The organism is Vibrio sp. 10N.286.48.C11, assembly GCF_041469805.1.
Lineage (GTDB): Bacteria > Pseudomonadota > Gammaproteobacteria > Enterobacterales > Vibrionaceae > Vibrio > Vibrio crassostreae_C.
In genome coordinates, this window is record NZ_JBFRLK010000083.1 from 1 (window position 1) to 57,671 (window position 57,671).

A 57,671-nucleotide genomic window follows, 5' to 3' on the forward strand; every position below is an offset into this window, starting at 1 on the left:
ACCTTTACCGTTGAATCTATCGATGGCAGTGCTAAAAAAGATATTACAGTGACCGTTCATGGCACCAATGATGCTCCCGTCGCATCGGCTGAAGTGCGTTTAGCGAATGGCTTGGAAGATACCCAAATAGTCCTCACCCCAGCACAGCTACTGGCCAATTCTAGCGATGTTGACGACAACGATATTGGCAAATTATCCATTGAAAACCTACAGGCTGACCATGGTGCTATTGCGTTAAATGCCGATGGCACATTTACCTTTACCCCAGAAAAAGACTATAACGGCGATGTACACTTCAGCTATGACGTTAAAGATGCCCACGGTGGTGTGACCCACACCGGTGCATCAACAACACTCTCAGCAGTAGGCGATGCAGCGATCTTCGCCGGAGATAAAAGCGGTCAAATAACAGAAGATCGCCATGTACAAGGTGATGCCCAACATACGATATTTGTCACTGGCGTGTTGAATGTTATCGATCCTGACGCCGGTGAAGATCATTTTTACGACACTCGTAATGCCCATGCGATCAGTGATCCCTATGGCGGTCACCTGACCATTGGAAAAGCCGGTGATTGGGCTTATTCGGTTCCCAATGCCAATATTCAACACTTAGCGGCAGGGCAAGTCGAGCAGGTTCAATATGAAGTAACGACTGCTGGCGGTGATAAGCAGGTTATTACCCTCTATGTCCATGGTACTAATGATAAACCAATAATTTCTGAAGTTATCGCAGGTGCACATAACATTGATGAAGATGCTGCAAATGCGACCTCTGGGCAAATTATTATCAGCGATGTTGATCATAGCGATCAACATTCTGTCAGTATTGATAGCCAACATCAGCCACAGTATGGTTCTGTTACCTATAATAGCAATACACAAACTTGGGTCTACACACTTAATAACAGCAATAGCCATGTTAATGCTTTAAATAATGGTGAACAATTGACCGATAAGTTTTCTCTATTAGTCGATGATGGACACGGGGGCATTACAACTCAAGAAGTTGAAATGCGCATTGATGGACACAGCGATGTTCCACCAATGCCAACCCTAGTTGCCCCTGCAAAAATTACCGGCAGTGCAGGCAATCAGGACCTGCATGCCTCAATCGGAATTCCTCCAATTATTCACCAAGGAACGCCTACGCCAATGACAGGCTGGGGAATATCAGATCACCACGGACACTCTCTCACTGCATTACACGGTCAATTTGGTACTTTGCATGTCAATCCTGCAACCGGAGAGTTGAGTTACGATTACCAACAAACTTCATCAGGCGTCGTTAAGACACATACAGGAGGCTCTTACGGTAGTGGTACAGACGAAACCGACTCGTTTGTTTTAACCCTAGGAGGCGATCAAAACTCACAAGTCGCGGTGCACCTACATTTGCACTCGCAATCCGTCCATGGAAACAGCGGACATCACATTGACCAAACCACACTAACTGGCATGGATTTATCGCCAATCGCTCCATCACCTCCTCCAGCACCCGGCATGAGCCAAGCGGATGAACCGGATGCCTCTTTCAGCACCCCTGATGAAGTTACTCTTAATTTTGATGAGGTGACGGCAAACCTAGAACATACAGCGATAGGCGAACACGAACAGCGTTCTGGTGCCCATGCTTACCTAGACGCTCTGGGTATTAATGCTGACTCGCCGTCTATAGATTCACCGTCACACAATGTACCAGTAGCGCATGATATCGATATCATTTTCAGTGATGCCGAGAGTGCTTATGGGGCTGAGCAAACTGACGATGGTATGAGTGATGGGCTGTCTCACCATACCGATAACCCATCTATTGATGATTCTTTACACCATCATAATGACGTTGACGGACTGCCTGACATAGACCCAAATAACTAGAACATCACCCCTTCGGTTAGATAAAAAAAGGAGCACGGCATGTGCTCCTTTTTTATGCAAGCCAGAGTGGAGGACTTTACCTCTCTCCAAACGCCACGCTAACATTGGTATAAATCGGTTTCCATAAATACTGGAAAACGGACTTCTCACCGGTTGTAATATCTACCTCGCCCGTCATACCTGGCAAGATAGAAAAGCTCTCCGGATTATCACGGAAATAAGGAACATCCACAGAGACGACGACTTCATAATAGATTTCACCGCGTTCACTTTGACTTGTGGTCGGTGAAATACTCTCAACCGCCCCTTTTAGCGCCCCAAAGCGGCTGTAATCAAACGCATCAATCTTGATACGAGTCGGCTGCCCTACACTCACAAAACCAATATCTCTTGGCGACAAACGCGCTTTAAAGTCTGCTTTCCCACCAACAGGAACAATTTCAACCACTGTCCCACCCGGCTGAATAACACCTCCGTTCTGTGTACTTGGCAGGCTTTGCACCAAACCTTGTAGCGGCGACACCAACATGGTGTTGGTCAGTTTCGCTTGGCTTGAACGAACTCTAGCATTCAATGCTGACAAGTCAGAGACTGCTTTAGAACGATCATCGCTCACTTTAGCTTTCGCCTCCGCCAGAAGCTGTATAATTTTTTGGTCATTACTGTCAGCTTGTCTAATCAATACCGACTTCTTACCACGAGCTTCTTCGATTTTCTGTTCGATACTGGCCAATTTTTGTCGCATTTCAAGCACACGTAAACGTGAAATGTTACCCGCTTTATAACCCTTCTCCAGTATGTTCAACTCTTGCTTAGTCGCATTTAACTCTTTCTCATAACTCGGCAAGGCCTTTTCTACGCTACGAAGCTGCTCTGCAATTTGCTCGCTCTCTTTCTCAAGCACCACACGCTTTTGGAAGTAGAGGGCTTTTTGCGCGTTCAGCTGCGCTTTTTGTTGGCTGACGATCTCTGGGTAATCGACCTCAAACTCAGCAAGGTTAGGCTCACGCTGCTCAAGCAGCGCATTCATACGTTCCACACTGGCTAGAAGCGTCACTTGTTGGGACTTTAGCTCTTCAAGGGCGGTACGCTGGAAAGTGGCATCAAACTCAACAAGCGGCTGGCCTTTCTCAACCAACTGCCCTTCTTTAACGAGAATTTGCTTTAACTTACCGCCAATCGCACTTTGTAATACTTGCTTCTCGCCTTCTGGAATCACAGCACCTTTGGCTTTGGCGATTTCATCAACTTGAGTGACTACAGACCAAGTGGCAAAAGCAATAACACATAAGGCAACCGACCATGTGGCCAGTGCCAATGTACGAGCCGTATTTTGTGATTCAACAAGTTCACCGTAGCGCTTGCCCTTCTCGATAGATTGTTTAGTCATTAGCGACTCCTTGCTTAGACTCTGATTGTTCTTGTTGGGCTGTATTTTGTTGAGCAGACGCCTCTTGAGATAACGGTTGCTCAGATAACTGCGGTTCTTGAGAAGCTTGAGGCTCTGAAGGCTGTTCCTGCTTCGAAGACTGCTCCGGCTCTAATGGACCGGCATAAACCACTGCACCTTCATTTAATACCACCACTTTATCGGCAAGCTTGATTAAACCCGGATCGTGGGACGTGTAAATCACCGTTGCTTTTCCTTTTTTCGATTGCACAAACTCACCAAATATACGTTTAGCATTTGGGTGAGCATCAGGCACAGGATTATCCATTAAGAACATTGGATAGTCATAAACCAGCGCTTTCGCGTCAATGAGGATCTGCGCGACGCTGCCAGACAACATGTCAAAAAGGCTGTCCGGCTGAATACTGCTGATGGAAGTATCGAGCCCACCTGATAATGTCTCGAACCAACGCTTTCCACCGACCATTTCAATTGCAGAGATCATTTTCTGATCTTCGACTTTGTGACCGTCGTTTAGCCACTCTCGAATACTCAGCGTAAGCAAATCAGGATATGCGGCTCGAATGAAACACCAGTGGCGATAAAGCTGCGGATCGTATTGAACGAGGTTAACGCCTTCAAGCTCGACCATGCCGTTTTGGATAGGCTGCAAGCCAGACAGCACTTCAATTAATGTTGATTTACCGCTCCCAGAAGGGCCGGTAATCGCGACAATTTCACCGGCTTCAATATCAAAGCTCACACCATTCAAAGCGGGGCGACTCTGTTTAGGATAACGCAGTGTCACTTGGTCTAATTTCAAGTTAGGCGCTACCACAGGTAACGGGTGATGCTGGTAACTGAATTCACGCTCAGACGGCTGAGACAAAATACGGTTCACTTGCAGCTTGGATTGATTAAAGCTATTAAAACGCATCGCGCTGTTTGCCAACACCTGAGCTGGGCCAGTCACCTTAGATATCAACATCATTGAAGCAATCAAACCACCGGGCGTCATCACTTGTTCAAAAATAAGTCCTATTCCTAACCCCATCACGGCGAGTGTCGACCCCACACCAATGAAATAGTAAATCGAGGTGTACCGGCTCTGGAGAACCGATTGATTAAAGGTCACTGTTGAAGCAAGAAGATTGGCCTTTTTGAAACGTTGAATCCAGTGCTCTGAGAATCCAGCACTGCGAATAAAGGCAAGCTTGGATGACAGCTCATTAGTCATGTTTTGACGATTCGTACCTGCCACTGTCGATTGCATAGAGCGCTTGCTGCTAGAGCGTATCGAGCGTTTTGCTAGCAAGTAATAAAGGATTAAAGAGACGACTGGAACCAGTACCAACCATCCGCCTAAAACACCTATCGCAAGTACAAAAATAAGAATGAATGGTAGGTCAAACAGCGCATTTCCTAATGGCCCCGATAGCACACCTGAAATACGCTCCGACAGCATCACTTGGTTTTGCTGACTAGAAGAAGCTGTTTGCTGATTTTGAGCATAGCTATTACGAAGCAGACGCTGCACGAGGGATTGAGAAATCTCACGACTTACTCGGTTGGAAACTGAAGCAAACACTCGGCTACGTAATGTTCTCAACCAACCCATCATCACAAACAACAACGCCGCGCCAATAGCGATGCCTTGCAACTCATGCCCTGCATCACCGCCAATCACATGGTCATAAATCGACATCGTGATGAAGGGAACAGCAAGCGCAAATAAGTTAGTGATAAAGCTGACCAACAACAATTTAGGAATGATGGGACGAAACGCATGTAACCTTTCGCCAACCCAATCAGGAGAGGCCTTCTCTAATGGTGGCCCTTCGATAACAATACAAAACTGAGGGACGTCGGTGATGTCGTCATTGGCATTAAAGGCAACAAATTGCTTGGATTCTAAATGACCAGAGACCAGCTCATGTTCACCAAGTACCAGTAAGACCAATTTATGTTCACCAACTTCATCTAGGTTGGCAACCAAGCGATAAGGCAGTGCAAGCCTGTCGAACAAGGCAAACATATCGTCGATTGATTCAATGCCATTTTCATCGACCCACTGATGTGCGAACAACTGGATATTAGCATTAACTTCCAATTGCTTAAGAACGGAAAGGCTCTCGGTTTCTAAATGGTTCATCACCTCTTGTCGAGCGCTGGTATCTGCACGGTTGTTCGTACCTGAAGGGTTACCAATATCTAAACGATTCATACGACGGCCTCCTGATTGCTCTCGCTGTCGACCGTAATAGCTCGACTTTCCACTGTAATGATTCGATTAGCAAATTCGCGAAGCTTCGAATGGTAGCTCACCATCAGTATCGTGCGTCCTGCCGTCACTTCTTCTTCCAACACCTTAGCTAGATTCCCAAGGGCGTCTATATCAAGTGAAGAATCCGGCCTTTCCAACATGATTATGGGTTTATCACTTGCCAATTGAGCCGCGATATTGAGCATTTTCACGTTACCCATACTCAACAAAGAAGCACTCGTATGGCCAATTTGTGTCTCTAGTCCATCGGGTAATCGAGTGATTTCCTTGGTTAAACCCAAACGCTTAGCATAGTCACTGGCACTTTGCGTTTTCTCAGGGTCAAAGCCACACAAGTTATCAAGAATGGTCCCCGACACCAACTGCCCTTTAACGCCACAGTAGGCAGCAATATTGGTTACGGATGCGATTGAAACTGCAGCTCCGTTAATGAAGCACTCACCCGCTTTCAGATCATCAATACCTGCAATCGACGACAATAAATGACTGTTGGTGTGGCGATCCTCACTCTCTAACAAAACCAACTCACCTTTATTCAGTGTGACATCTGCATGAGAGAGTTCACCATATCTTTCAACGGTCGCTTGCTTGATTTCCAACGTCTCAAAGTCAGATAAGTGGTTCTCAACTTGCTCAGAATCTGAAGATTCCGATAATGATAAGTCACTCAATTTTTCTATTGCCTGATTGGCACTGTGTATTGAATTAAGCTTGATTCTAACCCCAACCAGAGCACTCAAAGGCGCAACCGCTCTGCCCGATAAGATAGAACATGCCGCCAAGCCACCAGTAGTTAACTGACCATCCAACACCCACAAGCTCCCCGTAATTACGAGTAAAACTGACGTGGCTAATGCGGCAAGCTGAATACATTCTTGGGCAAAGGCGTTCTGTTCTTCTTCTCTCGCTTTAGACTGAGAGCGAACGTTATTGAGGGATTTAAACTGATTGAAGATTCGAGACTCAACAGCCTGACGTTTGATTCCTTGAATGGTTTGGCTCAGTAAAATCAAGAACGCTTTTCGCTCCTGCTCATCTTGGGAAGCTTCTTCACTTAAGCTTTTAACGCGAATAGAAGATAACCAAACGATTCCGAGAGTAATCAGCCAAACTGCCAAAGGTATCGCCACCAGCTCACCGCCGATGTAAGCCACCAAGCCCAAGAAGATCAAGGCAAAAGGCAAATCAATAAAGCCTGCAATCACACCACCGGAATACCAATCTTTGACTTTGGATACAGAACCAAGCCCCTCTTCCACGCCGCCAACACCAATGTGGCGGAGATGGCCTGATGAAGCCGTTGTTACTCTTTCAACCAAAGTTTGATAGGTCGCTTTCTCGGTATTGCTGGCCGCGGCTGACAAAAGCCAAGTACGCACAAACCGGATCAATGCTTCCATGGCAACAGCCAACGCTGCACCCGCCAACAACAAAGTGGCAGTACCGTAACTTTGGTTAGGTAAAATACGATCGTAAATTTGCAAAACCGTTAACGGAACGGCGAGAGAGAGAAGATTTATGAGTAAAGAAGGCAGTAAGACTTTCCCCACCACCCCTTTGTTTTTCATTGAACTTGCGGGCATACACAATCCTTATCCATGCTTATGAAATAAGATTGGTACACCATGTTGAGTATTGCAAGGTAACGGACTGATTTAACGTGTTTTTCAATATAAATATGACACAGATCTTTCTACACAAATCTGTGGCTATACCCGTACCTTAAAAACGCTCCTTACAAACGCTCGTTACAAGTGCTCGTTACAAGTGCTCCTTACAAACAATTGTCGTAATCCGTTATCGCCTGCTTTAACTTTGAAAAGTCTGAGTTACATAAATACGGTTTCAGCGCTTCAAATTTATCTGAGGGCCACTCGTATATTTTGAATGACATGAGTTCGTCAATAACGGACTCATCAAAGCGGTATTTGACGACTTTAGCTGGAGAACCACCGACAATGCTGTATGGAGCGACGTCTTTAGTCACCACACTATTCGCTGCAACCACAGCGCCTTCGCCAATCGTCACACCGGGCATCACCATCGCTCTCATGCCTAACCACACCCCATCTTCAATGTGAGTGTCACCTTTGCCAATGTAGGCATCGTCGATTACATCCATAAATGGATACAGCGAAAACCAATCAACTCTGTGGGTATGGTTGCCACCCATTAAAATCACAACCTCTGCGCCAATGCAGACATAATCGCCGATATGGAGTTCGTCGATTTCCCATCGAGGCTCCCACTGGCGGCTGACTTCGTCGCCATGTAAATAACGGACGACAGATTGCTCGAACCCATTATCCCAGCAATCGCTGTAATAACTGTGTTGACCTTTTACGTGAATATTGGGGTTGGTTACGACTTCATGCAGCAACTCGAATTTGGACCAATGCTTCTTTTGCATTTTTACCTCTGAATGATCTATTAAGTTTTATTCGTTAACTATCAAAATGTTCGACGATGCAAATCCAAGGTGCACAAACTAACGCCCTATAAACACAGGGTTCACTGGGATGAATAGTGAGTATCACGCTTAAATCATAGCAATATCGCTAAAACTAAAGAGACGTCAGTGGATTCGAGGTTGCTTAAGAAGAGGAAGTAGTTTCAAAGTTTGCTCAGTTTTTATCGATAACTTGGTTGGATAATTTACAGGCGTAGTGTAACTGTTTAGTCGCGCCAATTTGACAGGAAGATGTGATTAATAAGGTTTCAAATTTCGTTTCGTGGAATACGGAATGAACAAGAGCCTGCGCGATTACACAGGCTCAAACTTAGACTCAGCTATAAACTTCGGAGCTCGCTTGGAGCTGGGCTCAGCGACTACATGCGTGCAAGCTGTACTTTTCTGTCTTTATTCACCACGCAGAAGTTACCGCGCTTAGTACGACACTTAGAGCATCGTTCGCATTCAACAGGGCTTCTATCCCCTTCCTTCCAACGCTTCACTAAATGGGGTTCAGAAAGCAGCGGTCTTGAAAGCGCGAAGTACTCAATGCCCGTGTTGTTTGCAATCGCTTCGATAGCATCAAAATCCGTTAGACCACCAACCGTGATCACTGGGATATTAACGTCTTGGCTAATCGCGTGACCATACTCATGGAAGTAGCCTTCAGCTTGAATGGTAAAACCATCGTGCGACTCGCCAATCATAGTGTCTGCTTTGCCATGAATATTGCCTGACACGACAATGCCATCCACACCCACTTGTTCAAGCTTTTTACAGACAATACGTGTTTCCTCAAAGGTGACGCCACCTTCAAAAAACTCGGATGCCGTGAGCTTAACCAAGATAGGGAAATCATCACCCACCAGCTTACGTGTCGCGGTATAGATCTCTAACAAAAATCTCATGCGGTTTTCTAAGCTACCGCCGTATTCATCTTCACGTTGGTTGTAATAAGGGCTTAGAAATTGGTTAATCAGGTAAGTGTGAGCGGCATGAATTTCAACGCCATCAAAGCCTGACTTTTGTGCTCTCAAAGACGCTTGAGCAAACGCATCAACAATGTAGTCGATCTCGTCTGTGGTCATCGCTTTACCTAGTGTTTGAGTGCCTTTTTCTGGAACCTCACTTGGTGCGTAGATCACTCGTTCGCCAAGATCATGCGTGGTTTTGGTGCCACCATAAGCTAATTGCATCACGATTTTAGAGTCGTTGTCGTGCACCAGTTGAGTCAGCTTTTGATACTCTTCAATGAATGAGTCGTTATACATACCCATCATGCCTGCATTCGGCTTTTCTTCTTCAACAATGTTCGCGTAGCCCGTCACGATCAGGCCGACTTCACCTTGAGCCAACTCTTCATAGATAGCGTACAGTTTATCTGTCATATGCCCATCTTCGGTGGCCATATTTTCCCACGTTGCACTTCTCATGAAGCGATTCTTTAGTGTCATCTTGCCAATGTGGGTTTCTGTAAACAAAGTGCTCAAGTGTCTTCCTCTCAAAATCGTGTTACGCAAGTTACCCATTAAGCATGGGCACTGATTCAGGCGGATACTACAGAGAATAAGGCAGCGAAAACTTAATCTAGATTAAGAGAGCGGCACTCTCATGTGAGAAAGATATAGAAAGCATCAAAAAGAGATAAAAAAGATTGGAGAAATGGTAACAAAAGAAAGTCGCTAAGTTTTAATAAGCGACTTTGTTCAATTTAATCTGGACTAAGTCAATGGTTCTTACGAGAGGTGTCCACCTGCGAATTTCTGCCTGCTAACAGTTATTTGAACTCATAGGTGTAAGACGCGCCAACACTGTTATTTTCACCGAAATCGTCCTCAGCAAAAATAGTGAAGAAGTTGAATGATTGAGCGTCACTCAACTTGTAGCTAGCACCGCCGCCTGCCCAATACCCTGAATAATCATCAGACCCCATTGAACCGCCACCGAAGCCCATGATAGACCATTCATCAGTAATCGTTTTTAAACCAAACGCACCAATGTAGCCACCGTGTGTTGAGCTCGACATCAATACATAATCAGAGCCAACGTTATCATCATCGAAAACCGCCACTTCGCCATCATTATAACTGTAGCCAGCCATAGGGAAGATTTGCCAACCGAACGGCTCAATGTCGAAATAACTCAGTGGTATAAATGTGCCAATACTGTAGTTGTTCTTATAAGCATCGTTGTCATATTCAGAACGGCTAAAGTTGAAGTAAACAATACCCATAGGCAACAGCCATGAGCCGCCTATTCGCCATTCTTCGCCATCTGCGTTAACACGAGCATTGATCATTCGTGCTTCATCAAGCCCAATAGACCCAGAGAACTGCAGATCTTCGTTATAAGCAACGCCAGCTTTGGTTACGATTTTAGTCGGATCATCAGGGTGCTTCTCTTCAGCAAAAGCACCCGTTGAAAATAAAGACACTAAAGTAATGATTAGTAGATTACGTAATGTCATTAGAAGGTCGCGCTAACACCAACAAAGTGGATACGGCCATCGAACGAACCATTCAACAGATTAACTTGACCAAATCGACCATATCGATCCATCTCAACTGAACCCAAATCAGCGTATTCATAGAACACATCAATTAAGATGTCGTCCCAGTAGGTAGATGCGCCAACTGAGTAGCGGTACTGTTCACCCACAGGAAGGTCAACCCATTGCATTGACGGATCGTCTTGCGGAGAAGTTTCGTAAGAGAAGCCAGCTTTCAAACGCCAGTCTGAATTCAATTGATAATCCGCACCTACCGCAAATTTCCAAACGTCATCCAAGTCACGCTCAATCGGAACACCATTAATTGGACTTCCTGCTATTCCAAAATCAAGAACGGTTGTATCCCATTCACTCCAACGGTGGAACTGAATACTAGCAAGCAGGTCAAGTTGAGAGTTCAAAGCATAGCTCGCACTGACATCGATGATTTCAGGTAAAGCAATATCAGTTGATAATGAATTCAATACGCCTTGGTTAATAACGCCATTTACATCATTGTTAAACTCATGCTCTAGCTTAGAACGGTAACTTGCGCCCAGCTTAAGTTTATCTGTCAGTGTGTACATTACGCCAAGGTTATAGCCGTATGCCCAGTCAGTATCTTGCTTCGCAGTAAGCATTGACGTTGTTTGTTGGAATGCAGCCCAACTGAATTGCACACCCGCGCCTACTGACCATTGGTCATTCAGCTTATAACTCAGTGATGGGTTCACTTGCATTGCAGTAAGAGTGATATCTTCTAGAAGTGCAGCACCCGCCCAATCACTGCCGTAATCAAGGCTAGAGCCGCCAACAGCGCCAAGCGCGATACCAAGGTGTAATTTGTCTGTGACTTGATGAGCGTGGAAGGCACCAAATGACGGCATTACGGAATGAGCTTTACCATCTGGATTACCACCGTTATCTTGATACTTCATTTCAAGATCGAATGCCATGGTGTTGATGGTCGTTTTGCTTTCGCCCATGTGAGACATAGTGGCAGGGTTTGTCCACATCGCCGCTGCAGATCGAGTGTAAACACCATCACCAGCGCCAGTAGTACCAGCGTTGGCAACGACAGCTTCTTGCAAAAACAGGCCACTTGCGAATGCATTTAAGCTCGTAAAAATTGCAGTGGCAGCTAGAGAGTAAGTAAAAGTTTTGTTCATCAGAGCGCTCATTTAGCCTTAGACATTAAATTGCTCTAAGGTTACCGCAAAGCTCAATAAACAAAGGGAATATCCATTATTCCTGTACAAGCGCTATTTAAACTTTCTGGCGACGTAAGGGCGTGGTTTGTCTCGATGAATTTCACGTTGAGCAGCAATCGCCCTGTTCTTACCTAACCCAACCTTTATCTGATACCAAGTTTCGCAGAATACAGCCATGCCCGGGCTTGACCACCAAGTCTTGTTGTAGAGCTTCTTGTTAGCAGCGACGACATCTGGCGACCGATTCGCACACTCAAGTGCCAACGCATAGGCTTCAGCGTAAGGATCTTCGGCAATCTTGGTCACCAACCCATATTCTTTAGCGGTTTCACAGTCGATCACTTTGGCCGTCATCGCCATTTCAAGGGTGTGATCTTTACGCATCAGCTCTCTAAAAGCGATAGCGCCTCCCATGTCTGGAATCAGACCCCACTTTGCTTCCAATATAGAGAAGTTCGCATCCGGGCTAGCAATTCTAAAATCACCCCCACTGACCAATTGCAGGCCGCCTCCCCAACAACGACCATGAATCGCAAAAATGACAGGGCATGGAATATCTCGCCAACCCAATGAAAAGCGTTGTGCAGCGTTAGGTAATGTCGGTAGCCATTTAAACAAGAGCTTCATCGCCCCAGATTTACTGGTTAATAGGGACTTAACATCAAGCCCTGAACAAAAATCAGAACCCTCACCTTTTACTATTACGGCACGAATCTCGGTGTTCTTTTTCAGCTGAGTCACCATGTTATTCACGCCTTGAAACATTGCCATATCAATAGCATTGAGCTTATCGGGTCGATTCAACACAACCGTCGCAATTTGGTTTTCATCGATAGAACAAGTAATACGATCGAGGTTTGGCATGGTGGCTACCTTATCAGTGGTCAGACCTTTAGGTTATACATTTTATTAACATATGCCAAACTTGCACATTAAGAAGCGAGACCTGTGTTGCTTAACGTCTTTCCCTTTACACAAACGACATCAACAAAAAAGCAGTGATGGATCGCTCCATTCACTGCTTTTCATCCGTAGCTTTTATCGCCAATGGCTTTGATTGCCAGTAGCTTTGATTAGCAATGGCTTTCGGTCATGAGCAAAACCTATGTTCTTCGAGATTTCAGTAGCAAGAAGATAAAGTAGCTGCCAGCAATAATGGAAACTAACGTCCCTGCCGCAAGCTGCGCTCGGAACACTACCACTTGCCCTAAGCAGTCAGAAAATAGCATATATTCTGGTAACTTAAACCAAAGCGCTGAACATTAAAAAGGCCATTGAAATTCATCATTTCAATGGCCTTCTCGTTCCTACTAGCCAGGCAGCTAGCTAATTACCTAAGCAACTAACTGAGCTGAGACTCTCTCGCTTCTTGGCTACTGAAACCACGCAAAATGTTAAACAGGGTAATCAATGTGAACAGCATGATAACGAGCGATAAATGCCACGCTTCCCCTAACCCTAACTGAACCAGGCCCATACTCACCATTGAAGACACCACCATCTGCCCGCCACCAGACATCGCAGCCGCCGCGCCAGCGTTCTTCTTATAAGGCAACATCACTAACGCCTGAGCACAAGGTAACGCAATACCATTACCAAGGATCATCAAGAACTGGCCAAGCATGAGATACAAAGGTTCGAGTGGACAGAAGAACAGCCACAAGGCCGCAGCAACGTGCAATACAGGTGTGCATAACAGAGTTTTCTTGTTACCCAGCATAGGGCGAATACGGTTACATAAGCCTGTTCCGCCAAGCATGCCTAATGCTGGAATCACCGCCCACATTGCGTATTCATCTGACGTCATACCAATCTGGTTCTGCATGATAAATGGCATCACCGACACAGTGGTGATCATCAAGCTAAAGTTAAGCCAACCGATACTCGCAAAGCTCATAAAATAACGAGAAGTGAGTAACTCTTTATATTGAGAAACCATTCTCTTAGGCGAAGGGATCGCCGAAACCTGAGTGACGGTTTCCTTAAACTTGAACGCCAATACCACCCAAGCCAATGAGACATAGCCAAGTAGTGAGATAAACACCATACTCCAGCCAAAGTGGAAGTTAATAAACCCACCGATAACAGGCGCGATCAAAGGTGTTATAGAGGCAACCATAGCAATGTAAGACATCGCCAAAGGCAAGTCTGCCCCACTGAATCTGTCTCGCGTAGAAGCACGAGCAAGTACCGCGCAACAACCGGTTCCTAAGCCTTGCAGGAATCGCCCCATCACCATGCTAGTAAACGAATGGCTGAAGAAGATGATCATCAATAACCCAAGCATGGCAATCAACAAACCGCTTAGCAGTACCTTCTTGCGTCCCAAAGCATCGGAAATAGGGCCATAAATAAACTGGGAAGGGCCAAAGCCTAATAAATACACACTCACCAAAAGCTGGGCTTGCTCTAGCGAGACATCAAAATCTTTTGCGATCCAAGGCAAAGAAGGAAACACCAAGCCCATACTGAGCTGGCCGATACTGATGACCAAGCACGCAAGTAAGATCGATTTAAAATCAAATCCACGACTCATCGTTTAATAGGTCCGTTCGAAGAAAAATCGTGCGTATCTAACTCACAACATAAAAACTGAGAAAATAGCGAAAATGCTGCTGGTGAGTTGTTCATAATGCTCCGACGGGATCAAATAGAGAAAGGCACAGTAAACATACGTGAGCTTGTATAATCATACAATAGGCGTTCAACTAAATATGTGAATAGTCACTTTTCAGCAACCTCGGCTTTCCGCCAATCGGTCACAAGCGCTAGACTAACACTAGATGCTCATAATCAAGGGATTTCAATGAACACTCATCACCGTATTTTTTCATGTGCTTTGGCGCTGCTTGCCTCTGGTCCTATAACGTCAGCCTTTGCATGGCAGGCAGAGAAGATCACCGACGGACTCGTGATCCCTTGGGGACTGGCTTATGTCAACGATAAGTCCATGTTAGTCACAGAAAAATCAGGCGTCATTAAACATGTCGATTTAAAAACAGGCGATCAAAACACACTGTTCAGGCTGCCCAATGTATGGGCGAAAGGGCAAGGTGGATTATTGGATATCGCACTCTCCCCTTTTGAAAACGGAAAGTTCTACGTCACTTACAGTAAAGACGTCGATAGTGAAGGCGTAACGACACTGGCTTCTGCTAATTACAGCAATAATGAAGTCACCAATTGGACAGATGTGTTTGTATCTAAATCTAGAACGGACACCGGACGTCACTTTGGTAGCCGTATCACCTTTGATGATAGCCACCTGTATTTTTCAATCGGCGACCGTGGTGATCGAGACAACGGCCAAGACACCATGACTCACGCCGGATCAATATTACGACTGAATGCCGATGGAAGCACACCAAGCGATAACCCATTCACGGATAACAACAAAGTGCTCAATGAAATTTGGAGCTTTGGCCATCGTAATCCACAAGGTCTGTATTACGATTTCCCGACTCAAAAGCTTTGGTCGATTGAACACGGCCCTCGCGGTGGTGATGAAATTAACCTAATAAAAGCGGGTGCCAACTATGGGTGGCCTGTCACCTCACACGGAAAAGAGTATTGGGGCCCTATCAGCGTTGGCGAATCGGAAACCAAAGATGGTATTGAAGCGCCAAAAAAAGTCTATGTTCCTTCAATCGCTCCGGGCAGTTTGATTGTTTACCAAGGAGACAAATACCCAGAGCTGAAAGGCAAACTGCTGGCTGGCGCACTAAAACTTACTCACATCAATATTGTGACAGTCAATGAACAAGGTGAGGCAATCGAGGAAGAACGCATTTTAGAGGACTTGGGCGAAAGGATAAGAGACATCGAAACTTCACCAAACGGAGACATCTTCTTCAGCACTGATAATGGCAACCTGTACCGCTTGAAAAAGTAGCCGAGACCTCGTTCAAGTAAAGGCACTTACCTTACAACGACATTTATAAATATAAGCCGTTAAAAGTGGGCTCAACGCCCAGTTAGCGGCTTTAAATTTGCAAAAATGAATGCGCTAAAACAGTGCATTTACTCCAAATTCGTCATCAATTTCGACCACCTTTTTCACAAAAACTACAACAAATCACCATACAACTGTAACTCCATGATATTTAAGGAATGCAAAGTTTGACTACCCCCAAGTTTCTGCAACCTTTCCCTATGTATTCGATTGACTATCCCCTGATTTGATTTAGACTCGTTCCCGGCTAGAAAGAAAGTTCTTTGTATATAAACATTTCGTTGGATTACTAGTAACCCCGTTGTGTTGTACGCAATAGCAATAAACTTTTCCACGCTATCAGTGCCACAATTGGCTCAAAATAAAAATTTAATTTTAGGATATCATCATGTCTAACACAGTTACTGGTACAGTAAAATGGTTCAACGAAACTAAAGGCTTCGGCTTCATTCAACAAGAAAACGGCCCAGACGTATTCGCACACTTCTCTGCTATCACTGGCGACGGTTTCAAAACTCTTGCTGAAGGCCAAAAAGTTGAGTTCGTAGTATCTCAAGGTCAAAAAGGCCCACAAGCTGACAGCATCAAAGTACTTTAATCTAGTATTTTAAAGCTTTCTAAAAATAGCCAGCCTCTGCTGGCTATTTTTTTACCCGCTATTCAGAGATTTAAGGTAATATTCCCCTTCACTATTTCTACCTAAGACACCCTCTCAATGGCTCTTAAACCGACAATCTACAAGTTTCGTATCTCTTTAACCGATATGAATCGCGACTATTACGACTCTTTCAATCTAACGGTTGCACAACACCCTTCTGAAACAGAACAGCGAATGATGGCTCGAATCATGGCTTTCTGTATCAATGCGTCTCCTGAACTTGAGTTCACTAAAGGGTTGTCTAGCATGGAAGAACCCGATTTATGGCAGAAGTCGTTAGACGATCAAATCCTAGAATGGGTCGATGTGGGCGAACCCGATCCAGAGCGTGTTAAGAAGGCAACTCGCCTATCTAAATCAGTACGCGTATTCAGCTTCAACACTAAATCAAACGTTTGGTGGGAGCAGAACAAAGGTAAATTCGGCTACCTAAAAGCTCAGATCGTTCGTCTAGACAACGATGGTATTGAGCAGCTAGCGGCGATGACACAACGTACGATGGATCTTTCAGTCATGCTGACGGGTAACTCTGCTTTCATTAACAGCGATACTCAATCGGCAGAAGTAACGTGGGAAGAGCTACAGAGTAATGACTGAGCGTCCAACCCCGAATAGTTCGCAAACAGAAGCTAGCCTGCAAGAAGAAGCCAAGCAGCAAGCCGACGCGCAGCAAGAAATCAAAGCCAAACAACAAGCTAGAACCAAGCTTCACCAGTGTTTAAAAGAAGCAGGTTTAGGTTCAGTCAAAGCGCTCTCGACAGGCTACGAGAAAGAGCTGTCGTCATTTATTGATGAAAACCACTCTTTGTTTAAACACGCTTGCGAGAACAAGCCGGAGAACTCTGCACGTCAGACGTTGCTTGGCTTGCTAACCAAGGAACATATCGATGCAAGCTATCGCTTTGAAAGCTATAAAGAAGCGAATGAGACGATGCAAAATGTATTCGATAATACTGTGGGCACTGAGCACAGTGACAAGTTTCAAAACTCTAACGCTCAACAGTTAAAACTAGTCACGCATTTGTGGTTGTTCATTCAAGGACGACTAGGAATGGATTACAGCCTAGCCAATGATCACGCAGCTGTAGCCGCTACGCTATTGTCTCGTATATCGAGAAGCAGTGATGATGAGATTCGCGTAGAGTTCATGGCCAGTTTTTACGATGGTTTGAACATCTATCAAGCCGAGAACAAGCCATCAGGTATTGTTCACCACTTAAAGCGTTTGTTTAACCTTTCTTAAGCACTCCCACCAGCGACTGATTCTAGTTACGCTCTATATGCTTTCAACAAACGTTAAGATATAGAGCGTGCTTTTTCTGCTTGGCCGCAACAGATTCCCTATTACGTTCATTCTTCACTTTAGGGAATAACAGCATTCTCAGCCATTACAGTTGACTTCATTACAGGCGTAAAAAAGCCCCGCATAAAGCGAGGCTTAGAATATATTTCAATGAACATCAATTTACAGAGGCTAAATTGAATTCATCTAATAATGCAGTGAATCAACGCAGGCCGTGTAAGAACTCGTGGCGCGTTGCTGGGTTTGATCTGAAGATACCGCCTAGAGCTGTTGTTGTCGTTTCGCTGGTTGCATCCATTACACCGCGAGATTTCACGCAGTAGTGAACCGCATCCATGGTTACAGCAACGTCATCGGTTTCGAGTAGCGTTTGCAATGCAACAAGGATCTGCTGCGTCATACGCTCTTGAACTTGTGGGCGCTGAGCAAAGAATCGAACAATACGGTTAATCTTTGAAAGACCAATGATTTTTCCACGCGGGATATAAGCGACCGCAGTCTTACCATCAATCGTCACTAAGTGGTGCTCACAAGTACTGGTCACGGTAATGTCTTTTACTCGTACCATCTCACGAACGCCCATCTTGTTTTCGATTACGGTAATTTTAGGGAAATTGGCGTAATCCAAACCAGAGAAAATTTCATCCACGTACATTTTAGCAATACGTTGCGGTGTTTCTTCCAGACTATCGTCCGTAAGATCAAGTTCAAGGAGAGTGAGAATCTCACGCATATGGTGTTCGATTCGTTCCTTTTTCTCTTCTCGGCTAACCTGGTTTGGACTCATTGGTGTCTCTAAACCACGGCTTGCTAGCGCATCTTTAACCAACTTCGCTGATTCGCTAAGACCTGACATTGAACTTCCTCTTTTATTACCCCTTCTGGATGGCAAACAAGGATACTCGGAATTTTGAATAAATACACCCATATTTTAAGGGAGGTCATTATTTACGGGGCTTAAACTGTGCTAGAGTGGCTAGAATTTCGTTGGCGAACCAGGTGTTCTGATCATTATTTAACCACCATTGCCAACCACAAAATCAAAACAATAACGATCAAAGGATTTCAATTATGGGCTGTTGCGACGCTCCGGGCTTGATGCCAATTGAAGAAGCACTAGATAAGCTGCTATCGCCAATTCAACCTATTCGAACGACCTTATCACTGCCATTGGCAGAAGCATTGGGTTACGTACTTGCTGAAGATATTCTATCCCCTATTTTCGTACCTCCTTTTGATAACTCAGCAATGGACGGCTATGCACTGCGCTTAGCAGACCTAGAGAACGGTAAAGTGCTGCCTTTAGCGGGCAAGTCCTTTGCAGGTCAACCATTTAAAGGTGAATGGCCTGCAAACACCTGTATTCGCATTATGACTGGCGCAAAGATCCCGGAAGGTTGTGACGCCGTAATCATGCAAGAAAACACGGCTGAAACTGACGCTGGCATTGAGATTCAACAAGACGACATCAAGCTAAACAATAACATTCGCCCTACTGGTGACGACATCAAACAAGGCGATATCGTTCTTAGCCGTGGCGAACGTTTAACACCTCGTGACATTCCAATGATTGCTTCGCTCGGTGTGAGCCATGTAACTGTGGTACACAAGCCTAAAGTCGCTTTCTTCTCTACTGGCGATGAGCTCAAGCCATTAGGCCAACCGCTTGAAGACGGTCAGATCTACGACAGCAACCGCTACGGCATTAAACCGCTGATTGAAGCGTTTGGTTGTGAAGCGATTGACCTAGGTATTATTCCTGATTGCCCTGCAACGCTTAAAGAAACCTTTGTAAAAGCACAAGAACTGGCAGACGTAGTTGTCACCTCTGGTGGCGTAAGTGTCGGCGAAGCTGATTACACCAAAGACATTCTTGAAGAGCTTGGCGAAATCGGCTTTTGGAAACTAGCAATCAAACCAGGTAAACCATTCGCATTTGGTGAGCTAGACAACGCTTGGTTCTGTGGCCTACCGGGTAACCCAGTGTCTGCAATGATGACCATGTACGTGTTAGTTCAACCTATGCTGGCTAAACTTGCCGGTCACACTGCGTGGACAGCACCAGAATCGATTCCTGCTATCACTAAATCTGCATTCAAAAAAGGCCCAGGCCGTACTGATTATCAACGTGGTATTTACTCGATTGAAAACGGTCAGTTTGTAGTAGAAACAACAGGTAACCAAAGCTCTGGCGCTTTCCGCTCAATGAGCTTAGCAAACTGCTTTGTGGTACTAGAGCGCGAACGTGGCCGTGTTGAAGTCGGTGAAACGGTTCAGATTCAACTATTTAACTCCACGCTTTACTAACGAGGCTTGCTGATGGAAATACTGTCTGACGCAGAGATGCTTCGTTACAATCGCCAGATCATTCTCAAGCAGTTTGATTTTGAGGGTCAAGAAGCGCTGAAACAGAGCTCGATTTTGGTGTTAGGTGCGGGTGGTTTAGGCTGTGCCTCTGCTCAATACCTTGCGACTGCGGGTATTGGTAAGCTAATGCTGATCGACGACGATGTTGTCGAGCTTTCAAACTTGCAACGACAAGTGCTTCACACCGATGCTGATATTGGTAAGAAGAAAGTCGTTTCAGCCGCTGAATCATTACAGGTGTTAAACCCACACCTTAGAGTTGAAACGGTCGACCACAGACTTGATGACGAGGCACTAGCAAAGCTCATTGAAGCGCATTCGTTAGTACTTGATGCCAGCGACAACGTTGAAACGCGCAATCAACTTAACCGTTTGTGTTACGCCTCAAAAACGCCACTTGTATCGGGCGCTGCGATTCGCATGGAAGGTCAGATTAGCGTATTCACTTATCAAGATGAAAATGCACCTTGCTACCAGTGCTTGAGCGCTCTATTCGGCAACGCTGCTCTAAGCTGTGTTGAAGCCGGTGTGATGGCACCTGTTGTTGGCATGGTTGGCGCGGCTCAGGCTTTGGAAGCTATCAAGGTTATTGCCGGGTTTGGACAACCAAAGCAAGGCAAGCTTTTGATTCTCGATGCCATGTCTCACAGCTGGCGTGAAATGAATTTAATAAAGATGCCTAATTGTTCGGTGTGTGGATAAGATAAATCATATCCCCCTCTGATCGAAAACCTAAGCCTTGACTATATGTTGGGGCTTTTTTATGTCTCAACGTCAGCATCTCACTCGCTTTATCAATTTGAAATACTCTATGAGAGATTAGTTTCATTTGAGTTCTCATTTTGAGAATACAGTGAAAAAATCAGCACCTAAAAACATAACCTTTAAAAATCAATAATTTAAAATTGGCACATAACTTGTAACTGTATCTGTACCTTCCATCACAAGGATGTAGATATGAGAATTACAACGTTAAGTTTGCTATTAAGTGCCCCTCTAGTCGCCAACGCAGCGCCATTCGATACCTGCCCTAGTCAAGCATACCTCTTTCAGTCGAAACCCGTTGAAGTTTGGGGGGTAAACCTTGTAACAGGTTCAACCACTCTGTTGGAAGACGATACGGGTATGAATGCCAATATCAATGGTGTCGGTTTCGACTTTCAAGACAGATATATTTATGGCTATGACACCACCAACAAACGTTTAGTGCGTCTTGGTCAAGACTTCCAAGCAGAAGTTATCAATACCAGTGGCTTACCAACCGATCACACTTTCTATGTCGGCGACGTCTATGACCATGTTTACTACTTGTATCGTACAGGTAAGGGACTATTTACTGTTGACCTCTCTCCTTTAGACTCTGATCCGAATGCGACCGTCACGGTCAACAAAATCGCAGGCAGCCCTGCAACTGTAAAACTGACTGATTTTGCTTTCCATCCAAGTGATGGCTCTTTATATGGTATCGACAATGACTCGGGTGGCTTGTACAGCTTCAACCCAACTACAGGTGCAGAAACCTATATTGGTGATACCGGAGAAACAGGGACGTTTGGCGCAGGTTATTTTGATGTGAACGGCTACTACTACGTATCTCGAAATCAAGACGGTAAGATCTACCGTATCAACCTATCCCCAGATAACGCTGCAAACATCGCTGCAGGTGTCGTTCCTGCTGTAGAGTTCGTATCGAATGGCCCTTCTTCGAATCAAAATGATGGTGCTCGCTGTGCGAATGCGCCTGTCGTAGATGAAGATTCCAACATCGACTTCGGTGACGCTCCAGACAGCTACCTAACGTTACTGGCGAGCAATGGCCCTCGACATGAACTCGATGGCATCACATGGTTAGGTACAACTCCTCCAGATGCGGATCTAGATGGTTATGTCACACCTCAATCAGATGAAACTGTCGGGGTGGATGATGAATGGTCCAACGGTGGTATCGGTTTTGTAACCGCACTTGAAGCTGGTCTTGATTCAAAAGTGGTGATTGAGGCTTCAACAACCGGTTACCTTTCGGCTTGGATAGATTGGAACCAAGATGGCAGTTTCGATGGCGCCAACGAGCAAGTATTTACCGATTACCTGTTAGATGCGGGTGAAAACGATCTGTTCCTAAATGTCGATATCAACGCTCTGACCGGTACGACGTGGGCTCGCTTTAGATTCAGTCAACAAACCAACCTAAGTTACTTTGGCGGTTCAACCTCTGGTGAGGTGGTCGATATTCAAGTCGATGTTCTTAACGATGGTGCCACTGCTCGTTACTTCCCAAGTGCTTCTGGTTACGCAACGCTCGCGTACGAAGATAACTGGCCTTATAAAGCTGACTACGACATGAACGATGCTGTTCTTATGTATCGTATTACTGAAATCCTTAAAGATGGAAAAGTCGTTAAATCAACTATCGACGGCCGCCTAGCTGCTGTCGGGGCATCGTACAGAAATGGTTTTGCTGTTCGACTTCCTAACCTCGACCCGAGCTTGGTGAGTAGTGGTAGCTCTTACATGAAACACAACGGCGTATTCACTGACCTTGACCTAGAAGATGGACGTAGCGAAGCAATCTTTGTTATCGCCAATGACCTGACAGAAAAAATCAGCACTGGCTGTACCTTCTACCGCACCAGTAATGGATGTAAAGAAGATGAGCAGTTCTCGTTCCAAATTGGTATTACTTTAGCCGGTGACGGTGTGAGTACTGGCAGCTGGACCGATATGCCTTACGACCCGTTCATCTTCGCAACGCCTGGGTATTATCATGGTGAAAACCTACCTCTACATCCAGGACGCAGCTGGGAGGTTCACTTGCCAGACCAAGCTCCAACCGAAGCATTTGATACCACTAACCTCTTTGAAGCTGGTTTAGGCGTCGATGACAGTAATCCATCAACAGGTAAATACTTCAAAACAGTAGAAAACCACCCTTGGGCACTAATAGTGACTTCGGATGACGAATGGGAGTGGCCTTTAGAGTACGTCGATATTGTTACCGCTTACCCAGGGTTTAAAGAATACGCAGAATCCGGCGGTGAAACGAACCAAACATGGTACCAATCACCTGCAGACAACCAACGTTACGAACCATAAGGAGAGACGTTATGACTATTCACACTAAACAATATCGAGACAATCATTGCGTTGATTCAAGTCGCAATCTCTTTGAGGAAAAACGTATGTCTGTACAAAGCACTTGGAACATCAAGAAGTCACTAGCCGTTATTTTAGCTGCAGCGCCATTAGTATTAGCCGGCTGTGGAGGCGGCGGCGGTGGGGGCGGAAGTACATCTACGGCATCACCATCTACACCCTCGACACCTGCAACTCCGTCGAATCCGGTAACAGCAACGACTCCGGTAACAGCAACGCCTTCGCCGTCTCCCGCGACAAGTGCGGTAGCAGCGCAGAGCTATACGATGAGTGATTTGGTGGTACCTGATGGATTTGACTACAACTCTGTTGAACAGTTTGATCTCAACATTGACATCAGCAGCATTTCGACAGACCGTTCTTTTGTGACCGTTTATAGCCGCTTTAGTACAAGAGATGACTCAACCTTGAAGCCGGATTACTCCAGCAAGGTCATTGCGGGCCCACTAGATAACGGTGTGTTCGCCTCCAACTTTGCAGCACCAGTAAACCATGACGCACTCTTGATAGAGATTTGGTTTTACGATGGTCAACCTCCATTACAACAAGTGGTTTCTAGCGGCGACTCTCAGATTGTCTGGCAGTAAATTGTTTAACAGCAGGTAACTTGTCGTTAGCGAGATCTCTGACGAAACAGAGTCAAAATGGATTGTTTGTAAGTAGGAAGTGAGCAGAAATGCTCACTTTTTTATTTTCGTCGAAGAGCAGTTAATTCAGCTTTCTTAGCGAGTAGCATTCACTTTACCACCAACCTCACTTATATTTTCAACATAACCTTCAAAGACTTACTCTCATGAAACAGTTAAAAATAGGTCTATTTATCTTAATGTGTGGCGTAGGCGTGTTAGTTGCCCTTGCCTATTTCCCGCTAACATCAGAGACGGGGCAACGTATTCAAGCCAAAGTAATTTCGAACACGCTTACTCAATCCTTAGATGGGCACAGGCGTTATCTGACGGTTCAGACAAAAGATAATGACGTATTTCGGCTCTCTATTGCTCCTACCACAGACTGCCCTATTGATTCTGTGGTCGCGCTTGATACATTAAACAATCAAATAACCGGACAAAGCAGTTATCAGTTCATCCACTGTCGAGCTGCACAGTAGCCATCGATGCAACAACGGTATTCGTAAAGCAACTGTATTCGTAAAGCAACTGTATTCGCAAAAGCAACAGTAATCGCTCTACCACTGTATTCGCTAAAACAGTAAGAATCGCTAAAACAACAAGAATGGATATAACAATAATGAATCAGCCACTCATCTCACCACAACAACTTCAACAACGTTTGCTAGCAGAAGACAATATCATCATCCTCGACGCCAGCATCGAGTTTCAAATTCCAAGCGAGTCAGAAAAGATCAAAGGACAAATGATTCCTGGTGCTATTCGTTTTGACTACGACAAAGACTTTTGTAACAAGCACACTCTGCTTCCTCACATGTTTCCGAGCGAAAAACACTTCAACACTCGCGCAAAAGAAATTGGCATCAATCAAGACAGTACGATTGTGGTTTACGATAACTCCGGAACCTTCGCTTCTCCTCGTGCGTGGTGGATGTTTATGGCAATGGGACACAACGACGTATTCATCTTAGATGGCGGTTTGCCAGCTTGGATCGAAGCCGGTTACGCGACCGAGACTGACTATCGCACCGAAGTAAAAGCGGGCAATTTTGAAGGCCATATTCAAGACAACTACTTTGTCAGTGCTCAGCAGATTGAAGGTTACTCAACTGACAAGAGCGCAAACATTGTAGATGCTCGTTCTCAAGCTCGTTTCGATTCAGAAGTTCCTGAACCACGTGAAGGCTTGCGTAGTGGCCATATACCGAATTCTATTTGCCTACCATTTGCCCAAGTACTCAAAAACGGCAAGTTAAAGTCCCAAGAAGAGCTTATTGATATCTTTTCAACGCTAGAATTAACGCCTTCTCAACCTATGTTCTTTAGCTGTGGCTCTGGCGTAACAGCTTGCATCATATTATTAGCCGCTAAACTCGCTGGCTATAACGGTGAAATGGGTGTTTACGATGGTTCATGGACGGAATGGGGTGCTAACGACAAACTCCCTATCGCCGTGACTAAAAAGTAATTCAACTTCGCTTAATGCAACTATTAGAATATACTGCGCATGCATAAAGAGCTTACTGATAATGATGGCCCCACGTCTCATGAAGTAAGCCTCTATGTCGCAGTTAACGCTATGTTCATTTGAGACCAAGACTCGATTCACGCCGTTTGATTTGTAACCCACATCAACTTGCTAACCATAATTCGTGATTAATCATAAACTAATCGTTATCGACGTTATGAATACTAATTTTTCACTCAAGAATCTCTGCTCGTAGTCGTTACACTATTTAATCATTAATACTTTCATCATTGATGTTTGTATTTTTCGTTGCATGAATCGCGCTGACAACCCAATAGTTTGTCACTTGCAGTCTGTTAAAAGTAGTAACCAACAAAGGCATCTCATGGCTCTATTTAAGCAAAATATCTGGTCGCTGTACGCGTTTGTCGTACTACTGACCCTGATACTTTTCGCCGCGTTGGGAATAACAAACTGGAAAGCAAACAGAGACGACTTCATAGAGCAGCAACACATTCAGGTTGAGCTTTTTTCTAGCTCCGTCAACTCGCTGCTGACCAGTCAATAAGCCTTGTTAGAAGTGGTTGGCCATCAACTGGCTCAACAGTCTGATTTCACACGTACTGCATCTATCCAGATTAGGCCAATATTAGACAAGCTACTTGAGACCCACCCTGCGATAGCAGCGTTTGGCTTGTTGAACACCGACGGTGATTACCTCTCGATTAGCTCAAATCTCGAACTTGCGAATCAAAGGAACTTGCTGCAATACGCGCCAACCAGAGGCTCCTTCCTAGACGCCCTATCAAGCAGTAGCATGGTGCTTGGCCGTACCTATTTTCAAGATTCGTTGAATAGCTTAATCATCCCGCTGAGAAAATCCATTTCAATCGATGGCAAGAAAACCGATGCAGTAATGACCGCAGGGCTACGATTAGACGCAACGATCGTATTTGAAAATAATGCTCACGCCGGAAGTTTCAATACACTAAGCCTGATCAGAAAAGACAGCTATCGCCAGTTTTATTCAAGTGATATTGAATCTGAGAGTGCCTATTCCTCTCCAGTCGGCAAAGATGTCATACAGCGTATTGCAAGTATCTTTACCGACCACTTCGGAATTAGCGTACAAGAAGCGATGAATGGGCAAGAAACCTATTCTTTTGTCGTCGACGATGAAGAGTACCACTCTTTGATGAGCGCGAAATACATCCCAAACTACAAATTATGGGTGGTAGGACGTACGGATCTAACTCACGTCGATAGTATATTCATACAAGAGTTCAGCATTCTTTTCGTTGCCTTTATTTTTCTTCAGTTTGGTTTCTACTTTTTGGTTAAGTCGATTGCCAAGAATGAACAACGGACTCGTAGCCAACTCATTTATCAGGCGAACCATGACCCTTTAACCTCTCTGCCAAACCGTTTGTACATGCGTAGAAACATTGGTAAATGGATTGACGATGAGTCAGAGCCGTTTTCGCTGTTGTTTATCGATATCGATAACTTTAAATGCGTCAATGACACCCACGGGCATGACTTTGGAGATAAGGTTCTCAAACAGATCGCTTTGCGTTTGATGAGGTTCCGATCTCGCCTCAGCCTATTGGTACGTGAATCCAGTGATGAGTTTTTGTTCTTGACGCCCTTGTCGAATGAAGCTGAAATTAAACGACTCGCCAAGCGCATTATTGAAGTGCTTTCTCAACCTTATGAAGTTGAAAGCGCTCAGTTTTTGTTAGGTTGCAGCATCGGCGTAGCGCGTTTCCCAGAACACGGAAAAGATCTGGATAGCCTGTTACGTTCTGCCGATATTTCAATGTACAAAGCGAAACAGCAGCAAAACTCGTACAGTATTTTCACAACGGAAATGCAAGATGCTCATCTCTACAAAATGAAAGTAGAACAAAGGCTACGCATCGCTATCGAGAAACAAACGCTGTTCATGGTTTTCCAACCGCTGGTTCGTGCAAATGAAAGTATTCATGGTGTAGAAGCACTCGTGCGCTGGATTGATGAGGAATTGGGTTTTGTTCCGCCAGATGTCTTTATACCGATAGCAGAGAACACGGGTTTAATGCAAAAACTGGGGACTTTTATTATTGAGTCCAGCATTATGCAGATCGCCCACTTGCACCGAACAACAGAACAAAAGATCGGGCTGTCGATCAACATATCAGTGCGTCAGTTTTCTCATCAATCCTTCTCTGAGCACTTGTTCGCGACACTAGAAAAGTATCAACTCTCTCCTAGCTGTTTAACGCTAGAAATTACCGAGAGCTTGTTCATTGAAGATGTGACTTTGGTGAAACCGACTTTTGAAGCCCTCAAAGAGAAGAATATAAAGATCTCTTTAGATGATTTCGGGACAGGTTATTCATCACTAAGTATGTTGAAAGCACTGCCTATCGATGAACTTAAAATCGATAAGAGCTTTATTGAGAACATTGCTGTCGATCAGCAGTCACTCACCATGGTGCAAAACATCATCGCAATCGGTAAGAACTTCGGCATGGTGGTATTAGCAGAAGGCGTAGAATCAAACGAACACTTCGCAATTCTAAAGGCATGTGGATGTGACTTAATGCAAGGCTATTACTTCTCTCGCCCTATTCCTTATTATGAGCTGGCTACTCACCTAAACAAGAAAGTGACCGAGCACGCGGAATGTTCTGTTTAAGAACGCGAGTTAAATAGACGAGCTAAATAAGGTAGGCAGATAAACACCTACCTTATTTTCTAGATATTTTCTGTTCGGTTATTTATTCATTTCATTTTTTATTCATTTCACTATGCATAACATCGATCAACTGTCCGGAAGGATCTCCTGATAATTCCCAAGTAAAAATGCCGCCTAGGTCTGATTTCTTCGCCCATTCTGCCTTTGCTTTAATAGAACGCTGATCTTCAAAAGATATGAATACTTTTTTATCTGGGTTCCACAAATAAGGTGCTTGAGCTTGCTCATCATACTTATACTCATAACCTTGTTTGTTGCTGTAGTTATTCATAAGATCCCAAAACATGAAGTAACCGTTTTCACCGGTACCAAACTGCGCCCCTTGTTCAGAAACTAGGTCACCTTTAGGCAGCTCTCCAGCAAAGTCTTTTGTCCCTTGCCAACCTCGACCATAAAAAGCCGCCCCGATCACGAGCTTCTCGCTAGGAATACCTTGCTCTATCATCTGATTAATGAAGACATCAGCTCCCATTCCCCACCAACTACGCTCGGTGGCATGTAAGTTTGTTGTGTGACCTGTTTGAGTTCCCCAGCCTCCGAGGAAGTCATACGTCATCGCAAACATGTTCGTCAGATATGGGCTAGCTGCGTTCCAATCAATTTGAGCTGCCTTAGCACCAACACCGACAGCCGTTGAAAGCTCGTAATCTCTTTGAGTCGTCTTTGATAGAGCGTCCAAATCACTTCTGATTGTTTTTACTAAAAGAGTAAAAGCTTCACGCTCTAGCGCTTTTTGCTCATCCGTTAGTTTCGTCTCTGGGTTCCAAGGCGAAGTGGTTAAGCCGCCGCCTCCTGGGTATTCCCAATCAAGATCAATACCATCAAAGAAGTCGTATTTTTGGATCAATTCAACAGCAGTTTTTGAAAAGTGCGCAATGGCTTGAGGATCTTTCGCCATCGCATGGAAAGGTTCAGACATTGTCCACCCTCCAAATGAGGGCAAAATTTTGATATTTTGATTGTCGGCCTTCAGTTGAGCTAACTGGGCAAAGTGACCTTTATAGGCGACATCAACACCCACGTCTCCGAAATCGACTTCTAACGCAGCTTCTTTATCCACAATAATCGCGGTATATGGTTGTTTGTCTGCACATTGCTGCTGAATTTGTTTTTGGACGGGCTCACCAGCACCGCTATGAGGACCACACATGCTCAAGAAGGCGTAAATAATATGTGAGAGCTTGTCTGCAGGTATGTCGTCAACGGTATAAGGGTTGTCTTTATTCAGATATTGCCAATCCGCAAAATACCCTGCGACGACTTTATCATCGGCATGTACTGTAGGTGTGAGCATACAAACCGTGGCTATTGAGCTAAGCCCAAAGATAGAAATAGATTTAAAGATAGAACTTGATTGGTCACTGTTGCTAGAAATAGCGTGTGTGATAAATGACAGTTTCATAATTATCTCCTTTAGTGTGGCTTAACATTAAAGAGTGATAATTCTTTCAACCGCTGAACAAATTCACTATTCGAGTCATGTCTAATAGTTATCCCCCTTATTGCACTGGTTTCATTAGGGGGAATTTCCATGATTACTCAAATAGTGAATTCAACGAAGCATAAATATCTTACTATTCACTGCCGTTTGGTTTATTCACGCTAAGTTGTTCGTCCAAGTTAAGTACCGTCAAAGCATTACTTACGCTGGTCGCTATCACATCGACCACACCGGTTCTTAGTGCGCCTAATAGAGCTAATGGCTTACTGTTCTCCGCTGCAATGGCAATGACTTCCGCTATTGGGCGAAATTCTTCCAAGGCCAAACCAATCACACGGTCACTCATTACTGTGTTTGCTGTTTTACCGTGAACATCGAAAAAGTCATAACCCGCAAAGTCACCGACGACACCTTGTAATAAACGAGATTGAACGACCTCACCTGCGGTAAACCAACCTAAGTCGACCATATAGCTGTTTTCACTCATATCACCGATACCGACTAATGCAACATCGGCTTTTCGAGCGAGATCGAGGGTCTGCTTAACGGTGCTGTTTTCCATGAATGCGGTTTTTTGCGCTTTATTCTCGGCATAAGCGGGCGCGTATAAGGTTTCAGAAGATCCACCGTACTTTTTGGCTAACTGCCTGCATATATGGTCGGCATTAAACATACCGCCTCTTGGGTGAATACCGCCGATACCACACACGAATTTGCAGTCTCGTGGCGTAATGACGCCAGTGTGATGAGCAACAGACGATACGTTTCGCCCTTGTCCTACTGTCACTACCATGCCGTTTTTCAGTGTACTGGTAAGGTAGTTAGACACTAAACCAGCAACCTGTAATCGCTGCTTCTCTTCATTTGGTTGGTCTAGTGCCACAAGCGCACGCTTTACACCAAATCGTTCGATCAAACGTTGCTCGATCTTCGCACTAAAGACGGGGTGATATTTCACGGTGATCTCAACAATGCCCTCATCTCGGGCTTGCTTGAGCATTCGACCAACCTTTGCACGGGAGATAGAGTACTTTTTAGATATCTCTTCTTGCGTGGCACCATCTTGATAATAAGCAACCGCTACTTCAGTGAGGAGATCAGTGTTTTCTTCGGAAACATCTTGGATATTCTTACTCATATACCACTCAACCAATATTTAACAATTATTTTACCTGCTTGAAGAACAAATGTTCGATGCTTAAGCAAGTGATACACAAGTTTACACCCCAAACATATGTAACAGCAAGGTACATTTTCTCATAATCATAACCATGGTTTTGTTGTTGATTAATTCACCTCACTTTGCTCGTTAAACGTTTGCTTGCATAGCCCATGATTACTAGAGCGAAATATATTTGACTGAAGTCACCATACAGTACTATTTACCGTTGACTTTGGGGCTAGATCGGATAAATATGGCTACATCATTTACTCATCGAGCGATCAAATGTTCTGTGCAAATGTTCGTTCGGAGAAAAATTTAAATTAATGTAAGTTTGGCTCACTGGTACAACCATTGAGAACTTCATTAGTTAGCTTGCAAATGCCCACACCTCTCCCATTAATGAGGTGTTATGCGATACATAGGATGATCAAAATGAGCAATAAATTAGAGCAACTTCGTAAACTAACAACTGTTGTAGCTGACACTGGCGATATCGAAGCTATCAGCAAGTACACTCCTGAAGATGCAACAACTAACCCATCTCTAATTCTTAAAGCTGCTCAAATTGCTGAGTACGCTCCTCTAATCGATGCTTCTATCGAATACGCAAAAGCGCAAAGCGGTGATAAAGCACAGCAAGTTCAAGATACTTGCGACATGCTTAACGTGAACATCGGTAAAGAAATCCTAAAAGTTGTACCTGGCCGTATCTCTACTGAAGTAGATGCTCGTCTTTCTTACGACATGGAAGGCAGCGTTGCTAAAGCTCGTCAACTTATCAAAATGTACAACGACGCTGGCATCACTAACGACCGCATCCTTATCAAACTGGCTTCTACTTGGGAAGGCATCCGTGCTGCTGAAATCCTAGAGAAAGAAGGCATCAACTGTAACCTAACGCTTCTATTCTCTTTCGCTCAAGCTCGTGCTTGTGCTGAAGCTGGCGTATTCCTAATCTCTCCTTTCGTTGGTCGCATCATGGACTGGTACAAAGCGAAAGAAGGTCGTGATTTCGAAGCTTCAGAAGATCCAGGCGTAATCTCTGTTTCAGATATCTACAACTACTACAAAGACCACGGCTACAAAACTGTTGTTATGGGCGCAAGCTTCCGTAACATCGGCGAGATCCTTGAACTTGCTGGTTGTGACCGTCTAACTATCGCTCCTCAACTTCTAGCAGACCTAGAAGCAGCAGAAGGCGAAGTAGTAGAGAAGCTTATCGACTCTAACGGTACTAAAGAGCGTCCAGCAGCGATGACTCACGCTGAGTTCCTATGGGACCACAACCAAGATGCAATGGCTGTTGAGAAACTGGCTGAAGGCATCCGCAACTTCGCCGTTGACCAAGGCAAACTAGAAGACATGATCGCAGCTAAGCTGTAATCACTCTTACCAAATTCAAATAGGGGAACGTTCAGTTCCCCTACTTTTATCAATTTTGTTTTTCTTAATTTTTATTCGGAAGTTCTTATGAATCAATCTCCTCAAAACAGAAAGCATCTAGCTAACGCTATTCGTGCTCTAAGCATGGACGGCGTACAACAAGCAAACTCTGGTCACCCAGGCGCACCTATGGGTATGGCAGACATCGCTGAAGTACTTTGGCGCTCTCACCTAAACCATAACCCAGCAAACCCAGAGTGGGCTGACCGCGACCGTTTTATCCTGTCTAACGGCCACGGCTCAATGCTGATTTACTCTCTGCTTCACCTAGCAGGTTACGAGCTTTCAATTGAAGATCTTAAAAACTTCCGTCAACTGCATTCTAAGACTCCAGGTCACCCAGAGTACGGCTACGCACCAGGCATCGAAACAACGACTGGTCCTCTAGGTCAAGGCATCACTAACGCTGTTGGTATGGCTATGGCAGAGAAAGCGCTAGCAGCACAGTTCAACAAAGAAGGCCACGACATCGTAGACCACTACACTTATGCATTCATGGGTGATGGCTGTCTGATGGAAGGTATTTCTCACGAAGCATGTTCTCTAGCAGGTACGCTTGGTCTTGGTAAGCTGGTTGCTTTCTGGGATGACAACGGTATCTCTATCGATGGCGAAGTTGAAGGTTGGTTCTCTGACGATACACCTAAGCGTTTCGAAGCTTACGGCTGGCACGTAATCCCAGCGGTAGATGGTCACGATTCTGACGCTATCAACGCAGCGATTGAAGCGGCTAAAGCAGACCCTCGCCCTACTCTAATCTGTACTAAAACAGTGATTGGCTTTGGTTCTCCAAACAAAGCAGGTACGCACGACTGTCACGGTGCTCCACTAGGCGCTGAAGAAATTGCAGCAACACGTAAAGAATTAGGTTGGGAGCACGGTCCTTTTGAAATTCCGTCGGAAGTTTACTCAGAGTGGGATGCGAAAGAAGCAGGCGCAGCTAAGGAAGCAGCGTGGAACGAGAAACTTGCAGCTTATGAAGCAGCATACCCTGAGCTGGCAGCTGAATTCAAACGCCGCGTAAACGGTGACCTACCAGCTGAGTGGGAAGAGAAAGCATCGGCAATCATCGCTGATCTTCAAGCTAACCCAGCAAACATCGCATCACGTAAAGCATCTCAAAATGCTCTAGAAGCGTTCGGTGCTATGCTACCTGAATTCATGGGCGGCTCGGCTGACCTTGCGCCTTCTAACCTGACTATGTGGTCTGGTTCTAAGTCTCTTGAAGCAAACGACTTCTCTGGTAACTACATCCACTACGGTGTACGTGAATTCGGTATGACGGCTATCATGAACGGTATCGCTCTGCACGGTGGTTTCGTACCATACGGCGCAACGTTCCTAATGTTCATGGAATACGCTCGTAACGCTATGCGTATGGCTGCTCTGATGAAAACTCAGAACATCCAAGTTTACACGCATGACTCTATCGGTCTTGGCGAAGATGGTCCAACTCACCAACCAGTTGAGCAGATCGCTTCTCTACGTCTAACTCCAAACATGAGCACATGGCGTCCATGTGACCAAGTTGAGTCTGCTGTTGCTTGGAAACTAGCAATCGAGCGTAAAGATGGTCCTTCTGCACTTATCTTCTCTCGTCAAAACCTTGCACAACAAGATCGTGACGCTGAGCAAGTAGCAAACATCGCTAAGGGTGGTTACATCCTGAAAGATTGTAAAGGCAAGCCAGAGCTTATCCTTATCGCAACGGGTTCTGAAGTTGAGCTAGCGGTTAACGCTGCTGCTGAGCTAACGGCTGAAGGTAAGAAAGTACGCGTAGTTTCTATGCCTGCTACTGATGCGTTCGACAAACAAGACGCGCAGTACCGTGAGTCTGTACTTCCATCTGACGTAACGGCACGTATCGCTGTAGAAGCTGGCATCGCTGACTTCTGGTACAAGTACGTTGGTTTCGGTGGCAAGATCATCGGTATGACAACGTTCGGCGAGTCTGCACCTGCAGGTGAGCTATTCAAGATGTTCGGTTTCACTACTGAAAACGTAGTAAACACAGCGAAAGAGCTTCTAGCTTAATCTTGAATACATTGTCTCGCCCTTCAATGGGTTGATGCATACAGAAAGCCCCGCATGAAAATGCGGGGCTTTTTTTGTCTTTTCTCTCATTCGGATTAAATCTAACGGCTATTTTTCTTCGAAATGCGTTGCCACTAAGTTTTGTTCTGCGGTCGAGGCGATAGACTGCATATGCAGATTGACTTCACTCGACAGCTCACGTTGCTTATGAGCAGAACTTTCAACAGACTGCATGAGTTCATTCATGGATTGCATTAGGTTTTCGACTTCCGACAAGCGCTCTGCACTCACCTTCGCAACATCACCACATGCGTCCGTTTGCTTACGGTTCGCCAGAATATCTTTTTGCCACCCTTCAATCGTCGTTAGCATGGTATCGATGCTCTCTTTGATCTGAACCGTAGCCTTTGAGGTTCGACCCGACAATGCACGGACTTCGTCGGCAACAACGGCAAAGCCTCGTCCTTGCTCGCCCGCTCTCGCCGCTTCAATCGCAGCGTTCAGGGCCAACAAGTTGGTTTGTTCGGCGATTCCACCAATCTCTTCCATTATCTTGCTTACGCTCTGCGCTTGATCGCTCAGTTGGTAAGTCGCTTGAGTCGCCTTTTCAGCCTGAGAAGCTAGGCTCTCTAAGTTTTGATGAGTTTGATTAATGCTTTCTTTAGCGCCAGCACAGGTTTGCAAAGTCACATCAACAATCTGGTGCGCTTCTTCTGTGCGAGAAGAGACCTCATTGGCGGTGATTTCAACCTCTTCAGTCGCCTCTCGTACTTGAAGAATATCTTTTGTTTGTTGATCTAAGGCTTCTGATACTTCAAATGACGTCGCATTTAGGTTGTCAGCCAAATCTTGTAACGGCTTGGCTGAGTCTGTCATGCGACCTAATACGGTGTGGATTCTTGCAGACAATAGTTTTAAGTGAAAATCGGCAATAGAGAACTGACTATTACCTGAATAAACAAGACGACTAACACTATCGAATTTAGATTGCAGCTTTTTCAACTGCAGTGGAGTATCAATCAGCTCTTGTCGGAAAAGCAGTGCTAATGCTGAAACAGGAAGTAGGCTCAACAACCATTGTGATACTTGCCCTACTTCAATGAGATTTGAAATTAACGGCGCAGCCAAAGAGCCTAGCAACACGGCGTAACGAACACTGTCACTGATCTTTAATGACCATTGGCGACCCGACTTTTCAGCCTTCAAGAGGCCTTGGTAAGCCTTATCTGCAACTTGTATCCATTCATTTTTTGGCTTAACACGAACAGATTGGTAGCCACTCACCTTACCATTGTCGTAAATTGGAGTTACATAAGCATCGACCCAGTAAAACCCACCAGATTTGGTTTTGTTTTTTACGATGCCACGCCAAGCTTTACCTTGCTTTAGGTTAACCCACATATCAGCAAAAGCGGCTTTCGGCATATCGTTATGCCTTACGATATTGTGGTGTTGCCCTAGCAATTCTTGTTGGCTGTATTCCGCTATGCGACAAAAAGCATCATTACTGCACGTAATCACGCCTTTTAAATCAGTGGTAGAGACAAGTTGTTCGTTTTCGCTGAGAAGCGTTTCACGAGATTGAGTAGATGAGCTGACAGTCATTATATTAACTTAGGTTAATTATTATTTTAGGCGAGGAATATATACAATTATTAAAGTTATGACAAAATGTGAACGTCACATTTTGTGTAAATGCCTGCTATTTATACAAATATTAGCTAAGTACCTCACAAAGCTAATAACTTCACTATCTTCTCATGCCAACAGTCACGACTCATCTAAGTTTACGGCAGTGGTAAATTTCACGGTTCTCATTGAGACAGAGGTATGGAATTTACGAATATTCAGATCTTTGCGTAGTACTCGCTCCACAAAGTCTTCGTAGGCTTGAATGTCTTTGACCGTCACAATCAGCATGAAATCAAAGCTGCCTGATATCTGATAGCACTGCGTGACCTCTTCTGCCTTTGAAATAGAATGGCGAAAGATTTGGTAAATATCCCCTCGATCACGCTCCATTTCCACGGACACAACCAAAGTCATCTTACTGCCGGTCAGTTCTGGATTAATGATGGACACACCACCGACAATCACGCCCTCTTCTCTCAGCCGTTTCACTCGCTTTAAGCAAGCAGGCGGTGACAACCCGACCAGCTCTGCTATTGTTAAATTTCACGTCATTTAAACACTGAAAGTTACTCTCAATACCCTAATTATTGATATTTTGAGTAAAAATAATTTGAGCATGGGTATTTACTAATGACTCAGTTATTACATGCGTATTTTAAAACACCGATAATAAAAAATTATCTTATTAGTTAGAACCCAACGCCTTGTATAAAGCGCCCTCCAGAATAATAACCACGACCTAATCAATGTTATTAAACATCCAAACTATCAACTATTCATTCAACAAAACCCATTAAATAACTGACAATAGAATAAATAACACTCCTTATTTTATATTAACTCTAAATGTTGAAACCGGAACGAATAATTAATTGTAATAATTATCCATTTGATTGGCAAAATTTATAAATATATTTTGTTGCATAATCAAAACTTATGGCTTGATATAAGAATGTCACACAAAACAATGGCTTTAATGGGTCTAATTTTTTCCTCACTGTCACAGGCTTCCACTATTGAGAACGACGAACTATTACTGAAGTCATTGATTAAACGAGGTGTTATCTGTTCAGGCTTAACCTATGAGGAAAATCAAGAAGCTTTGCGTATCTATCTCAACGCTAAAAAAGTGAAGAGCACCCCGTTTGATTCAAAAAATAGAAAAGAGACAACCAATACAAAAGAGATAGAAAGTAAAAAACATACAACAAACACACGTCAGTTAAATAAGGCACCACAAGAGTGTATTAGGCCAAACTCGGACAACAGATCTGAATAAGGCAAGTTGATACTGATATCGACATGGAAATACAAAAAGGAAATATAATGAAAATGATGAGAAAAACATTGTTGGCTTCAGCAATGCTTACTCTATTTAGCGTCAGTGGTTATGCAAAAACACCTATTGATTTAGGCGTAGTTAATGAAGACAAACTCATTGAAATGCTAGTTAGACAAGGCTTAGTCGACCAAGATGCAACCGATGCGGCAAAGCGCGATGCGCTTGACCGTTACTTAAAAAATAAGATCAATTCCGGTTTCAAAGGCGATGCTCAATTCGGTAAAAAAGCACTTGAACAACGAGCGAAAATACTCAAAGCCATTGAGAAAGGATCTGGCGTTAAAAAGGCCAGCGTCTTTGCTTTAGAAGTCGGCACTAAACGTACCGACAAAGTGCTCGCTCTGTTGGTCGATTTCCCTGATTTGAACTGGGATGACAACAAGTTGACCGAAGAGCACACGCAGATGCTCTATGAGAGCTACAATCCAGAGCATTATCAAGAGCTGTTGTTCTCAAATTCTGGCTACACAGGGCCCAACGGCGAGAACCTAATCTCGATGCGCCAATATTACCAAAGCGAGTCAGGTGACAGCTACAGCGTTGCAGGTCAAGCGGCAGGTTGGTATCGCGCCTCCAAGCCTGCGTCATTCTATGGTGGCAACTCCCCTACCACCGACAACGACCTAAACGCCCAAGAACTGGTTCGTGAAGCGCTGAATCAACTAGCTCAAGATCCGAGTATCAACCTTGCCGATTACGACATCGAAGATCGTTACGATTACGACGGTGACGGAAATTTCCGCGAACCCGATGGTGTGATTGACCACCTGATGGTGTTTCATGCATCGGTAGGCGAAGAAGCCGGTGGTGGCGTGTTAGGCCCTGATGCGATTTGGTCTCACCGATTCAACCTTGGTCGCACTCATGTACTGGAAGGTACTTCTAGCTCGCTTCCAGATCGATTTGGTGGCCAATACGCGGCGTTCGATTACACCATTCAACCGATTGATGCGGCTGCAGGTGTTTGTGCCCACGAATATGGTCATGATTTAGGCTTACCAGACGAGTATGACACGCAATACACAGGCAGAGGCGAACCGGTTTCTTACTGGTCAATCATGTCTTCGGGCAGTTGGGCTGGTCAAATTGGTGGTACACAACCAACGGCATTCAGCTCTTGGGCAAAACACTTCCTACAGAAATCGATTGGCGGACGTTGGGTTAACGATGATCAGCTCTCGATTGATGACCTAGAAGACAATCCACAAGTGTATACGCTGTTCCAAACAACGGATAACAGTCGTCCTAACATGATCAAAGTGGATCTTCCTGAAAAGCAGATTGAAAGTCTGAAACCCTTTGAGGGCGAGTATTCATTCCACTCTCAAAAAGGCGATGATCTGAAAAACAGTATGACTCGCAAGTTGGTGATCCCAGCGGGTGATTCTGCACTGCTGTCTTTCAAAACTTGGTATGAGATTGAAAAAGACTACGACTTTGCTCGCGTGCTAATCAACGGACAAGCCATTGCAGGCAACATTACCTCAATGGACGACCCATACAACACGGGCCTCGTTCCTGCTATTGGCGGCGAATCTGACGGATGGGTTAACGCTGAGTTCGACGTTTCACAATGGGCAGGACAAGAAGTTGAACTTTCATTTGAGTACATCACCGATGGCGGCTTAGCAATGGAAGGCTTCTATTTAGATAACCTTGCTGTGGTTGTCGATGGTGAAGTGACCTCAATAGATGATGCTGAGAGCAACTCCACCTTCTCCCTTAATGGTTACAAGCTGAGTAATGGATTCCATCAAGCGCAGCACTACTATCTATTGCAGTGGCGCAGCCACATGGATATTGATGAAGGCCTAACGAACATCAAACGCATGGGACAACTGATGTCATTCGACCCAGGATTGATCATTTGGTACGTCGACGAATCACTCACCGACAACTGGGTAGGTAAACACCCTGGTGAAGGTTGGTTAGGCGTGGTCGATGCAGACCAAAATGCCATGGTGTGGGCAAACTCTGGTGAAGTGGCTCAAACACGCTACCAAGTTCGAGACGCTGCGTTTTCACTCAAAGATCATACTCCAATGCGCCTTGTAAACAGCGATAATGATGTACTCGAAGATACCAGTTTGGTTGGCAATGCTAGCTTCTCGGATGACCAAGATTACACATCGCCTCAAGCACCAGATTCAGGACGCATCCTGACGGAGTTTGGTTTAGCGGTCGATATTGTGAATCAGAGTGACAACAACGAATACGGCGTGGTTCGCTTATCTAAAGTAAGCCAACACAACGTCGCTCCTACTGCGAACTTCGAGCTGAATGTGACTGGTCTGAATGTTTCTGTAAACAACTTCAGCTCAGACCAAGACGGTGAGATCACCCATTACCTGTGGGACTTTGGGAACGGCACAACAAGTACCGAAGTGGCACCAACTTGGTCTTATGAACAGGCCGGTGAATACACGTTGAACTTGACTGTTGTCGACGACAAAGGCGCTACCGATTCATTTAGATCTGTAGTGAGTGTTGAATCTCCAAACGCCCTTCCAGAAGCGAGCGCGAAGTACATTCACTTGGGCCGCTGGGTAACCATGTGGTCTACAAGTTCAGACAGCGATGGTCGTATTGTTGATACCGAGTGGACACTTCCAAATGGAAAGGTCAAACGTGGTCGCACATTCACGTCAATCTTCCCTTCATACGGAAAGCACGAGGTGACACTGAAGATAATCGATGACCAAGGTGGGATTACCACTAAGACAATTTTGGTCGACCTGTAAATCATCGCTGGCTCTGTCATGCGTATTTACAACACAAGCTTAAGTACTGTTGTCACAGGATATAAGCCACGACAGCAGTTTTAAGAAAACGTTATTATTTAAGCCGTAAGCAAAGGCCCTACCGATTTGGTAGGGCTTTTTATTGGTCGCAGTTCGAGATACTAGGGTTTTAATCACAGTAACAAATTTACTGAACCACCATTCGATGAGCCATTACACAGGCTGCTTTTGAATACGCGATTTACGAGCACTGAATGCGAACAGCAAGATAACAGCTAACACGAATGGTAATACGTAGATATTGAGGTTCTGCCACCCTGCTGTCGACTCTAGCCAGCCAGAGAGCATGGCGGTAATCGTCACACAGCCAAAGACAATAAATTCATTAAACGCTTGTGCCTTAGCTTTATTCTGCGATTGGTAGGACTGACTAAACAAACCTGTTGCCGCGATAAACATGAAGTTCCAACCGACACCAAGCACAACTAGAGCCGCTCTGAAGTGCCAAATAGATTCGCCATGAATGTTAATCGCGATACAGACAACGAACAGCACCCCACCCGCTAAGATCATCATTCTTGAGCCAAACTTCTCGATAAGTGAACCAGTAAAGAATGCAGGAACAAACATCCCCAATACGTGCCACTCAATGACGCCCGCTGCTTTGGTAAAGTCAAAGCCACAACCAATCATTGCCAATGGCGTTGCTGTCATCAGGATATTCATCACCGCATAAGCGACCATGGCAGCAAACACTGCGCCAATAAAGTTAGGCGCTTTTACTATCACACTGAGAGGATCGGATTTAGGTGCCTGACTATTAAAAGAGACTTTTGGAAACTGAATTGTTTGTAAGATGAGTAACGCAAGAATGTTCAATCCAATCAAAGAAGCAAAAGCACCAATGTACAAGCCATCTTGCGACCACTGTTGCGACATAATCGCCAAATTTGGCCCTAATACCGCGGCTAAAACGCCACCAGCCATCGAGATAGAGATCGCTCGATGACGTGCATTTTCATCACACACCTCGATTGCAGCAAAACGATAAAGCGTGCCAAAACCTATGCCTATCCCAAGTAAGAACGTAGCGAAACAAAACAGATAGAAATTTTGCTGAGACAGTGCGTAGGTGGCAAGACTAGCTCCTGTAATGCCAACCACATTACCAATGCTAAATCCTCTCTTTCTCCCTAACTTGCCTGAAATTAAAGATGCAGGAATAGTGGCTGCCATTAGACCCAAAAACTGCAGTGCAACCGGCAAGGTGATCATGCTGACACTGGGTGCAATCTGCTTACCGATCAAACCAATCACAGAGATCAGTAATATGTTACCCGTCATCAACAAGGCCTGACACAGTGAGAGCAGCCAAACATTTCTATTCATCTTCGTTCCTAAATATGAGCACAGTTGGTCAATAGACCAAAAATTCAACAAAGTCGCAACACTTTGTTACTCATAGCAACTCTACAAAGCGACCAATAGACCAATATAAAGTGCTACCACCACATGACTTTGATTAGCGTTACTTAAGACGCTAGAGTTGAAATTATCATTACTTAAGATAATAATAATTTTCTGTTATTTATAGGCTTTAGTATTTGAAGGTGAGTATGATTAATCCACTTTGGCTCAATACGTTTAAGACTCTGGTTGAAGTTGGCCATTTCACCCAAACGGCAGAAAAGTTGTATATGACACAACCTGGAGTCAGCCAACACATCAAGAAGCTTGAACAAGCTTGTAATTGTGACCTGCTATCTCGAGAAAACAAGAGCTTCGAACTGACCGAACAGGGTCGGATTATGTATCGCTATGCGATCAAACTAGAGAAAGACCAAGAAGATCTTTTTGAGTCTCTGAGTTTTGATAACCCTTATGCTGGGCAATGTCACTTGTCTTGCTCTGGCTCACTCTCTTTGCGTCTGTATCCCAAGCTTCTTGAACTTCAACAGCAACACCAAGAGCTCAGCATTAACTTAGAAGCCGCTCCAAACAAAAAGATATTGAATGACCTAAGCGAAGGCACTACCGATATCGGCATTGTTAGGCATTCCCCGAACGACAGCTACTACCAAAGCCAAGTCATCGGCAAAGAAGCACTGTGTCTTATTGTTCACCACAGCCTTGCTGATTTAGAGATAACGCCGCAAGTATTGAATGACATTGGCCTGATTGCCCACCCAGATTCTGCACACTATCTGTCTTTGTATTTCGACCTTTGCGGAGATAAAGACTTAGCGAACATCAACGTTAATGAGATACCAAGATCTGGCTACATCAATCAGCTTCACCAGATCTTGCTACCCGTATCAAAAGGATTAGGTTTTACCGTGTTACCGGCTGGCGCGGTTGAACACTTCCCAGATAGAGACAAGCTACACGTTGTGCCGCCAAAGGTAGAAGTTGAGGAAACGTTGTATCTGGTTCAAAAACGAAACCGAAAACTGCCGCACCGATACGATACGGTTGTTGAGCTAATCAAACAGAACGTGAGTCGTTAGTTCGGTATAGATAGATTTAAAGCCTTTAGCTAGCGCGTTATTTCGCTGTAAGAGCTAAAGGCTTTAATGTTGAAGTGATATTTATAAAAGACAACTACTCAGAAGCGCCAAGCCCCTCTTTGGCTCGTTCAAAGTCATAATTATCTAACGCACTTTGAACATCTTTAAGAACAACAGAATGTGGATACTGTGCCAGTAACTCAGTCACATATTGAGTTGCATCGTTATCATACGCATCCAGCAGTGATAGCAACTGAGCATGCTGTTCTGACGTGATGCTCGGTGAGTCAGAGGTATCAGCAAGACTCACATCGGCTACTTCAGAACTTGTCGTATTAGATCCTTTGGCACCAGGCACATCAAAGCTGAACTCAACTGCTTTAATCAGTTCAATTAACCCAAGCTCACCTTGTTTAAGATCCTCTTCATCACACGCCTTGTTATGCGCTTTGCTTTCTAAATCACTGAGTAACTCTGCCAATCGCAACCCACCAATCGAAGCTGCCATGCTTTTTAAGGTATGTAGATTACGCTCTAACGTCTCCCATTCGCCTTGTACTAAGCTATCAAAAGCATCCGACATCATGTCTGGTGATCCTTTGCAGAACCTATCAAGCATTTTGGCTTGCAGTTTCACATCATGATAAGTCAGTTGCTCAAACCTCGACTGAGAGAAAACAGGCGGTTTTATGTGAGTATCAGAGTGTAATTCCGCACTCTCATCAGAATCACCTGTCTGTATCGCATCTGAATGCGTTCTACCTTCAACTAATACCTCAGGAACAATGTATCGAGTAATCAGAGACATCGCTTTATCAATAACAATAGGCTTGTCTAAGAAGTCCGTGACACCCGCTTCCCTCGCTCGTTGTTTCGCATCAGCAAAAACATTGGCTGACATTGCAATAATCGGTACATCTATATCGAATTCACGAATCAAACGGGTAGCTTCAAAGCCGTCCATAATCGGCATTTGAAGATCCATGAAGATTATTTCGTAGTCGTTGTTTTTAGCTAACTCCAGCGCTTCCTTTCCGTTTTCAGCAAGATCGGCATTTAATTTAGAGCGACTGAAAAATGCTAAGGCTAGATCTTGGTTCAGCTCATTGTCTTCAACCAATAACACTCTTTGGCCTTTGAACTCTATCTGGTAATCCAGTTGCAACTCTTGAGCTTTGAAGTCGGCTAACGCATCCGAGCTTGAGCGTGGCAATGTCAGTACAAAGGAGAACTCACTGCCTTGCCCGTAAACACTCTCTACCGTAATTTGACTGCCCATCGCATGAACTAATTTCTGGCTAATGTTGAGCCCAAGCCCTGTACCGCCAAACCGACGTGTCGTTGTGGTATCCGCTTGGCTAAAGGCTTCAAACAGCTTGTGACGGTTCTTATCCGAAATGCCTATCCCGGTATCCATCACACTCACTCTCATGGTTAGGCTGCTGTCGTTCGAGTCAACATGCTCCACCGTTAATGCTACGCTGCCTTGTTCCGTAAACTTAATCGCGTTGCCCACAAGGTTGAGTATGACTTGGAACAACCTCAAGGGATCGCCTTGCAGTGGCGTGTCTAACTCTGGGTCGATGACCATCGACAAATTGAGTTGTTTCTCAGCTGCTTTCGACTCCATTAGTTCAATCACATCTTTAAAGGTCGTTACGGGATCAAACGGGACGTTATCAATAACAAGTTGTCCAGCTTCTATCTTTGAGAAATCAAGGATGTCATTGATGATACCGAGTAACGAATGGCCAGAACGGTGCACTTTCTCAATGTAATTTCGAGCGACAGGATTAGATATTTCGCCAATCGCCAGATAAGACAAGCCAATAATGGCGTTCATTGGGGTTCTTATCTCATGGCTCATATTGGCTAAGAATTCCGATTTAGCTTGGCTCGCCAAATCGGCTCTCTGTTTCTCTTCTTCCAATTGTTCGTTAAGGCGCTTCATTTCTGAAATATCGAATGCCCAAAATAGTGTGGCGACTTCACCATCAATCTCAAAAAGATAGTAACTGACCAAAGCAACAAATCGGGTTCCATCAGACTTTCTGAGTACTAACTCCCTATTTTCAACTTTACCGTTAAGGTCGAGCTCTTCATGCACGCCATCATGAACGCTCAGCGAGTCATGGATAGCGGCAACGTCGATAGAAGACAACGCCTGATCTTCCACGCCAAACAAACGTTTTGCCGTATCGTTCGCGTAACGAACCTCTTCTTCAAATACCACACTAGCTGCAATTGGAGAGCTATTTAGCATGTTGTAGAGTTGGTTCTGCGCCTTTTCCAGAGCTTCGGTCGCTTCCTTAGCAATACTGATCTGCTTCGCTAATTTACGATTCCAGAAAATAATAAGAAGAAGGATCACCAGAGAAAAAACCGAAATAGTGTAAACCAATTGATAATCAACTCTTTCTATCGCTTTGGGCGCCGCCCACTTTGCTGAGATCTTCTGGTGTTCTTCAGCCGAGATACTGCCTATCGCTTTGTTCACAATAGACAACAGCAAAGGTTCAGATTTGATGACATGCAGAGTTGGCGACAGGAAGAAGTCTAACCGGCCGATGATACCAACCCCTCGATGACCAAATGAATCAATGAGGTAATTGAGGACATCAACAGTGTCGACCATGCCGTCTAAGGTTTTATCATCCAATCGGTTGAGCCCATCGGCCGTGGATTCTACCTCTACCCACTCAACGTTCGGGTACTTATCTAAAATCGCGTTAGTATTTGCCGCATTCTTCAATATACCGATTTTCCAACCATCAGCTTCTTCAAGTACCAAGCTACTAACGTCTCTTCTCGATGCAATGGCCAAACGACTTGAAAACAAGCTTTTAGCTGCTTTGACGTTATCTCCTAACGAACGATTCTCTTGAGCTGCTGAGACCAGTTCCACTTCATGATGATCAACCAAGCTTCGGGTCTCAGACCAATTCGCCACGTCAACATGCTGAATACTTAGCCCTGTTTTTTGTTCAATCAGCGTTAGATAATCATCAATCATCCCGATGTATTCACCGGTATTGGATACCGCTTCATAAGGTAACGAATTCGGATCGATACCTATACGTACATCCGGATTATCTTTAATCCACGCCCTCTCTTTTTGGCTTAGATTTAGGATCTCTCCAGTCAAGTTACTCGCTTGATAAACATCCGCAATATAGCGTTTCGCCGCATCTCCGAATGAACTAAATTGTTCGACAGATGGAAAATAAACATGGTTCCGCTCTAACGAATTAACATCAAAGTAGAAAGTCATCGAACCAGAGTTGATACTCCCTCCCTTGGTCCTATAATTCGCCACCTTGGTGACTGATGAAAAGTGAGAGGTATTTTTCTTCTCTCCATATTGATCAACTAGGTTGCCTATGTACCAAGATTTGATCGGGCGACTATTGTTATCCGCTTGTGCGGTGATCACCTGAAAAGAACTGTCCGTGTCGAAAATTTCAAACACTTCCGTCAACTCTTCAAAGCGGTCGTTGACGATAAAATACGCAGATATTTGCGCGATAATATTCGCTTTTTTAAGGACTAGGCTTAAATCACTCTGAACCTGCATCTCGATAATTTGGTTTAAGCCGTCATCCTCCTGTTTAAGCCTTTTAATTGCGGCATTGAAGCTATCTCTGATTTCTTCACTCTTAAAGTCCACATAGATCGGATACTCAACTTTATACTCGTCATGTAGCGTTAGCTCTGCCATTTCAATAAAACGAGTGTTGGTGATAAACCACTCTAGCACTCTTCGTTCAACCATTAGCAGGTCAACATTTTGAGCCCTCAACTGCGAGAATGCTGATTCAAGATCTTCGTAATCTTCAATACGATCAATGTCTAACTTACTCTTCAGAACTTCAACAGAGTTTTTAATTGTGGATGTTTCGTCGAACAATAACGCCCCTAATGATAGGTCTTTTTGGGATTGAAGTTGGAGTTTGCGGCGAGTTAGTGAAACAGGAACAAACTCAACATTAAGAACGTTATCACTTAAAAAGTGCGCATTAGGATCATCAAACTGAACACCAGAAACAAAGGCTATAGAATTATTGTTATTGATGGCTTTTTTAGCGGCGCTAGGTGGAAGTGTGACAACGTCACCTAGCTTATATCCCATGTCATTCAGTGCACGCTGAAGAATGTCGTGCTGTAGCCCGACTGCGGTGCTGTCTGGGTAAATATACGGAGGGTTACCAAAGCCAAACACGCCTTTTAGCGGCACTCTATAGGGGGAACTGTCTAGCCACTTCGATAAAATCTGGTTCTTGTTATCAACGTCGAAGGTTTCAATCTGTTTGTTGATTAGCGTCAGCAGTTCTGGTTCATCGGTTCGAATCACCATTGATGCTTCAAACCTTTTCCAATGCTCCAGAACATAATTTACCGCTAAATCATGAACGCCAATCTTTTTCGCAAGATCCATAGTGGTGATAGGTTCACCGACCATGCCTTCAACATCCCCGGCCCCTAACGCACGTACTGCATCAATAACGTTATCAAAATCCACTCGCTCAATAGAACTCAATTTGACACCGGCTCGCTCAAAATCGATATTTTCATTAACCATCGCAATACGGCGTTTATTATTTTGATCTAGGTTTCCATCGAGTTTGTTGTCGATGGGAACAATCACTGCGACCTGATAAGGAATATAGGGAGCACTCGCAAGAAAACGGCCACCTTCACTTGAGTCGAACTGTTGGAATGGAAATACATCGCCTCGCCCGTCGACTAACGCGGCTTTAGCCTCGACACGCGAGTTAACTGTGACAAACCGAACATGAACACCAAAACGCTGTTCAAGATCTAATGTCCAATCTTTGATGATCCCAGAAACCTGCCCATCATCATCGATGAATGAGTAAGGATAATGGTTGGCCAAGACAACAAAAGTTACCGTTGGTTGGTTTCCCAACCACTGATTTAACTCAGTATCTGTTACCTCAGCAGCATTCGTAGATCGCATTAGCAGCGACCACACCACAAGTGTAATGACCAGAAAAACAACCAAACGATTTAGCGACAACATCAAGCCATCACTCATCTCTAAATTTCTCTTTAATTGCTAGAATCTCAGGTAACTTCAGAAAAAACACATCAACGATAGTTGGATCAAAATGTTTGCCTTTCTGTTCTTCAAACAAGTTCAGCGCCTCATCAATACTCCAAGCTTTTTTATAAGGGCGCTCTGCGGTCAGGGCATCAAACACATCAGCAACAGCCGCAATTCTTCCAACCAATGGGATACCTTCACCAGCTATCTGGTTTGGATAACCACTGCCATCCCATTTTTCGTGATGATATTGCGCCACCTGAATAGCCATACGCATCAGTTTGGAATCACTCTGCCTACCAAGTATATCAACACCATATTCGACATGCTTTTGCATAATTGTCCACTCGTCGGCGTCCAATTTACCCGGCTTGAGTAATACGCTATCAGGAATACCGATCTTGCCAATATCATGCATTGGTGCTGCATCACGCAACGTCTCGGCATCTTCGTCAGTCATTCCCAAGGCTTTAGCTAGCACTTCACAGTAGTGACTCATACGCTTAACGTGCATGCCTGTTTCATTGTCTTTAAATTCAGCAGCTCTACCCAGTATGTTCAGTGTTTCTAGCTTACCGAGATTGATCTCTTGAGTTTTCTCTTTTACCTGACTAAACAACGCGCGTTGTTGGTCATAAAGTGCGATATGCGTTTTCACACGCTGGAGTGCAATTGCAGGGGTTATCGGCTTGGTTAGGTAATCGACAGCCCCCAAGGAGAGCCCTTTTACTTCGGCTTCTGGACCAATTGTGGCGGTCACGAAAATGATAGGAATGTGAGCCGTATTCGGCTGAGCTTTAAGTTGGCGGCACACCTCGTAACCATCGATGTCAGGCATCATGATATCAAGGAGGATAAGGTCTGGCTGCGGCACCATCTTCGCAATTTTGATACCAATTGTGCCGTTAATCGCTACTTTCACTTGATAAGTATCTTTGAGTATTGCCGTTAACACATCCAAGTTACTTGGGGTGTCATCCACGACTAACACTATAGGTTTCCGACTCATTGATACCTCGTATACAAATCAAACAGTTATAACCCTAGTGTAGAACGGTTTCCAGAGGTTAAGTAGAAAAAAAAACAATTGATTTTCAAAAATGAAGAGTAGATCTGTGAGTGACTTCAAACTGGCGTTATTAGAAGTACGACCAGTCAATATTACGTCAGTTAAGTTATTATTATACAAGGGGAATTACCTTTGCATTGCAACATTTCACTAACAACACAGATACTATCCGAAAACAAAAAGAGCTCCTCATATGGGAGCTCTTTTCGTTCAACGGCTAGAAAGCAAAACAACCGAGTTATTCAGTAATCTAACGACCAGAATAATACATACAGATTCGAACACCATCGAACTCACGAATCTCAAATGGGATCTCGTAGATAGACTCCATCACTGATTTTTCAACCACTTCCGAAACCTTACCCGACTTAACCACTTTGCCTTTCTTCATCGCAACAATGTTATCTGAGTAACAAGAAGCGAAGTTGATGTCATGAATCACGATAACGACCGCTTTATTGAACTCATGCGCTAAACGACGCAACGTCTGCATAATTTCGACCGAGTGTTTAATATCAAGATTGTTCAGAGGCTCATCTAAGAACACATAATCCGTATCTTGTGCCACAACCATCGCGATAAACGCCATTTGACGCTGACCGCCACTCAACTCATCAAGGTATTTGTTTTGGATGTCAGTAATGCCAAGGTGTTCTAGTGCTGTATCGACGATCTTATGATCTTCGTCTTTCAAGCGACCTTGAGAGTGTGGGAAACGACCAAAACAGACCAATTCACGAATCGTAAATCGCATGTTGATGTTATTTGATTGTCTTAACACGGCAAGGTGCTTCGCTAGCTCTTTGGTATCCCACTCAGCCAGTAACTTATCGCCAATGACCACTTCACCCGCGTCGCTGTCTGTTAAGCGGCTCGCCATTGAAAGCAGTGTACTTTTACCCGCACCATTTGGGCCAATGATAGAAGTCACTTCGCCTTTCGGGAACATAGCACTGGCATCATCAACCACGAGTGACTTGCCATACTTCTTACTTAAACCTGTTAATTTAATCACTACTTACTACCTTTACTGAATTCTGGTGCGTAACAACAAGAACATAAAATACAAACCGCCGACCAAGTTAATAATCACACTCACAGTGGTTTCAAACGCCATCACTTTTTCGATAAACCATTGGCCAGAAACCAATAGCACGATCGCTAGTAAGCTGCTTGCGATGATAAGCACACGATGCTGATAAGATCGGAATATCTGGCGAGCTAAGCTTACGGTGATCAAGCCAAAGAACAGCACAGGGCCAACCAGAGCCGTAGACACCGCGACCATCACTGACACAATCACCAAGGTAATCTGAGTCAATCGCTTGGTGTTCACACCCAGGCTTGTCGCGTTATCAACACCAAGCCAAAGTACATCAAGCTTAGGCGCCAACAACCAAAGGCCAAGCAAGCTCAAACCCAAAGGAATAAGGCTGAGGTAAACCAACTCGCCTTTCACGTTATTGAAACTTGCGAACATCACATTCTGCAGCACCGCAAATTCATTGGGGTCAATCAACATCGCCAAGAAGTTAGACAAACTCGAGAATACGCTGCCACATACGATGCCTATCAACAGCAGTGTGAATACGTTGTTTCGCTTGCTCTTAAAGTAGAAATGGAACAGAGCAAACGAGAACAAGATCATCACAGTCACAGACATCGAAAAGTTTGCGATCGAGTCAATCACCCAGAAGCTAGCACTGCCAAACACAAACAGAAGTACCGTTTGTACCAGCATATACAAGCTGTCAAAGCCCAAGATGGAGGGGGTTAGAATTCGGTTATTAGTAATGGTTTGGAAAACCAATGACGACGCCGAGATCGCTACCGCCGCCAACACAATCGACAGCAATTTTGGTAGGCGCAGAGACAAGAAGAACTCGTAGTTATCCCACGTCAGCCCCTGCCCGATGAATAGCGCTGTCATACCCAAAGACGCGATAGCCAGAATCGCAATTTTTACTGAATCACGCATTCGACTTGTCTCTCATGATTAGGTAAATAAAAATCATGCCACCAAAGATGCTGATTACCATCGAGATTGGAATCTCATAAGGGAAGATGACGATTCGAGCTAGCAGGTCACAAGCCAACACTAAGATCACCCCCCAGTAGGCAGTCCAAGGCAGAATCTTCTTCATGTTATCGCCCATTATCAGCGACACGATATTCGGCACGATAAGGCCAAGGAATGGGATAACACCAACGATCATCACCACAGAGGAGGCACTGATAGCCACTAACGCAACACCAATGAAGACGATCTTCTGATAATTCAAACCGATGTTTTTCGCGAAGCTCTCACCGATGCTCGCCGCACTGAACTGGCTCGCGAAATAGTAAGCCAATACACAAGCAGGCACCGCGAGATAAAGGATTTCATAGCTGCCCTGCAACACGCTCGCAAAGTTCGCCATAGTCCATGCCGACATGGTTTGTACTAAGTCGTACTTATAAGCAATAAAGGTTGTTAGAGACGAAACAACGTTGCCATACATAATGCCAATCAAAGGCACCAATACCGCGTTCTTAAACTTGAGGTGTTGTAGGAAGCGAACCAATAGCATGGTGCCAAACACTGCAAACGCGAAGATAAAGCCTAAGTAGCTCCATTGCGCAGCATTGCCTAGCACTAGAATGCCGACAATGTAACCCAACATCGCACAGTCAATGGTGCCCATCGTCGAAGGCGCGGCAAACTTGTTCTGTACGATTTGCTGCATGATCAAGCCAGAAACACTCAATCCTGCTCCGGCAAGCACGATCGCGAGTAGTCGAGGAATCCGACTAACAATATAAATAGAATTGGCGTGTTGGTTGCCATTGAAGAAGTCACTAAAACTGATTTCAGCGACTCCAATCATCAATGACGCAACGCATAACACAACAAGAAATACAGCAGCTGCAATGGGTTTCAACATAGGAATAATACTAAAGATAGGTCTCGGGTAGCCCGTATAAAAAAGTGAAAAAGGGCTTATAAGAACACTCTTATAAGCCCGAAAATCTGATGGTTAGTAACTATTGAATCGTACGTTCAATGTCACTAAGCATTCTATGAATCGCTGTCACACCGCCACCAGCCAAATACCAAGCACTTGAATCAAGGTAAACGATATTGCCGTGCTGCGCTGCAGGTGTTGCCGCAACCAGTGGGTTATCAAACAGTTGTTGTGCGCGTCCTTCTGATTTACCAATCGCTTTTTCGCGGTCAAGCACGTAAAGCACTTCAGGTTTTGCATCAGCTATGTATTCAAAAGAGATTAGGTTGCCGTGTGTTCCTTTAATCGGAGCCACGGTTGCACTCTTTGATTCCACGAAACCAAAGTCATCAAAGATGATTGAGAAACGGCTGCCTTTGTTGAACATCGCAATGTTGTTACCGTTGTTCATTAGCATCATTGCTGAAGTTTCGTCAGACGCTACTTTGTCGTTTACCGCTGTGATAGAAGCTTGAGTCTCTTTAATGATCGCTTCGACTTCAGCTTGCTTACCAAAGATGTCGCCTAGCACACGCCAGTTTTGCTGAGCATCAGCCCAGTACTTGTCGCCTTCAATAGAAAACATGACAGTAGGAGCAATTTGTGCCAGTTTGTCGTAAACCTTAAGCATGCGGTTTTCCGCGATGATGATGTCAGGCTTCAACATGTAGATAGCTTCAAAATCAGGTTCGCTTAAAGAGCCTGTATTTACCGTCGTATCTTTGTACGAAGCTAGGTAATCAGGCAGCAAGCTATGAGGCGCGCCAACTGGCTGTACACCAATTTTATCGAGCACGTCTAAGCTACCGTGGCCTAGAACCACCACTCGCTGTGGTACTTCAGTAAACTGCGCTGTGCCTTTCACATGCTCAATGGTGACGGTTTCCGCATGCGCGGTCATCATGAATGATGATGCTAGAACGATGGCAAGCCCGCTCAATAACTGGCGAACTGAATTGATTGTTTTCTTCATGTTTCTTCCTTTGCCATTGATACAAACCACCACTCATGACAATGAAAGTCACATTACTCATAGACGAGCATGGGGCGTACACAACTGCTAAATAACGATAATTTAAAGTCTGTCATTGGATTGACAACAAACTTGTAACGCAAGTGAGAACTATTATCAATTATATTTGCACTAAATTGGCGATACAACAACTTTATTATTCAGAAACGTAAAAGTGAGTATTCATATTTTGCGTAGTCAGGAGAGGTATTAGGAATCAGAAATATCAAAAAGACGCGAAGAGGAAAATACTCATCAACCTGAAGAAAAAAACAGATGGGGAAAGCACCCAAAAACCCTGTAATTACAACGCTGAACCCCAAAATCATGAATTGTAATTTACAATGTAAAGATCATATACAACAGAGACTTAATCATCACCAAATTAGCTGATCAATTAAACCCACTAATGACAACGAATACGAACAGCTGAAAAGCCAAGACTCAGTCAGATATCATGGTCAAATCCCTGACCTTCGCTCATTTAACCTTCAGTAACCGATGGTAAATCACCCAAAAATATTTTTGAATTTAATTGAAAATAGGGTTGTAATTTTGAAAACTAGGCGTATAGTTCGCCACCTGGCTCTAATCTATAGAGCTGTTAATGCTAAAGTAAGTCCAAGTTCCACATAGACAGTTCTCGATTCCCTCGTTACACCATCTCTGCGTCAGCTTTCACCCAGATAGTCATTCAATAGCTTTTAAATTCGATCCTACTACCGATCTATCGTCATTTGCTCTTTTGTCAGCGAAGTCAGAATAGATCGAGCACTTAAATACAAATGTAATAAACACAAGGCACAGTTATGTCACGCAGAACAACACGACAAACCCATTGGTACCAACTATCACGCGAAAAAACAGTCAATAAACTAAAAGGTAATAAATGCTCAAGATTAAAATAGATTTACACAAAGAAGAGATTTCATGGGTCACCGAGATTCGACAGCTCAATAGCGATATACTCCACCGCCACATATTGCCCAAGCTACAACATCACAGCTATCTCATCGACTTTGAATTTAATGAACGAGAAAGCATCGGAACTATCGTTTCAGGCAACGGAAACACCCTAGGACATTTCACACTCCTATAGCATTTCCCAAAGGCTACAAAAGAAACACCATCTAATCCCAAAGATGTAAAAGATGTCACCCTCAATTCGCTCTAGCAGAACAAAATAGAGTAGAAGTAAAACAGATCTGAAACCTAGCCCTTTTTGCATTTCACACGCGGCTAACGCTAGCTAGGTTATCGTACTTCTATTGAAACCAACTTATATCAAACTCTAAATCACCATTGAGTCATTATCAGTGCATTCATGGACTAATAAGTTAACGGCATCGACCTTAACTTCTGATCAAGAGTATATAAGTGTTCTGCAGCTTGCATGTGTTGAGGGTAATCACTGAACTTCTCACGATTCTCCTCATTCATCTTACATGTCTCATCCACCAGCATTAACTTCCAATACAGCTTCGTTGTATGCAACATCGCCAGTAACGGTTTGAACACCTCTTTCTCATAAGCTTGAATCAACTCTTCAATCAACTCGTCACGTTCGTCTTCGCTTGCGATTGAACCCTCGGTTGCCGACAACACTTTTTGATACTTCAGGTTTTGTTGCAGCTTATCCATGACCGTTTGGTTTTCTTCCGCTAAGTCAACAAGCTTCGACTTAATGATGTTTACCCAATTCGCTTGGCTCAGTACTGTGTCATCAACGCTGGTAAAATCTTCTCGTATTTGTCGTTCAACATCTTTTTGAGCTTTCTTTAAAACCGCACGCACCTTTTGGAAAGGCAGCTGATACTCCTTACTTAGCTCGATAATCAGTTTATGAAAACCACCATTTGGAAGGTGTAAGTTTTCTTTAAACGTCGCCATTGCAGCTTCTTGCTGTTCGGTAAGGTGAGTCATTCTGTTTCCTATTCTTTATCACTTATGGTGCTGAGCCCGCGATCATACCATTATTACCCTCGTTTTTTCGGTAACTTGATCAGTTACACCTCGCTATGCCGTTAAATTCTCTCAGCCCTTTCTCTTTTGGCTAGTTATTAACCCACTTGGCATAAAATGGTAAATCTCTATCGGCGAAAGTTCGTACATTACGCGCTCAGGGGATATCGCCAGACAGTAGTCGTTACTTACATATGAAAGACAAGCGCGAGAAATGAGAAAACAGATGACCTATTCAGAATACAAAGAATCCGATTTGCATAAGTGCGTGAGCATTGGTTCAGAAGCAATGGTATCCATTGCCAAGTTTGCCTTTAAAGCCACTACCCTTTTATTTCGATTTTTCCGCTGGCTTGTCGTATCGGCTTATACCTACGTGATGAAGTAATTCTATATGGGAGTCGTTGTTTTCATTACGACTTATCTAAATACCCCAAAGCGCGCCCTATTAGGTCGCGCTTTTTTTGTGCCCAGTTTTATACCTAGCTTGATGCCAAAAGTCCGAGTGCATTTTATATCGTCAGTGGCGCTAAATGGTAAAACTGACCATCGAATAAAAACCATACTACACCTGTTCCAACGAAACAGACTTCTAACTTATACAGGTACTAAAATGAAAAAGATTGCACTTAAAATTGTAGGACTAACGGTTTTGGCTTCTGCGCTAACTGGTTGTATCGGTAGTAACGCCGTAACAGGGAAAGTGATGAAATTTAACGTTGAAGTTGTCGATAACCGCTATGCCCGTGCAGGTGTAAACTTCTTATTAGCGCCTGTATACGGTATTACTACCGCAGCAGACTATGTGGTATTCAACTCACTTGAATTCTGGACAGGTAAAAACCCTATCAGCGGTTCACCACACGTATTTGATACAAAAACAGACACGCACTTCAAAGTGAACGATGAGCTGGACCCAAGCCTGAAAGAAGCCCCTGTCGGCCCAATTTCTAACAATCGCACCATTGAAACGGGTGAGATGATTAAGATCGACGAAAACACGATTCAAATGGACATCGTCTATACATCTGGTGAAACAGAGACTCTAACGGGCATCAAAGACGGTCAAAACGTTACCTATTACATGGATGGTCAGCTTGTATCGCAAACAACTATCGCTGAATTAGAGAAGATTCAAGGCACTGAAGCTTAAGGTTCATCGCCCACACAGAGTTCAAACTTAAAGAGACTTTTGAGCTCATAAAATAGAACAAGCCCGGCGATTGCCGGGCTTGTTTGTATGTGCTCTATTATTTGTAAATGCTCTATTGGGACTGAGACTGTGCAAGTCGAATGCTCACCAAACTCGCCACCATGATAGCTAAGTAAAAGCTGCCGATAATGGATTCCATAAACACAAAGAATTGAGCAATAGGCAGAGCTGGTGATATGTCGCCGTAACCAACCGTAGTCAAGGTGATAAAGCTAAAGTACATCGCATTAAACAAGTTCGTCAGCCAGACTTGCTCTTCTAACCCGTTAAAGGCATTAGGAAAGATCTCTAAAATTAACAAGTAGATGGTCGACCAAGCAAACCCTAGCAACAAGTAAATACAGATGGAGCCGATGATGTGATTGGGTGTCACCGTTTTGGCTTTCATCACCTGCTTCAACGCCGAGTAAATGTGTGAAAACAAGAACACAGCCAACGCCGATAGCGTCACTATCGACAGGTTATAGCCTTCCAAAAATGAAAACACGCCAGACACGAGCGCCGTAATCAATAACAGCCCATACCAAGAGCGATACAAGGCTCGCTCTTTATGAATACCGGCAATTGAACTCGCCAACGTAATAATGATAAGAAATAGGATTGTTTTCTGGCCTTGCGGATAAAACTGCTGCATCACCGCGCAACCAAGAAACAACACCAACAGTGCATAGAATAAGAAGTAGAAGTTGTCGTCTTTAGAGACTGGCTTCATCTATTTTCCCTCGACCTCTGCAGGTTTTTTCTCAGTTTCTTGTTGGTTTTTCTCTTCAAGTCCAAGCCACGCCATCATCAGCTCATAGCTTAAACTCAGTATCACAGCACCGACAAACAGACCGACGATGCCTGACATCGCCATTCCGCCCAGTGCACCCAATAGAATTACCAACATTGGAATGTGAGAGCCACGGCTCAGCAATACTGGCTTTAAGATAGCGTCACTGCCGCTCACCAAAATACACCACACTAAGAACAAGCTCGCCGCCAGTGTCGATTCAACGCTGAACATGTAGATGATCGCCGGTAATAGAGCGAGAATCGGTGGAAGTTGGATTATCGCAATGAGCAGCACAGCTAGCGCCCAAAACGCAGCTGCTGGAACGCCTGCAATCACCAAACCGATTGCCGACATCATGGATTGAATCACAGCCACACCAATCACACCTTGCACAACGCTTCGCACGGTCGATTTAGAGAGCTCTACCAACTCTTCACCTTTACCGCCCGTTAAACGCGCCACTAAGTGAGTCACGCCGGTTTTGCATTTATCGGCATTACTCATGAATGCACCCGCAATGATGGTAGAGATGATGAACTGAATAAAGCCGACACCTAACGAGCCAAGAACAGAAGCCGCTTTCGTCGCAAACTGTTTAAGTTCATCCGCATACTTTATGAAAGTGCCTTCAATATTGTTGAAGGCGGCAACCAAGGTTGAATAAACCTTCTCACCTATGAATGGAATATCTTGTAAGGACTCTTTCGGTTTAGGCAATGACAATGTGCCATCTTGAAGCCCTGTCATCAGGTCAGTCGCGCTGGTGTAGATACCAGAAGAAAGCGCCGCCAAAGGAATAAATAGAAGAATCACACCAATAAAGCTCAGCAATGCACTGGCTTTACCTTTCGACATCCCGGTTTTATTTGAAATTGCGACCGCCACTGGATACAACGCAGTCGCAATGATCGCACCCCATATCACCAGAAGAATGAATGGGCGCAAAATCGAAAAACACCAATACACGAGCATGGCAATCGCTGCGATCTTGATGGCAGCGTCTATCGCCTGTTTTGAAAAATCATCGGTTAACTTCATGAGACGTCCTTGTTAGACAAAATTAAGGCTGATTTTGTAGAAACTTCCAATTCCGTGTTTCTAGGAATAGAGAAGCCAAAATCATATATATGCCAATTAACACTAATTGGAATATGCGTATAAGAGTGTTGCTATCGATGTCACCGGAGCTCATCAACGTGCTACCAACCAGTACGAGCAACGTACTAAATGCAGTGGCGAAAATAGGTGCTTTTTCGGGAACCGTGTAGATCTTGGTAGCCATAAGAATGGCAATAAGTCCTATAAACAAAGAA

The 57,671-nt window shown here is 44.4% G+C and carries 42 protein-coding genes and 3 pseudogenes (1 of these 45 running past the window's edge); 20 read left to right on the top strand and 25 right to left on the bottom strand.

Annotated elements, in window-relative coordinates:
• Positions 1-1,878 (top strand): VCBS domain-containing protein (locus AB4209_RS18670; protein ID WP_372056850.1); only part of this gene is annotated, 1,878 nt, incomplete at its 5' end.
• A gap of 76 nt (positions 1,879-1,954) precedes the next feature.
• Here the strand turns inward: AB4209_RS18670 and AB4209_RS18675 are convergent.
• From AB4209_RS18675 to AB4209_RS18715, 9 genes are all read right to left on the bottom strand, one after another.
• Positions 1,955-3,268: an HlyD family type I secretion periplasmic adaptor subunit gene (locus tag AB4209_RS18675; protein ID WP_017077554.1), complete on the bottom strand. Its 1,314-nt coding sequence runs from the start codon at positions 3,266-3,268 to the stop codon at positions 1,955-1,957.
• Positions 3,261-5,492 carry an ABC transporter transmembrane domain-containing protein gene (locus tag AB4209_RS18680; protein WP_108202458.1) on the bottom strand — a complete coding sequence of 744 codons (2,232 nt, stop codon included), beginning with the start codon at positions 5,490-5,492 and terminating at the stop codon, positions 3,261-3,263. The genes AB4209_RS18675 and AB4209_RS18680 overlap by 8 nt, the downstream gene beginning before the upstream one ends.
• Positions 5,489-7,135 carry an ABC transporter transmembrane domain-containing protein gene (locus tag AB4209_RS18685; protein ID WP_372056852.1) on the bottom strand — a complete coding sequence of 549 codons (1,647 nt, stop codon included), beginning with the start codon at positions 7,133-7,135 and terminating at the stop codon, positions 5,489-5,491. The genes AB4209_RS18680 and AB4209_RS18685 overlap by 4 nt, the downstream gene beginning before the upstream one ends.
• A gap of 191 nt (positions 7,136-7,326) precedes the next feature.
• On the bottom strand, positions 7,327-7,962 hold the full coding sequence (locus AB4209_RS18690) for a CatB-related O-acetyltransferase (RefSeq protein WP_017061734.1): 636 nt from the start codon (positions 7,960-7,962) through the stop codon (positions 7,327-7,329).
• 419 nt (positions 7,963-8,381) lie between these two features.
• Positions 8,382-9,494 carry an NADH:flavin oxidoreductase gene (locus AB4209_RS18695; RefSeq protein ID WP_136982818.1) on the bottom strand — a complete coding sequence of 371 codons (1,113 nt, stop codon included), beginning with the start codon at positions 9,492-9,494 and terminating at the stop codon, positions 8,382-8,384.
• A gap of 287 nt (positions 9,495-9,781) precedes the next feature.
• Positions 9,782-10,471, bottom strand: a complete 690-nt coding sequence (locus AB4209_RS18700) for a hypothetical protein (protein WP_372056854.1) — start codon at positions 10,469-10,471, stop codon at positions 9,782-9,784.
• The gene (locus tag AB4209_RS18705; RefSeq protein WP_372056856.1) at positions 10,471-11,661 is read right to left on the bottom strand and encodes an OmpP1/FadL family transporter; all 1,191 of its coding nucleotides are present in this window, start codon (positions 11,659-11,661) and stop codon (positions 10,471-10,473) included. The genes AB4209_RS18700 and AB4209_RS18705 overlap by 1 nt, the downstream gene beginning before the upstream one ends.
• Positions 11,662-11,754: 93 nt before the next feature.
• Entirely contained in the window at positions 11,755-12,567 is an 813-nt protein-coding gene (locus AB4209_RS18710; RefSeq protein WP_017064440.1) for a crotonase/enoyl-CoA hydratase family protein, read from the bottom strand.
• 478 nt (positions 12,568-13,045) lie between these two features.
• Positions 13,046-14,239 (bottom strand): multidrug effflux MFS transporter, encoded by a 1,194-nt coding sequence (locus AB4209_RS18715; RefSeq protein ID WP_136976044.1) that lies wholly within the window; start codon positions 14,237-14,239, stop codon positions 13,046-13,048.
• A 270-nt stretch (positions 14,240-14,509) separates the two neighbouring features.
• Between AB4209_RS18715 and AB4209_RS18720 the strand changes: the two genes are divergently transcribed.
• The 4 genes from AB4209_RS18720 to AB4209_RS18735 all read left to right on the top strand — a co-directional run bounded on the left by AB4209_RS18720 (position 14,510) and on the right by AB4209_RS18735 (position 17,556).
• Positions 14,510-15,595, top strand: a complete 1,086-nt coding sequence (locus tag AB4209_RS18720; protein WP_372056859.1) for a PQQ-dependent sugar dehydrogenase — start codon at positions 14,510-14,512, stop codon at positions 15,593-15,595.
• Between the two features lie 448 nt (positions 15,596-16,043).
• Positions 16,044-16,253 carry a cold-shock protein gene (locus AB4209_RS18725; protein WP_010430417.1) on the top strand — a complete coding sequence of 70 codons (210 nt, stop codon included), beginning with the start codon at positions 16,044-16,046 and terminating at the stop codon, positions 16,251-16,253.
• Positions 16,254-16,370: 117 nt separating this feature from the next.
• Positions 16,371-16,910, top strand: a complete 540-nt coding sequence (locus AB4209_RS18730) for a YaeQ family protein (protein WP_372056861.1) — start codon at positions 16,371-16,373, stop codon at positions 16,908-16,910.
• Complete coding sequence (locus AB4209_RS18735) at positions 16,903-17,556, top strand: hypothetical protein (RefSeq protein WP_372056863.1); 654 nt, start codon at positions 16,903-16,905, stop codon at positions 17,554-17,556. Before AB4209_RS18730 ends, AB4209_RS18735 begins: the two co-directional genes overlap by 8 nt.
• Positions 17,557-17,818: 262 nt before the next feature.
• Here AB4209_RS18735 and folE read toward each other — a convergent pair whose 3' ends face one another.
• Complete coding sequence (gene folE / locus AB4209_RS18740; RefSeq protein ID WP_017061725.1) at positions 17,819-18,472, bottom strand: GTP cyclohydrolase I FolE; 654 nt, start codon at positions 18,470-18,472, stop codon at positions 17,819-17,821.
• A gap of 215 nt (positions 18,473-18,687) precedes the next feature.
• Between folE and moeA the strand changes: the two genes are divergently transcribed.
• The 7 genes and pseudogenes from moeA to AB4209_RS18775 all read left to right on the top strand — a co-directional run bounded on the left by moeA (position 18,688) and on the right by AB4209_RS18775 (position 27,913).
• Complete coding sequence (gene moeA, locus AB4209_RS18745; protein WP_372056865.1) at positions 18,688-19,923, top strand: molybdopterin molybdotransferase MoeA; 1,236 nt, start codon at positions 18,688-18,690, stop codon at positions 19,921-19,923.
• A 12-nt stretch (positions 19,924-19,935) separates the two neighbouring features.
• Positions 19,936-20,685, top strand: coding sequence for a molybdopterin-synthase adenylyltransferase MoeB (moeB, locus tag AB4209_RS18750; protein ID WP_104216138.1), 750 nt, complete (start codon positions 19,936-19,938; stop codon positions 20,683-20,685).
• 255 nt (positions 20,686-20,940) lie between these two features.
• Positions 20,941-23,076 (top strand): LruC domain-containing protein, encoded by a 2,136-nt coding sequence (locus tag AB4209_RS18755; RefSeq protein ID WP_372056867.1) that lies wholly within the window; start codon positions 20,941-20,943, stop codon positions 23,074-23,076.
• Between the two features lie 11 nt (positions 23,077-23,087).
• Positions 23,088-23,723, top strand: a complete 636-nt coding sequence (locus tag AB4209_RS18760; RefSeq protein WP_017064433.1) for a hypothetical protein — start codon at positions 23,088-23,090, stop codon at positions 23,721-23,723.
• A 206-nt stretch (positions 23,724-23,929) separates the two neighbouring features.
• A complete protein-coding gene (locus tag AB4209_RS18765; protein ID WP_017061706.1) occupies positions 23,930-24,244 on the top strand; it encodes a hypothetical protein in 315 nt (104 codons plus the stop codon).
• A gap of 140 nt (positions 24,245-24,384) precedes the next feature.
• The gene (locus AB4209_RS18770) at positions 24,385-25,233 is read left to right on the top strand and encodes a sulfurtransferase (RefSeq protein WP_017065718.1); all 849 of its coding nucleotides are present in this window, start codon (positions 24,385-24,387) and stop codon (positions 25,231-25,233) included.
• Positions 25,234-25,618: 385 nt separating this feature from the next.
• Positions 25,619-27,913, top strand: a pseudogene (locus tag AB4209_RS18775) (putative bifunctional diguanylate cyclase/phosphodiesterase).
• 91 nt (positions 27,914-28,004) lie between these two features.
• Here AB4209_RS18775 and AB4209_RS18780 read toward each other — a convergent pair.
• Positions 28,005-29,375, bottom strand: a complete 1,371-nt coding sequence (locus AB4209_RS18780) for a glycoside hydrolase family 18 protein (RefSeq protein WP_017065720.1) — start codon at positions 29,373-29,375, stop codon at positions 28,005-28,007.
• A 172-nt stretch (positions 29,376-29,547) separates the two neighbouring features.
• Positions 29,548-30,552: a sugar-binding transcriptional regulator gene (locus AB4209_RS18785; protein ID WP_017065721.1), complete on the bottom strand. Its 1,005-nt coding sequence runs from the start codon at positions 30,550-30,552 to the stop codon at positions 29,548-29,550.
• A 459-nt stretch (positions 30,553-31,011) separates the two neighbouring features.
• On the opposite strand from AB4209_RS18785, the gene tal reads away from it, so the two are divergent.
• Both tal and tkt read left to right on the top strand, forming a co-directional pair.
• Positions 31,012-31,962, top strand: a complete 951-nt coding sequence (gene tal, locus AB4209_RS18790) for a transaldolase (RefSeq protein WP_009845571.1) — start codon at positions 31,012-31,014, stop codon at positions 31,960-31,962.
• A gap of 87 nt (positions 31,963-32,049) precedes the next feature.
• Positions 32,050-34,056, top strand: a complete 2,007-nt coding sequence (gene tkt, locus AB4209_RS18795; RefSeq protein ID WP_372056869.1) for a transketolase — start codon at positions 32,050-32,052, stop codon at positions 34,054-34,056.
• A gap of 123 nt (positions 34,057-34,179) precedes the next feature.
• On the opposite strand, the pseudogene AB4209_RS18800 reads toward tkt, so the two are convergent.
• Together AB4209_RS18800 and AB4209_RS18805 are read right to left on the bottom strand one after the other, a co-directional pair.
• Positions 34,180-35,661, bottom strand: a pseudogene (locus tag AB4209_RS18800) (methyl-accepting chemotaxis protein); the annotation flags it as partial.
• A gap of 165 nt (positions 35,662-35,826) precedes the next feature.
• Positions 35,827-36,231: pseudogene (locus AB4209_RS18805) on the bottom strand (Lrp/AsnC family transcriptional regulator); the annotation flags it as partial.
• Positions 36,232-36,640: 409 nt separating this feature from the next.
• On the opposite strand from AB4209_RS18805, the gene AB4209_RS18810 reads away from it, so the two are divergent.
• Both AB4209_RS18810 and AB4209_RS18815 read left to right on the top strand, forming a co-directional pair.
• The gene (locus AB4209_RS18810; RefSeq protein WP_029235426.1) at positions 36,641-36,967 is read left to right on the top strand and encodes a hypothetical protein; all 327 of its coding nucleotides are present in this window, start codon (positions 36,641-36,643) and stop codon (positions 36,965-36,967) included.
• Positions 36,968-37,014: 47 nt separating this feature from the next.
• Positions 37,015-39,771, top strand: a complete 2,757-nt coding sequence (locus tag AB4209_RS18815; RefSeq protein WP_372056871.1) for an immune inhibitor A domain-containing protein — start codon at positions 37,015-37,017, stop codon at positions 39,769-39,771.
• Positions 39,772-39,984: 213 nt separating this feature from the next.
• Here the strand turns inward: AB4209_RS18815 and AB4209_RS18820 are convergent, their stop codons facing one another.
• Entirely contained in the window at positions 39,985-41,160 is a 1,176-nt protein-coding gene (locus AB4209_RS18820; protein ID WP_017064421.1) for an MFS transporter, read from the bottom strand.
• Between the two features lie 227 nt (positions 41,161-41,387).
• Between AB4209_RS18820 and AB4209_RS18825 the strand changes: the two genes are divergently transcribed.
• Positions 41,388-42,278 carry a LysR family transcriptional regulator gene (locus AB4209_RS18825; RefSeq protein WP_017061891.1) on the top strand — a complete coding sequence of 297 codons (891 nt, stop codon included), beginning with the start codon at positions 41,388-41,390 and terminating at the stop codon, positions 42,276-42,278.
• A 94-nt stretch (positions 42,279-42,372) separates the two neighbouring features.
• Here the strand turns inward: AB4209_RS18825 and AB4209_RS18830 are convergent, their stop codons facing one another.
• The 6 genes from AB4209_RS18830 to AB4209_RS18855 all read right to left on the bottom strand — a co-directional run bounded on the left by AB4209_RS18830 (position 42,373) and on the right by AB4209_RS18855 (position 52,369).
• Entirely contained in the window at positions 42,373-47,256 is a 4,884-nt protein-coding gene (locus AB4209_RS18830; RefSeq protein ID WP_372056874.1) for an ATP-binding protein, read from the bottom strand.
• 70 nt (positions 47,257-47,326) lie between these two features.
• Entirely contained in the window at positions 47,327-48,352 is a 1,026-nt protein-coding gene (locus AB4209_RS18835; protein WP_029235511.1) for an HD-GYP domain-containing protein, read from the bottom strand.
• A gap of 310 nt (positions 48,353-48,662) precedes the next feature.
• The gene (locus AB4209_RS18840; RefSeq protein ID WP_017061894.1) at positions 48,663-49,427 is read right to left on the bottom strand and encodes an ABC transporter ATP-binding protein; all 765 of its coding nucleotides are present in this window, start codon (positions 49,425-49,427) and stop codon (positions 48,663-48,665) included.
• Positions 49,428-49,439: 12 nt separating this feature from the next.
• Positions 49,440-50,390, bottom strand: coding sequence for an iron chelate uptake ABC transporter family permease subunit (locus AB4209_RS18845; protein WP_136978264.1), 951 nt, complete (start codon positions 50,388-50,390; stop codon positions 49,440-49,442).
• On the bottom strand, positions 50,383-51,336 hold the full coding sequence (locus AB4209_RS18850) for an ABC transporter permease (RefSeq protein ID WP_372056876.1): 954 nt from the start codon (positions 51,334-51,336) through the stop codon (positions 50,383-50,385). The genes AB4209_RS18845 and AB4209_RS18850 overlap by 8 nt, the downstream gene beginning before the upstream one ends.
• Positions 51,337-51,436: 100 nt before the next feature.
• Positions 51,437-52,369 carry a siderophore ABC transporter substrate-binding protein gene (locus AB4209_RS18855; RefSeq protein ID WP_372056878.1) on the bottom strand — a complete coding sequence of 311 codons (933 nt, stop codon included), beginning with the start codon at positions 52,367-52,369 and terminating at the stop codon, positions 51,437-51,439.
• A gap of 928 nt (positions 52,370-53,297) precedes the next feature.
• On the opposite strand from AB4209_RS18855, the gene AB4209_RS18860 reads away from it, so the two are divergent.
• Positions 53,298-53,507: a hypothetical protein gene (locus AB4209_RS18860; RefSeq protein ID WP_004731601.1), complete on the top strand. Its 210-nt coding sequence runs from the start codon at positions 53,298-53,300 to the stop codon at positions 53,505-53,507.
• 230 nt (positions 53,508-53,737) lie between these two features.
• On the opposite strand, the gene AB4209_RS18865 is transcribed toward AB4209_RS18860, so the two are convergent.
• Complete coding sequence (locus AB4209_RS18865; protein WP_017061898.1) at positions 53,738-54,331, bottom strand: hypothetical protein; 594 nt, start codon at positions 54,329-54,331, stop codon at positions 53,738-53,740.
• 265 nt (positions 54,332-54,596) lie between these two features.
• On the opposite strand from AB4209_RS18865, the gene AB4209_RS18870 reads away from it, so the two are divergent.
• Both AB4209_RS18870 and AB4209_RS18875 read left to right on the top strand, forming a co-directional pair.
• Complete coding sequence (locus AB4209_RS18870; RefSeq protein WP_170962358.1) at positions 54,597-54,758, top strand: hypothetical protein; 162 nt, start codon at positions 54,597-54,599, stop codon at positions 54,756-54,758.
• A 225-nt stretch (positions 54,759-54,983) separates the two neighbouring features.
• Complete coding sequence (locus AB4209_RS18875) at positions 54,984-55,523, top strand: DUF3332 domain-containing protein (RefSeq protein ID WP_372056880.1); 540 nt, start codon at positions 54,984-54,986, stop codon at positions 55,521-55,523.
• A gap of 112 nt (positions 55,524-55,635) precedes the next feature.
• Here AB4209_RS18875 and AB4209_RS18880 read toward each other — a convergent pair whose 3' ends face one another.
• The 3 genes in view from AB4209_RS18880 to AB4209_RS18890 are tightly spaced (at most 22 nt apart) and all read right to left on the bottom strand, a layout consistent with a single transcriptional unit that may run on beyond the window.
• Positions 55,636-56,295 (bottom strand): potassium channel family protein, encoded by a 660-nt coding sequence (locus AB4209_RS18880; protein ID WP_017061900.1) that lies wholly within the window; start codon positions 56,293-56,295, stop codon positions 55,636-55,638.
• Positions 56,296-57,396 (bottom strand): AI-2E family transporter, encoded by a 1,101-nt coding sequence (locus tag AB4209_RS18885; protein ID WP_372056882.1) that lies wholly within the window; start codon positions 57,394-57,396, stop codon positions 56,296-56,298.
• A 22-nt stretch (positions 57,397-57,418) separates the two neighbouring features.
• Positions 57,419-57,671: the 3' portion of a DUF2955 domain-containing protein gene (locus AB4209_RS18890; protein WP_372056884.1), read on the bottom strand. The gene runs 698 nt beyond the window's last position; the window shows 253 of its 951 coding nt (coding positions 699-951); its start codon lies off the right edge, out of view; its stop codon occupies positions 57,419-57,421.

Excerpts from the sequence above, each read along its gene's own strand:
- AB4209_RS18675 (WP_017077554.1), bottom strand. The coding sequence starts at position 3,268 with ATGACTAAACAATCTATCGAGAAGGGCAAGCGCTACGGTGAACTTGTT.
- AB4209_RS18680 (WP_108202458.1), bottom strand. The coding sequence starts at position 5,492 with ATGAATCGTTTAGATATTGGTAACCCTTCAGGTACGAACAACCGTGCA.
- AB4209_RS18685 (WP_372056852.1), bottom strand. The coding sequence starts at position 7,135 with ATGCCCGCAAGTTCAATGAAAAACAAAGGGGTGGTGGGGAAAGTCTTA.
- AB4209_RS18690 (WP_017061734.1), bottom strand. The coding sequence starts at position 7,962 with ATGCAAAAGAAGCATTGGTCCAAATTCGAGTTGCTGCATGAAGTCGTA.
- AB4209_RS18700 (WP_372056854.1), bottom strand. The coding sequence starts at position 10,471 with ATGACATTACGTAATCTACTAATCATTACTTTAGTGTCTTTATTTTCA.
- AB4209_RS18705 (WP_372056856.1), bottom strand. The coding sequence starts at position 11,661 with ATGAACAAAACTTTTACTTACTCTCTAGCTGCCACTGCAATTTTTACG.
- AB4209_RS18710 (WP_017064440.1), bottom strand. The coding sequence starts at position 12,567 with ATGCCAAACCTCGATCGTATTACTTGTTCTATCGATGAAAACCAAATT.
- AB4209_RS18715 (WP_136976044.1), bottom strand. The coding sequence starts at position 14,239 with ATGAGTCGTGGATTTGATTTTAAATCGATCTTACTTGCGTGCTTGGTC.
- AB4209_RS18720 (WP_372056859.1), top strand. The coding sequence starts at position 14,510 with ATGAACACTCATCACCGTATTTTTTCATGTGCTTTGGCGCTGCTTGCC.
- AB4209_RS18725 (WP_010430417.1), top strand. The coding sequence starts at position 16,044 with ATGTCTAACACAGTTACTGGTACAGTAAAATGGTTCAACGAAACTAAA.
- AB4209_RS18730 (WP_372056861.1), top strand. The coding sequence starts at position 16,371 with ATGGCTCTTAAACCGACAATCTACAAGTTTCGTATCTCTTTAACCGAT.
- AB4209_RS18735 (WP_372056863.1), top strand. The coding sequence starts at position 16,903 with ATGACTGAGCGTCCAACCCCGAATAGTTCGCAAACAGAAGCTAGCCTG.
- folE (WP_017061725.1), bottom strand. The coding sequence starts at position 18,472 with ATGTCAGGTCTTAGCGAATCAGCGAAGTTGGTTAAAGATGCGCTAGCA.
- moeA (WP_372056865.1), top strand. The coding sequence starts at position 18,688 with ATGGGCTGTTGCGACGCTCCGGGCTTGATGCCAATTGAAGAAGCACTA.
- moeB (WP_104216138.1), top strand. The coding sequence starts at position 19,936 with ATGGAAATACTGTCTGACGCAGAGATGCTTCGTTACAATCGCCAGATC.
- AB4209_RS18755 (WP_372056867.1), top strand. The coding sequence starts at position 20,941 with ATGAGAATTACAACGTTAAGTTTGCTATTAAGTGCCCCTCTAGTCGCC.
- AB4209_RS18760 (WP_017064433.1), top strand. The coding sequence starts at position 23,088 with ATGACTATTCACACTAAACAATATCGAGACAATCATTGCGTTGATTCA.
- AB4209_RS18765 (WP_017061706.1), top strand. The coding sequence starts at position 23,930 with ATGAAACAGTTAAAAATAGGTCTATTTATCTTAATGTGTGGCGTAGGC.
- AB4209_RS18770 (WP_017065718.1), top strand. The coding sequence starts at position 24,385 with ATGAATCAGCCACTCATCTCACCACAACAACTTCAACAACGTTTGCTA.
- AB4209_RS18780 (WP_017065720.1), bottom strand. The coding sequence starts at position 29,375 with ATGAAACTGTCATTTATCACACACGCTATTTCTAGCAACAGTGACCAA.
- AB4209_RS18785 (WP_017065721.1), bottom strand. The coding sequence starts at position 30,552 with ATGAGTAAGAATATCCAAGATGTTTCCGAAGAAAACACTGATCTCCTC.
- tal (WP_009845571.1), top strand. The coding sequence starts at position 31,012 with ATGAGCAATAAATTAGAGCAACTTCGTAAACTAACAACTGTTGTAGCT.
- tkt (WP_372056869.1), top strand. The coding sequence starts at position 32,050 with ATGAATCAATCTCCTCAAAACAGAAAGCATCTAGCTAACGCTATTCGT.
- AB4209_RS18810 (WP_029235426.1), top strand. The coding sequence starts at position 36,641 with ATGTCACACAAAACAATGGCTTTAATGGGTCTAATTTTTTCCTCACTG.
- AB4209_RS18815 (WP_372056871.1), top strand. The coding sequence starts at position 37,015 with ATGAAAATGATGAGAAAAACATTGTTGGCTTCAGCAATGCTTACTCTA.
- AB4209_RS18820 (WP_017064421.1), bottom strand. The coding sequence starts at position 41,160 with ATGAATAGAAATGTTTGGCTGCTCTCACTGTGTCAGGCCTTGTTGATG.
- AB4209_RS18825 (WP_017061891.1), top strand. The coding sequence starts at position 41,388 with ATGATTAATCCACTTTGGCTCAATACGTTTAAGACTCTGGTTGAAGTT.
- AB4209_RS18830 (WP_372056874.1), bottom strand. The coding sequence starts at position 47,256 with ATGCGATCTACGAATGCTGCTGAGGTAACAGATACTGAGTTAAATCAG.
- AB4209_RS18835 (WP_029235511.1), bottom strand. The coding sequence starts at position 48,352 with ATGAGTCGGAAACCTATAGTGTTAGTCGTGGATGACACCCCAAGTAAC.
- AB4209_RS18845 (WP_136978264.1), bottom strand. The coding sequence starts at position 50,390 with ATGCGTGATTCAGTAAAAATTGCGATTCTGGCTATCGCGTCTTTGGGT.
- AB4209_RS18850 (WP_372056876.1), bottom strand. The coding sequence starts at position 51,336 with ATGTTGAAACCCATTGCAGCTGCTGTATTTCTTGTTGTGTTATGCGTT.
- AB4209_RS18855 (WP_372056878.1), bottom strand. The coding sequence starts at position 52,369 with ATGAAGAAAACAATCAATTCAGTTCGCCAGTTATTGAGCGGGCTTGCC.
- AB4209_RS18860 (WP_004731601.1), top strand. The coding sequence starts at position 53,298 with ATGCTCAAGATTAAAATAGATTTACACAAAGAAGAGATTTCATGGGTC.
- AB4209_RS18865 (WP_017061898.1), bottom strand. The coding sequence starts at position 54,331 with ATGACTCACCTTACCGAACAGCAAGAAGCTGCAATGGCGACGTTTAAA.
- AB4209_RS18870 (WP_170962358.1), top strand. The coding sequence starts at position 54,597 with ATGACCTATTCAGAATACAAAGAATCCGATTTGCATAAGTGCGTGAGC.
- AB4209_RS18875 (WP_372056880.1), top strand. The coding sequence starts at position 54,984 with ATGAAAAAGATTGCACTTAAAATTGTAGGACTAACGGTTTTGGCTTCT.
- AB4209_RS18880 (WP_017061900.1), bottom strand. The coding sequence starts at position 56,295 with ATGAAGCCAGTCTCTAAAGACGACAACTTCTACTTCTTATTCTATGCA.
- AB4209_RS18885 (WP_372056882.1), bottom strand. The coding sequence starts at position 57,396 with ATGAAGTTAACCGATGATTTTTCAAAACAGGCGATAGACGCTGCCATC.